Genomic DNA, 50240 nt, shown 5'->3' on the forward strand with positions numbered 1-50240 from the left:
GGGATCGCGCATTCTCAGCGTGGTCAGTGACTATATTGCCTTTCTTGATGGCTCAATGACAGGCACAGAACTGTTCGCCGACGCCGCACTCAGCCAATTAATGATTCGGAAAAACAGTTGTTATGATCCTGATGTTGTCGATGTTTTCATTAATGTGCTCAAAGGCGCAACCGTTGATGAACTCAAAGACGCCATCGCTAAATCGAAACTGCTCGCTGTGGCTACAGAACGATGGAGAAAAGGAGTCCTGCTTAATGCGCGCAATAAGGATGTCCATTCTCCCACGATTGTTGAAATTGCATTGCCGCAGCTGAAACTAGGCATGAGAGTGGATAGCATCTATTTTGGGAATGAGCCTTATATTAGGAATTGCATTGTCGATCAAACGATAATTGATAACGTCATCCGATTAACAAAAATCAACGGCAAATACCCCATCATTAAAATCTTCCTGAACGTGAAATAATTCATGCAAATCCGCTCCGGGCAGATTTGTGTTATTCGGTGCTGGCGAGGCTCAACCGGTCTCCCACAGAAAACCCCGCAGACTCACTTCATAAATGCTCAAAACTTGCCGCGTACTTGAAGCAGATGCATCGTTCTCCGCTGCGCTTAATATCCCCCTGCCGGTCAATTGAGTTATCCGTCATTCTCCGGCTCTGAAAACTGGTCACGAATATTAAGAATTTCAGGCAGTTGCTCCAAAAACACAGTCACCAGATCAGGATCAAAATGTGTACAGCGGTTTTCCTTGATCAGGTCAACGGCGGCCTCAACCGTCCACGCTTTTTTGTAGGGCCGCACCGAAGTCAGGGCATCGAATACATCAGCCAGCGCCGCAATGCGCCCCGTCAACGGAATAGCCTCACCGGACAGACCGTGGGGATAGCCGCTGCCGTCCCATTTTTCATGATGGCTAAGCGCAATTTCGCCGGCACACTTCATCAAATCGGAATCATCGCTTTCGAGAATATTGGCGCCGATGACAGCATGGGTCTTCATGATTTCCCATTCTTCGGATTCGAACTTGCCGGGCTTAAGCAGTATATGGTCAGGAATGCCGATTTTACCGATATCGTGCATGGGACTGGCATGCAGCATTAATTCGCAATCGGCCTCATCCCAACCGATGTTTTTTGCCAGCAAGGCCGAGATGTGGCTCATACGCAAAATATGGTTGCCGGTTTCGTTATCGCGATATTCGGCGGCGCGTCCCAACTGCTGTACAACCTGTAAGCGGGTGCGGCGCAGCTCGTCGGTGCGCGTCTGCACCATTTCGTCCAACACCGATTTTTGATCATAAAGCATACGATGCATCAATTGTGCATCAAGCATATTGCGCACTCGCGCCAGCAGCTCATTACAATAAAAAGGTTTGGTGATAAAATCGCGAGCACCTGAGTTAAGGGCTCGCAGCAAAAAATCCCGGCCATGCTGTGCAGTGAGTATCACTACGGGCGGAGATAGGGGGTCATTAAGCGCCTTAAGCTGTTCCATAACCTCGAAACCATCCAGATGAGGCATATTAATATCGAGCAAAATCAAGTCCGTACGCGCCTGCCGATAAATCTCCAGTACCTGTCTGGAATCCTGTACCAACACCAGATTACTATAGCCTTGAGTAGACAACATTTTATCCAGCAACTTCAGGTTTACCGACTCATCATCTACAATGAGAATACGGGCGCCCTCCTTTTTATACATGGTGTTTACCTTATATTTATCATCTGACCGGCCTTTTGTGATTGTAAATCAACACGTCACGTTTTCAAATTTTAACGCTTCTTTTTGATCTACGTAAATTCTGCTGCAAGTACAGAAATACAGGAGGTAGAGCACCAACAGTAGGCACTTTGGGCGGCGCTGGAGCAGTTGCCGAGAACAATACATGGAACAGGCATAATTACGTACCAAGTGACTACGGGAATTTAGTTGCGCCTTTACATACCAAAAAAAACGTAGCAAGTGATAGCGACTACGCCAATTACAGCTATCTTGAGTTTATTGATCAGAGACTGCTCCCGCCAATAAAACAGTACGCTTTCTTTCTGTTGCTCGCAGGCTGCAAACAGGCTGTTTTTACAACGCCGACAAAAAGGCGGCAGCACCCGCACCAAGCGATAAAGCGCATAGAGAACGGAAAACACTATAATATAAAAAACAATGACCTGAGTTTGGTGAAGATCAGTATGAAAAAGATGTTCGATGAGGTGATCAAGACCGGACTCGACAAACTCAAACACGATATGAATGATGTGGAGAATTAGCTCGAACAGGAAATGGACGAATTCGAACAATAAACCGAATACGACATCGGGCACAGCGATAACGGTAATGACAGCGGCCAGGATAACGCCGTTAACCCGATTTTGTAGCCCTCGCTTTTTATCCACATACTTGATCAACAATTTCCGGTCTTCATCTTTCATATTGACAAAATGAGCGCCGACAAAACAAGAATGCGGACTGTCGCTTGGGCTATCGTCTGATTGCAGGTTTTTGCAATAAACAACCTGGCTGTACGTCACGATCGCCGCCATACTGGATGCCAGCTGTATTTTGATGACAAGAATATCGCCTTCTTTCAGCGCATCTTCACAATTAAAAGCCATCCCGCTCGCACTGATATTAACGTGGCGGGTTTCACTTTCGTTAAATTGAGATTCCGGCGTCAGAATATCCGGCAAGTTTTTTGCCAGCTTCGGCAATGACGATGCCGAGTCTTGCGATATCTTTTCAGCATCTGTAGTTGATGAAGGGGTATTCGAAATATTCTCGAAAGTAGAGTATGGTTCGGTCAGCAGTTTTTCATCTATTTTCTGGTAAAACAGATTAACTTCATCATAAATTCGAAAAAAAACTCTCCGATTTTTATTTTTCGTCATGTCGACCTTACCCATAATCTACAACCTCTACACTTTATATTGTCAGGATTTGATTATACTTATCACACTTCAGACATATCTGAGCCTGATTATTTTATTGCATCCTGGCTTGGTTGAAGACACGTTTAGCCTACCCAGACTCTGGCGTTTCTGAATAGTCGCATCCACGCGCCATATTCATCCCAGTCATCCGGGCGCCATGAGTTTTGCAGGGTTCTAAAGCAGCGCTCCGGATGCGGCATCATAATGGTAAAGCGCCCGTCCGTGGTGGTCAGTCCGGTAATACCGAACGGCGAACCATTGGGATTGGCAGGAAATTCCGTGGTTAATTCGCCATAGTTATCGACATAACATAAGGCAACCGCGCCCGCTTCAAGCGCAACTGCCGGATCTATGGCAAATTCTGCGCGCCCTTCTCCATGCGCAATGGCGACCGGCATTCTGGAACCTTCCATACCGGCAAACAGGATGGAAGGCGATTTTTGCACTTCAACCAAGGCCACCCGCGCTTCGAATTGTTCCGAGGTGTTGCGCATGAATCGCGGCCAATGTTCGGCGCCGGGAATGATGTCTTTCAACCCCGACATCATCTGGCAACCGTTACAAACACCTAAACCGAAAGTATCCGGACGTTGGAAAAATGCGGCAAATTCATCCCGGCAGCGCGGATTGAACAGGATGGATTTTGCCCAGCCGCCGCCTGCGCCCAATACGTCGCCATAAGAAAAGCCGCCGCAAGCAACCAGGCCGGTAAAATCAGCCAAACTCACCCGACCGTGAATAATATCGCTCATGTGCACATCGATGCTGGTAAACCCGGCGCGATCGAATGCCGCCGCCATTTCTACATGGCCGTTAACGCCCTGCTCGCGCAGTATGGCGACTTTGGGTCTTGCTGCGTTTTTAAACAGCGCTGTCACATCGTCGTTAACATCAAACGTCAATGCAACATTCAAGCCGGGATCTTCATCATCGGCGATGCGTTCGAACTGTTGCTGCGCACATTCCGGGTTATCGCGCAAAGCCTGCATCTTGTAACTGAGTTCAGACCAAATGCCCTGCAGTTCGGCCCGACCGGCGGAATAAACAACCTCCCCCAAATGGCGAACGGTCAGCAGCTGTTCTTCCATGACTTTGCCTATGACATAAATGCAATCGATCAGGCCTGATTGTGTTAACAACTCCACGACGTCCTTACAATCGCTCTGGCGCACTTGCAAAACCGCGCCCAGTTCCTCATTAAACAATGCCGCCAGCACATCATCGCCTAAGCTGTCGAGCGTCAAAGTCACGCCCAATCTGCCGGCGAACATCATCTCCGCCACTGTTGCCAGCAAACCACCATCGGAACGGTCATGATAGCTAAGCAGTTTACCTTGGCCGTTAAGTGTTTGTATCGCATCGAAGAAGGCTTTCAACAGACCTGCTTCATCCAGGTCGGGGCAGTCATTGCCGAGCTGGTTGTAAACTTGCGCCAGCACCGAGCCGCCCAAACGATTTTTACCGGCGCCCAAATCGATCAGGATCAAGGCGCTGTCTTCATCCGGCACACAGCGCAATTGCGGAGTCAGGGTAAGAGTAATATCGGCAACAGGCGCAAACGCGGTAATCACCAACGACAATGGCGCGGTCATGATCTTTTCAGCAGAATCATCTTTCCACACGGTTTTCATCGACAAGGAATCCTTGCCTACCGGTATTGCGATACCCAGCGCCGGACACAATTCCATGCCCACCGCTTTGACCGTATCGAACAATGCCGCGTCTTCGCCTTGATAACCTGCTGCGGCCATCCAGTTTGCTGACAGTTTGATTTTCTTCAGGGAATCTATGTTGGCGGCGGCAATATTGGTAATGGCCTCGCCTATCGCCATACGACCGGATGCCGGTGCGTCAATAACCGCAATCGGCGAACGTTCGCCCATCGCCATCGCCTCACCGGTCACCGCATAAAATCCCGATGCAGTGACTGCAACATCGGCCACCGGTGTTTGCCAGGGGCCGACCATTTGATCCCGCGCGACCAATCCGGTTACCGAGCGGTCGCCGATATGAATCAAAAAGCTTTTATCGGCAACGGCGGGAAATGACAAGACGCGCTTGACCGCCTCGTCCAGCGTGATGCCGCTAACATCCAGCGCTTGGGTATTGGGTTGAACGTGCTCGACATTGCGGTGCAGCTTGGGCGACTTGCCGAATAATACCGACATCGGAATATCGACCGGCTTGTCGCCCAACAACTCGTCGCCGAGCGTTAGGTGCTCTTCTTCGGTCGCTTCGCCGATCACCGCAAACAGGCAATGTTCGCGCTCGCAAAAAGCGGTAAATAGTTCCAACGATTCCGGTTTAATCGCAACCACATAACGTTCCTGCGCTTCGTTGCACCAGATTTGCATCGGCGACATGCCTTTATCGGCATTATGCACATTGCGCAATTCAAAGCGGCCGCCGCGATCGCAATCATGGATGATTTCCGGCACCGCGTTGGACAAACCACCCGCGCCAATATCATGAATGGAGACTATTGGCGTATCGTTGCCCATGGCATTGCAGTGATTAATGACTTCCTGACAACGGCGTTCCATTTCGGGGTTTTCCCGTTGTACCGAGGCAAAATCGAGATCTTCCGAGCCTTCGCCGGAAGCCTGCGATGAAGCGGCACTGCCGCCCAACCCGATTAGCATGGCCGGACCGCCTAGGATGATGATTAACGAACCGGCGGGGATCGGGTGTTTGTCGACCAACATCGGTCGTATGTTACCCATGCCGCCTGCGATCATGATGGGTTTGTGATAGCCCCGAAATTCATTGTCCTTACCCGGCACGGATTGCTCAAAGCTGCGAAAATAACCGGCCAGGTTGGGCCTGCCGAATTCATTATTAAAGGCTGCGCCGCCGAGCGGACCTTCCAGCATGATGGTTAACGCCGAGGCGATACGTTCCGGCTTGCCGTTATCCGCTTCCCAAGGCTGCGGAAAGCCTGGGATTTTCAAATGCGATACGGAAAAACCGGTTAAACCGGCTTTGGGCGAAGAACCACGGCCGGTCGCGCCTTCGTCGCGAATCTCACCGCCGGAACCGGTTGCCGCTCCGGGATAAGGCGAGATGGCCGTAGGATGATTATGGGTTTCCACTTTCATCAGCAAATGCGCGTCTTCTTCAGTATAGGCATATTCACCGGTCTGGGGATTGCGCAAAAAAACCTGCGTAGTTGAACCCATCGCTACCGAGGCATTATCGCTGTAGGCCGACAAGATACCTTCCGGACTTTTTTCCGCAGTATTGCGGATCATTTTGAATAAGGTCTGCGCCTGCTCTATGCCGTCAATCGTCCAGTCGGCGTTAAAAATCTTGTGTCGGCAATGCTCCGAATTGGCCTGGGCAAACATCATCAATTCAACATCGGTCGGATTTCTGCCCAAAGTTTGAAAGCTTTCGGTCAGATAATCGATTTCGTCATCGGACAAGGCCAAACCCAATTCCGTATTAGCGCTAACCAGCGCATCACGGCCTTGCTCGATAACAGCAATGCTCTGCAACGGTTTAGGGGAATGTTGAATGAACAGTTCCGGTTCGATATTGCCTACCAAAACGCTTTGTGTCATACGGTCATGGAGTAACGCTTTTACGGAAGCCGATAAAGGCTGATTGACATCCAGCGTGTACTCAATACCCCGCTCGATCCGATTAACCTCGGATAATCCGCAGCGCTGGGCAATCTCTGTCGCCTTGCTGGACCAGGGTGAAATCGTACCCGAGCGCGGCACAACCAGTAAATGCTCCCCCTGAATATCAGAGCCGGATAGCGTCGTGGAACCGTAAGCCAGCAACTGCTTTAAAATCCCGGTTTGGCTATCATCCAAGTTATTCTCAATATCCACAAAGTGAATAAACCGTGCTGAGACAGCTTTGATAGCAGGATCTACGGCCTGAAGTTCGGCCAGCAATTTGTTAATGCGAAAGTCGGAAAGCGCGGAAGTTCCAGAGATTTTTAACATGTAAAAAAAAGATTCAAGATAAAAGGTAAAAGGCGAAAGGCGAAAGACGAAACAGCTTTTTTAGCCTTTCGTCTTTCGCCTTTCGCCTCATAAATTACTTAGCCAAATCGGACTTAATAGTGTCATGCAAAAGTGTCAACAAACTTAAACTCGTCGCGTCAGCCACCGGCTTTTGTTCTTTGTCCATGATAATAACATCGGTTTGCTGGTCGTTTTCTACCAATTTAAGAACGTACTCTTGTTCAGTGATTTCAAATCCTGTGAATAAAAAAACGACCTCATCCCAAATAGACCCGTCTTCCACTTCCTTTTTGTTCGGGTCATATTGAACATGAAACAGCCCTTCTTCCTGATTGCGATTAGTCACTTCAATAGACTTTCTGCTTAATGCTTTACCCACCATACGCCATGCTATTGTTGAGGGCGCACCGATACGTAATCGCTTTGTTCCCTGATCAGCATCAACCAAATCAACCTGAATTAATTTCCGGTCTACAGTCGGAACTGGTTCGGTTGACGGGACAGTGGTGGCAACATCAGCTGCTTCAGCGGCCTGAGCGGCGGCGGGAGCGTTTGCGATTGAACCGCCTGCAAGATCAGGCGGTATGGTCAGCGGTGGGATTTCAGTCGTAAACTGATAATCTTTTTCTTTATCCGGGAATAAATTCTTTATGGTGCTGCAGGCCGATACATTGACCAATGCAGCAACGATAATGAACGACCTGATTTTAGTTTTCATGACGCGTTCGACTGCATGGACGCAGAAGGTAGCGCAACGCAGGGGTCGTTGCCGGAAATAACTTCGGCCTGCCGCATTGCGTCACGAACCGCATCAAAGCAATCTTCCGTTAACCAGGTTAAAGGTAAACGTATGCCCTTACCCATCAAACCCATTTCAGCAACCGCCCATTTGACCGGGATCGGGTTAGACTGAATAAACAGGTTTTTGTGTAACGCGGCCAGTTTTTTGTCGATGGCTAAAGAGGTTTCTTCATCGCCCGCAATCGCCAGCATAATCATTTCATGTACCAGTTTTGGCGCGACATTACCGGTTACAGTAATGCTGCCGTTGCCACCCAGCAGGCAAAACTCGCGACTGGTCGCATCGTCGCCGGTATAGATTGCAAAATCATCACCGGCCAAATTACGAATTGTTTTAACTCTGGACAGGTCACCGGTCGCCTCTTTAACGCCGACGATGTTCTTGATATGAGACAGGCGGCCAACGGTTTCGGGCAGCATGTCGCAAGCGGTGCGTCCGGGTACGTTGTATAAAATCTGGGGAATATCGACGGCTTCGCTAATAGCCTTGTAATGCAGGTATAAGCCTTCCTGAGTAGGCTTATTGTAATAAGGGGTCACGATCAGACAGGCATCGGCGCCGGCTTCTTTGGCCAAGCGGGTCAGGGTAATCGCTTCGGTAGTCGAGTTTGCGCCGGTTCCGGCAATCACCGGAATTCTGCCCCCGACATACTCGACAATAGACTTGATAACGTCGCAATGCTCATGCTCATCCAGCGTCGCCGACTCGCCTGTAGTACCGACGGCAACAAGGGCATCCGTCCCTTCTGCTATGTGAAATTCCACTAACCTTTTTAAGCTCTCCTTATCCACCGCACCGCGTTCATCCATCGGTGTTATTAAAGCTACGATACTACCTTGAATCATGAAGTCTCTCGATCAGAATTAATGCTGTTACAAAATTGAAACCATTATAACAAGCAAATAACTAAAACTCAGCCTGATACGCAATTTTACTCATATTTAGCAAAAAAACGCTCCGGTTCTTATCGAATCATGAGCCTAACCTGATTTTTAGATGCTCCCATAAAGTATGTTTTGATTTTTTCACGTTTGCCAAGAAGATTTATATAGCAGGGATTGCAGTACGGTGAATCAATCCTGGATGGCAATACGACGCTAAAATATGTACGGGATAAGCCGGTAATGCACTTTAAGCATATATTCACAATAAAGAGGGTCAAGAGCGATATGTTTCTCTTCCCGAAATATTCTTATACATAAAAAAACCATAGCTATCAGATAAACAAGAACATTTGCAAGTGTTGTGTTTGTCAACACATAGCCGAGGAATACCAGGCAATAGCTGGCATAGAGCGGATGGCGCACGATGCGATACATCCAGCCTGTCTTGATTTCACGCTTTGCAGCAACGAGTGCAAAACTGCGATTAAGGGAAATGATGCTCAATATCTGAAAAAACGCACCTGCAATAATCGCGATATTTGCCAAGGGAAGTATTCCCCACAATGCCGGCCGAAAAAACAGCGGCGTAAAAGTTCCACCAATTGCAATTATCCAGTCAAGAGGATTGACTGAAATAGTCTTTGGCCTGCTTCGAAAAAGATAGAAAGTGACAACCAGTGTTTCGGAAAAACAAAACAATAACAATGACCACTGATGTGTTTTTAAAAATCCCAGCATATGCGCATAAGCAAAGATCCCCCAGATTACGGCAAGAAAAATCCCACTGCACACATTGACGCGTTTCGACTGTAGTGCTTCTGCTAATGTACTCATATTGATGTACTCTCTAATAGATACTTTAAAATCAAGATTGATCCCCGATAAAAACTTAATTCTAGCGACCACCCAATGTAGCACGCGGTTGGATTGCAAAAGATGCCTCTACAGTAGATGCGCTTTACGGCTGTATTGAGCAGTATGCGGACTACAGTGCCAACCGATCAGCATTATGATAAAAAAGTTCTAAAACGGCTGAGCAGATGTTTTCTTTCACTTTCAAGCTCAATGTTCCCCAGATTTTTGGCAAGCGCCTTTAGATCATGGGCAATCTTTGAATTAGCCGATGACTCGCATAGCGGAACTCCCAGATTTGATGCGCCGGCAACCCGTTCATAATCATTGGCAATCATATAAACCTTGTCGTGATTAACCATGTTTTTTAAATCATCTACTCGCAAACTATTTTTGGGATCATATCGATTAGCCACAATTGATATTCTATCCAAAGGGATATCCAGGTCTTTATTTAATATTTGAACTAATCTGCGTCCATCCCTGAATTGAGCCAGGCTCTGCTGAATAACCAGCGTAATCTGATCCGCTTGTTCCATAATCATGCTTGATACAGGATCGATGAGTCTTGGCAAATCAACAATTATTTGACTGTAATTAATTTGCAGCAATTCCAGCATCGTCTTTAAACTGGAAACATTAATCTCTCCGGGCAGTAAAATATCCGATGGCGATGGCAATAACAGGCTCAAATTATCATTATATTTCGACATATATGCCTCTAATGAAATCGAATCCAAATCCTCTATCGCATTTAATGCTTCCGTAATTGTATATTTAGAGATTTTATCGAAATTAAGCCCAATTGAACCAAATTGAAAATCAAGATCAACCAATGCCACTTTTAAGTCGGTATCTTTTGATAAAATATAAGCTATATTACTGGCTATAAAACTGGCGCCGCTGCCTCCTTTAGTATTAATAATCGCATTTAAGCGCTTAACATTTCCATTGCTGCAAAAATGCGTTATATTTTTTTTAATATTGCAAAATACGCGATCCAATTTATCTTGATAATCATTATAATCGATGAATTCTTTAACCCCGGCGCGGATTGCCTGACTTAATAATTCAATATTTTTCTGATCCCCGATAATGATAATGGAAGCTTTCTTGCCGTTAATATCATTCAGGACCTGCAACTCTTTCAAGCCATTTTCGGTTAAATTTATAATGACAATGCTGTTCTCGTCCTGGGTATGTTTACTGATGGAATCAATTATTGACCCGCTACAGATTACCTTACTTTTAATGTCGCCCGAGTAAGAAAGAATATTGAACTGTTTTTTAAGAACAAGCTCATCAGCGCCGATTAATACCAAATTTATTTTGTTTTCAGTTATTTTATTCATCTGTTATCTTCTTAAAAAAATAAATTTAAATAATGCCAAAAAGAGTAACTATTAGAACCGCCTTAATTTGCAAAATTCAGGAAGACAATAAACTAAATGGTTACCCTAACTAATTGAGTAATGAGACGTCAAAAACATACAAACAATCTTTAAAAGCTACAATCGGGCGCCTCCACATCTTCACCCGGATAGGTAGGCACAGCGCCCAGGCTTTCAGTGTTCAAGGTGGTCTTGAATTCTGGAGACGTTACCGAACTGCCCCAGAGCGGAATCATTAAAGTGTGCGTATAACCAGTGATACTTACCTCGGTAAACTTTGCCTGCGTTGGATCGGTAGTCGAGGTCTTAACCCCCGCAGGATCAACATAGAAATAACTTACAGCCACCATGTCAAGCGTCAAACCAGGAATAATCGTCTCTCCTAAGCCAGTAACAGCATGTTTAAAAATGGCAGCCTGCTTTGGAACATCGCTCCCAACGGGGCAAATAACCGCCATCCTCGCGCCTCTGCGGGTTGCTTCCGTCAAGGCATTCCAGACAAACATAGCCCGGCTGAACTCGATGATGGCAAACAGGACTGCAAAGAACAGTAATGCAATCATGGCAAATTCAACGGTTTCAGCGCCTTTCTGTTTATGTTTGTTTATCATTGGGCGAACCTCATTACGCTACTGGCTCTGAGCTCCATAGGCTCGCCGGACAAATTGAGAAACGCTATAACAGCGCCGACCAATATCCAGTCTGCCGGATATCTTGCTGATACGGCGATATGCCCGGAAGCGGCAGATGGCAGAGGGTCTAAAACTAATTTAGCCTGACATTCCGGTACAATCTGTGCGCCAGCTCCCCCAATATCCCCGGAACAAATCAGATTTTTAACTTGAGCATTAGTCAAGGCAATGTTTGGATTAGTAGAGACATCAGACAGATAGCGGGCAGCATCTTGTACTGACTTGGTCACAGCGTTCAGCCGATAAAACATAGTCCCTAATTCAGACACCATAAATATCAGCATTAACAGCACCGGCAGTATCATGGCAAACTCTACGGTTGAAGTACCTTTTTGTTTAATGATGTTCATGAGTCTTTACTCTCGTAGCTTTTAAATAATACGATTTTATAAGGGCCATTCAATACAGGATTTTTGGGATCCCATGCACCAGTCTGTGGACAAGAACCAATAAACTGAATAGTGACATCAAACGGTGAACCATGTGGCGCATGTTTGGTTAAAAAAATGCACCCTACTCCAACTTTGGGTAAATCCGTAGAACCATTCTGAATGCCTCTGCAATCGCCAATTGGCACTGCCATTACCCTAAAACCACTTCCGCCATCGCTCAGGTAATCTTGATAAGATGTTGACCCCGTATAGTCCTCTGATGAGCCACCGTCATTATCAACTCTGTAGTTAACTCCATCAGCAACTGGTCCCCATGTTCTTCCGCTCTTAGTATCTAGGGGATCCAAGTTATTAATTGCACATGTGTTTAATGCCCCTCCTTTTAATATAGTATTGATATCATTTCCTCCCTGAGCGCCTGGCAAATTCAGAAGATTAAAATTTCCAGCTTCTACATCAGCATCTGCACAATTATTATTCTTACAAAAAAACTGTTCTACGCTACTTACAGCGCCTATTTCATAGCCATAACAATCCAGACTGCCATCACCGTTAGAGTCATTTGTACAATCAGGGTCTTCAGGAACCGGATTATCTTTGTCAGCAGGCATATCAGCGCACAACAAAAAAGGGGAGAGATTGCAATTCTGTCCTGTCGGACCGGCAGTAGCAATGGCCGGAATCGGTATGTCATTACTAAATTGGTTAAAAATCCTTATTAACACCGGAGTCACATTCAACATGTTTGTTGATGTGACTCTAACAAACGCAAAAGAGTCTGCAGCAGCATTAAAGCTCCCCCAAGGATTTAATGTTTTGGAATAGTCAAATACCAGATCATTCGCCACCAAGCCCACCAATTCATCATTACCTGAGCCGGCTATGAACTTGTTAAACGTCGCTTTCCCTGCATCCGTTGCCGGCCCTGTGCCATTTTTGATATTCTTGTTAATGGCTATCGCCGCGCTTAATGCGGTGGCATCAAGCGCATTTTGCAAACGCGTTTTATTGACAAACACATGCCCAAAATCCAAAGCCAACCCCATAATAAGCAACAATATCGGCAAGGCAATGGTCACGGCTACAACAACGACACCCCGCTGTTTCTTTGTACAATTTATTCTCATTATCCTTCTCCTGCTAACTGTCGAGTCAGCATGTCTGAGCCCCGGCATTAACCACGCCAAAGCCTATATCTAATCAGATCCGACATTCTTCACGTCAAAGCTTGCGCCTTGCTTGGCCTTATCCAGCCTATCGGAAGCGCCCTCCCGATAGGCCCTGATAACGGCTTGTGATTTTTGCCCATCCAGCCCCAGGATAGGGGTATCATCCTGACCATGCTCGGGATACAAAGTCTGGTTTTTAATCATATTGTTGACTGCATGACCGAAATTTTGTTCGGTAACGACCGGATGGGAGTTCCACTCGGCACAGCCTGTCATCAGGGTTAAAAACAATATGCCAGCCACTGCCTGTTTGATATTTTCTTTATTTAACGTTTGCATTATTGACCTCCTTCCATTAATTGCTGACCATAGTCGCCATCGAGACCGCCTTTATTGCTGATCGGATTGGCATCATTTTGTACCCAACGGTTTCTGGTCTTTCTTGATTCGGTTCTGCCCAACACATAAAAATCAACATCATCCGGTGCAACAAAACTATCGGTCGGCAATTGCGCATTTTGCGCCAGTACCGGTTTAGCCAGACGGGGGGTAACGAAAATCACCAGTTCCGTCTGCTGATTCAGGAATTTTGAACTCCTAAATAACGCCCCCAACCCGGGTATATCGCCCAGCCCCGGAAACTTGTTCACATTCTCGCGCAATTTATCGCTGATTAACCCGGCAATACTCATGGTTTGTCCGTCCGCCAATTCCAGCGTACTGCTTGCTTCCCGTTTGGTCAGCGATGGTATGGCAAACTGGGTATTGGTATCGCCAGCCTGAGCAATAACAGCGGCATCCTCGGATAGTTCGCTGACACTGACATTCATGTTCAGATTGATTCGCCCGGAATCGAGCACCACCGGGACAAATTTCAAGCCAATACCGAATTCTTTAAATACAACAGTAATTGACCCGTTACTTATCCCGCCTTGCGGTACCGGAACGGGAAATTCTCCGCCTGAAATAAAGGTTGCCGGTTGCCCTGATAACGTCGTTAACGTGGGCTGGGCCAGAATTTTCGCCAATTGCTGATCATTGGCCGCATCAATGGTCAGATTAAACATGGCTGTCCCGCTGATCGCCTGTAAAAACAGGGCGCCGGCGTCAAAACTATGGTTATTAAGCAAGCCGCCAATACCCACTGAATTTAAACTCCCACCCCCGTTAATAGCCCCGACCGAAAAGGCATCAGAGGTTGATAACGCGCCAAATTTAACATTCAGACCTTTGATCAACTTCCGGTCAATCTCGGCTACTTTTACATCCAGCATGACCTGCTGCGCGCCGCCGACACTCATCAAATTTATAACCGACGGAGTTGCACTTTTGCTGGGGTCGACTTCTGGCTGGGCCGTATTTGTTGTTACATTAGTGCTGCCGGAGCCTCCGGGACTCCCGCTACCGCCCGCACTAAGGGCCGTTGAAGACCCTAAATAACCTTGCGCCAGATCAATTGCCGCCTGCATATTAGCCAAGGTGCTGACTTCGCCGCTTAACACGATATTTTTCTGCGATGAGCGGACCGCTATATTTTCATTAGGAAGTAATTCATTGAGCTTGGCTTTTACTGAATCCAGGTCATGCGTCACTTCAATATCCAGGATTTGCACAACTTTCTGGTTCTCTCCCCACAGGTACAAATTCGTGGTGCCTATTGATTTTCCACGGATTAATATCTGGTTCGGCGGCATAAAACTGGTCTCCGCCGCCTCCGTGTCCACCGGAAAATCCGCAATAGCTGAATTGCCTTGCGATATTTCAACGATTCTTTTGTCCAGCGTAATCAGCCTGGATTTGTTTAACCCAACCTGCACATTGACAGATTTAATGTCTGCACTACTCATCGCAACAACCGAATGATGTGCAACACATAACGCGATAAATGAGAAAATACAGAGTAATTTTTTATTAATTTTATGGTTCATGGCTAACTCATCTGATAATAACAAGCATTAATTTATTATTTAATTTGGCTATCAACTTGCTGCAACATGCGGGGATACTTCAATCGCCTATGGACGGCTTTAGTTCCTTACAAGAGTAGGTTGAAAGTGAATCATTAAACAGCCGTCATGAGTGGACGAAACAAGGATAATGTCCCCGTATTCAGGATGTCTAACGCACTTGGCCGCAATCATCCCGGCGTGAACAACTCGTTCAATTTCATCGTAAATATCTTCGGATATTTCTACATATTGCATTATTGAGAGGGGGGTTATCTTTGCCTCTTTCATTAAGAAAGCCCCCGGTAAATTAAATGAAAGATGAGTATCAGATAGTGCTATTTTGTTTTTGTTCATGCCATATCCCCTTCTTCTTACTTATTGAAATTCAAATCTGACACACTAAAGGTAAGCTGTCCCACAGTGAAGAAAGCGGAGGGTGAAAAACCTACACTTAAATATGCCTCTACAAAGACAACAAATTCAAATAATCGGCATTGCTGTCGCGCCTCAAATCGATAATTCTTAAGATTTCTTGTTTAGAGCCCACTTCACAGCCATGGAATTATCTTTAGTACCCGTTTTCTACTTCTTACTTTTTCAACCAGTTTCGGTTGTACTTCTGCCAAGATGACAGCCGTGTCTTCTACTACGCTATCCAGCGGGTTCCTTAAGGTCAGTTGTATCGTTCCTTCCTGCATGGCCTGTACCATTATCTCGGCCTGATCCGGCTTTAACTCCAGCGTAACCGCCCTGACGATGGCCGGCTTTTCTTTTTCCTGAGAAGCTTCCTGATCCACCGCCAATACTTTGATATTCTGCAACAGCGTCTGCGTAGTGGCCTTATTTGTCGTCCGATCCTTTTTTGTAGACAGAATATCGATCTTGTTCCCAGGCAAAATAAATCCTGCCACACCAACCACGTCGTCCACCCGCACCGAAATAGCGCGATACTCTTTGGCAATCAATGCGGAAAGCGTACTGCCGCCCAAATACTCTGAAACTCTTTTTTCCGTGATGATTTCGTCAGGATAGAATTTGTTCATCGCAACCTTGTTGACGACTTGTTCTTTTGACGTATAAGCGCCTTGCGGCGGAGCTGAGTTGCCCGGCCAGGCGATGAGCTTAATCTGGGATTCTTCAAGCTTGACGCCAAAAGGGATTTCGACTGCAGCGACAACAACAGACATTGCCGTATCGGGCACCGCCCGGCCTTGTATCCAACGATTGGCGACCCAGGCTGCAAGCAAAGACAGCAGCAATGCAATACTCAGCATAATAATAAAACGTCTGTTCATTTTGTTACCCTTCCTTATATTTCAATAAAATAGGTGTCCCACGCGAGCCTGATATTTTCCTGACTTAGACGACCCCGGTTATTTTTAAATGCAGCCATATCGAGTCCTAAGCCAATCAAATCCCGAGGTTGACACGGTAAAAAAGGCCGTTTTGTTCGATCATACAATTCGAAAACGCAATCCAGTACGCCGTCCTCAACCGTTACCGCCCGATCCCGACACACATCCCCCCAGATCAGGGTGAATTGTTCCTTAGTAATGTCAGTGAAATGTATTTTGTAGCCCAAACGCCTTAGATAAGCCTCATCTGCCAATTCCAGCGGATGTAAATTGGATGAGAACACCAATACGGTATCAAACGGCACCGGGAAATGCTGACCTGTTCCCACCGTCAAATAATCGAGGTGCTCTTCCATCGGCACAATCCAGCGGTTTAACAATTCAATGGGAGGCATGCGCTGCCGCCCCATATCGTCAACGATATAAATGCCATTGTTGGTTTTTAACTGGATGGGCGCGTGGTTTAACCGGGTGACAGGGTCGTAACGCAATTCGAGCCTGTCCATAGTCAACTCGCCGCCGCTGATAGCAACCGGGCGCTCGCATAAAATCAAGCGTTGATCGGTGCGGGTTTCAAAGTGATAACCGACTTTCTCGCTGATTTGATAAACCGGTACATGAATCAAAGGATCAAAAAACTGGATGATTTCCCTGCCCACAGCAATAGCATAGGGTAGGTGAACCGGACCGCCTAGACATCGCGCCAGACGCTTGCAAATATAGGTCTTGCCGCTACCCGCCGGGCCATAAATCATGATGGCCCGGCCGGAATGCAATGCAGGCCCCAGCTGATCAAACAAATGGTCTTCTATCACGACATCGGCAAAAGCGTCCTTTAGTTGTTCTTTGCTTACCGTGCAATTGAACACGGATTGCGCTTCAACCAACTGTCTGTAATGCTCAATCGTAATCGGGGCGCGGCCAATGTAGCCGCTTCTCAAATAGGCGTTTTTCGCTTCGGCACGGCCTAACTCGGTTAACTGGTAACGCACTCCGGCGCTATTTTCTTTTGCAGCCAACACCTCAATTCGGGAGTCTTTGCGCAAGGTAGCCAAGATTCCTTCCAGCAGGTTTCCTGTCAATGCCATCCTGTCGGCCAACTGATGCAAATCCAGTACGCCGCCGTCATAAAAATGCTTTAGCGTCAAATCAAGCAATAACTCGGCATCGAGAGCGGTCTCGTCAATCGTGCGGGGTTGTTTAATGAGTTCTAATAGAGACATAAATTTGCCATAAATCCTGAGTTGTAAAGTGCCGGATATAAAACATAACAGGTAGCGAGTGCGATAGCCGGTGCCAGAGGCAATCGGCTACTTGCTGCATCTGATTGGTCCGGTTTCTGATAAGCCAATACTCCCGTAAACAAACCATAAATAAGAGTCCGCAACCTGCACAACAGCTTAACCAGATCCCCTTTCACCACTATAAAAAGTATGGCCATTACAAACATTGCCATGTAGCTATAAAAGACCAAGTCCAGCACCTGATTAATACCTACTACCGATCCTATCGCTGCCATGAGTTTCACGTCGCCAGCCCCCATGCCGCCGAAAACATAGCTCGGTAACATCAGCAAAAAACCGGCAAGCAGGCCAAAGCCGCTATCCCGAACGCCTAACCCTTCAGCGGAAAAAATATTCCAGCCCAACCCCAACACAACAATAACCAATGAAGTCCAGTTAGGTATTTTTTGTAGGGCCGCATCGTAAATCGCTGCAATCAATACAAATGCAATTAATATTAAGTAAATAATAATCATAAACCGGCCATAAGGTTATTAATTAAGGTTTAACGGCCAAACTTAAAAACAATAGCCATTAATAATATATGCCTTGCTATACTGCTATTGTAATAATACATAAATATCCAATAATTCAGCGGCTTCGTTGCCTGTTTTTTAAAATACTATTCATAGCTTGTTATAGGATATTAAAAAACCGAATACTTATGATAAAAGCGGCCTTCTCCACAGCCTGGAGACCAAGGGGAGAAGACCGGTTTCTATCTTTCTAACAGATTAATTAGCCAGCAGTGCTCATTGAAGTATTTATTTTGGCTATAGCTGCATTAAGACCACCTTGTAAGGTAGTCCAAAAAACAACAGTTATAATGGCAGCCAAAGTGGCAGCAATCATTACCCATTCAACGGTTTCTGCGCCTTTTTCATCAGCAAAAAAAACTTTTACCAGGTTTGTTATTTTCTTCATGGTTTATTCCTCAATATGAAATTAAAAAAGTATTATTTACACTGTTTTGAATCATAAATTACATTATCAAAGATCCGTCTATCAAAAATACCCCCTTCTCACAACTACCGGCCAGTATAGGTTGACAAACGATTAATATATTACCGTGCGTTATTTCGATACAGGCATGCAGCATGTTCTTTCAATTATCAATAAACTTTACCGACACAGAATTTGATATCATTAAATATTTAACTCTTTGACACAATACAACTATTATCCATATCACTATTGCCAGCCTTAAATGGCTTGAGTCATCTATAAAATAACTTAAGTATATTTTAAGCATAAAATGAGTTAAAAAATATTGGTAATAATACCTACAACTCAAGCCAATGTTTTTCACAAAAATAAAGTTAATTATCAAATATCCGTTTATAAAAAACTCCAGCTTTTACGACTGCCGGCCTATATCAGTCGCTAACGGTTAATACATTACCGTAAATTTATTTAAATACAGATAGATAGGTAACCTGCCGCTTTAATGATTAATAAAATTTACCGACACGGGCTTAATATTAATAGCTTTTTTATATTTAACTCTTTGAAACACTGAAATCACTATTGCAGTCTTAAATAGTTTGAATCATCTATAAAATAACTTGAGGATATTTTAAGTATAAAATGAGTTTAAATATATTAGTACGAGTACCTACAACCTAGGTCAGTGGTATTCAAATTATTTCCTTATTAGCAGGATGTTTCGGCCAGCGCTAAAAAGTATGTCATTCAATATGAATGCCGGGACCGACCCGTCAGAGCGCAAAGAGAGTCCAAGTACCAGGACGTGAAGTTATGGACTGGCATTGCCTATATGGATATAAGGAGCGGAGACTTAGAAATTAACGCCATGGATGGCGTTAATACAAAATCTGCATGAGCAGATATTTGCTCGCATTCACCACATCCATGTGGATTTATGTAGTAAGGACCGTGAGTAGCGGAAGCTTCCCCACGTCCCTGTGGGTTATGCAGAAGGTATGACCCCAAAGGGTGGGAAGGTAGAATCGCGTCTGGAACAGCTATCGAGAGCTCGTAGATTGAAAATCAGAAAAATAATTTATCTGACTTACTGCTGTTCCAGTATTTCCAGCCGCTTTAAATTGTCATTGGCTTTTTTATAAAACCGGGGCGATATATTGATAGCTTCTTGCAAATAATTGTTCGCCTCGGAGTAATCACCATTCATCATCGCAATATAGCCGGTATTATTATTGGCTTCGGCCGCTGAAGACACTTTGGCAAAGGCAATATGGGCCTGTTCATAGTGGCTTAAGCGCGCCTGTAGCAATGCGTAGTTATAGATCGCCTTTTTAAAACCGGGATTAATTTGCAGGGCTTTAACATAATAGGGCGCTGCCTCGACCAGTTTGTCAGCTGAATAGAGCGCAAAGCCGATGTTATTTAGCAATTCTGGCGAATTAGGCGAAATGGCGTCAGCTTTTTTGAAAAAACTTTCGGCTTTCAGATAGTCGCCTTGTAAATTAGCAATAATTCCCAAGCCGTTATAAGCAGGCCAACTTTGCTGTTTGGCGACAACCTGACCGAGATGTTTCTCTGCATCAGGGTATTTTTTTAGCTTGATCAACAGTAATCCGTATTGTTCGGTTACCTTTAAATCCCCCGACTGCTGCTGTAATATCAAGTTGAGAGTGACTTCTGCCAAGTCGTATTTTTTTAGCTCGGTATATAAGTCAGCCATTTTTTGCAAAACCCTGACATTATTCGGCTCCAGATCGTAGGCTTTTATATAATAAAGTTGAGCCAGATCCATATTGCCGTTCTGCGCCGCTTTTTCCGCTTTTAACACGGCGTCTTCCACCGAATTGACATCAAGCCCGGCACTTTGCAAAATCTCTTCGGTTTCCTGTTCGTTGCCACTACGCTCTGCTTCTTTAATGTTGCCGGGATTGCAGGCAGTCAGCAGCGATTGACTTAAAATAATCAAAAAAATGAGATGGGTTAGTTTTTTTATTTTATTCATTATATTCATCCGGTTAGGAAATCACTCTCTGCACTCATAACAAAAATCAGGGGATTTCGACAGCTAAGGTTCATCATTTATTACTGTTACGAGCGGTAAAAAAAATCGTTATCCGGGAGTTATATGTCTAAGAACCAATACGGCAGGCAACATAACAACCATTAAAAATGCCGGTAATAAACAAACGGTCAACGGAAAAATCAGCTTTGTACTAATTTTAGCCGCCACTTCTTCGGCAGCTTGCGTTCTTTTATCCCTGAGATCTTCCGAATAAACATTGAGCGTCTCGACAATGCTTGTACCAAAGCGCATGCTTTGTGACAGCGCTGCTACCAGACCTCTGATGTCTTCTACTCCAGTCCTTTCAACCAGTCTTTGCAAGGCCTTATGCCGATCAATGCCAGCGCGGGTTTCAGCAATAACAATTTCCAGCTCGGCAGCCAATACCGGTTGACTGATGCCGCTTTCGATAACCACTTTTTGTATCGCCGCATCCAGGCTCAAGCCAGCCTCGGAACAAACCACTAACAAATCAAGCATATCGGGAAAAGCTCTGCGAAGCATTTTTTGCCGGTTGGTAATGAGTTTATCCAACATAAAACTAGGCCCCATATAACCTAGTGCTATCGCTCCCAATGCGGATTGAAATATTGTTTCACTCTTCATACCGGGAACTAGCGCCATGGCCATCAGCACTAACAAAGGCAACAAAATCATTAACAACATGCGTATCGCGTAATAATGCAACAAGCTATTCTTATTATGAAATCCGCCATAATGAAGGCGTGTCGTTGTTCTTTGTAATAACGGCAGGCTGGTCGGAACAAACACGTTATTATGTTTACGGAGCTTTTCCGATAGGGCATTGGGTTCAAGCATGAAAACCGCGTCGGTATTTACCTCCCGCTTAAAACGGGAACGCACCGGGTCAAAAAAATCGTCGAATAGTGACATCAGCGCCAACGCTAAAACAAAGATCGCCCCTGACACCAACAAAACAGTACCCCATTGGCCTACTTGTTGATTTGCCATCAGCCCTGTCAATAATTGCATCAAAAAGTCCATTCACTTCACCTCATGCATCAATGGTAATAATGCGCCGTATCCAAAAGGCTGCGCTCAACTCCAGGCCCATAAAAATATAGACATACGTCATTCTATCGGGTGACTCATAAACCGGCTTAAAGTAATCAGGATTCATCAAACTCATCAATCCAAACAAAGCCAGCGGCAGCAACAGCAACACCCAAGCCGACAGCATGCCTTCCGCCGACAATGTTTTTATGCGTCGCTGCAATTTAAATCGCCCTCTTAGTACATTGCTGATTTTCAATAGCACCTCGGCAAGATTACCGCCGGTTTCCCTTTGGATTATTATTGCTGTCGCCATCGCTATTAAACTGAGACTGGGAACCCGCTCTATCATCAATGCAAATGCCACTTCAATATTGCGCCCGTAATTGATTTCTTCATAAGTCATGCCAAATTCCTGACTGATGGGTTCGTTCATTTCTGTGGAAATTATTTTCATGCATTCGGTGAACGGATACCCCGTCCGCAAGGCTCTGGCCATCATTTGCAAGGCTTCGGGCAATTGCTCTTCAAATTTGTCCAGGCGCTTGGCTCGCTGTTTGTTTAGCCACACTACCGGTAAAACCGCCGCAACCATAAACGCCGCCAAGGTGAATATCAGATGATGAAAGTACAGCCAGACTAAAAACGCTATGCCGCCGGATAAAAGCAATACAGACAATGCAAACCGGTAAGCTATTTGTTGTTTTCCCGCCTGCTCCAGCAATGTTTTTAACCTCGCCATACCGGGCAAACGCTCAAGTCTCCGTTCTACGAGTCCTAACCGGTTAAGGTATTTTTCTTTGATAATCGACGCTTCAGAATCGCCATGCGCCAGAATAATGCCTTCCAAACGTTGTTTCAGCTTAAGGCTGTCTGCCCGACTCGTTCCCAAGGTCGGTAATACGAGAATTTGTGATGCAAAAAAAACCGTTAAAAAGACTAATCCAACAAATAACATTGCCATGTCGCTGATCATATTACCCTCCTGCTTAATTGAGATTATTGGTAAAAATGGCCAGATCTGCGTTGGCGCCTCTTTGTTTCAAGTTAGTCATACATTTTGGAATGATTCCTGTCGAACAATATTGCCCCACTACAACGCCTTTTTCATCGACACCGCGCCTATGATATTTAAAGATTTCAGACAAGGTAATCACGTCGCCTTCCATGCCATCGACCTCCTGGATGCTAATGACTCGCCTGCTGCCGTCTTCGAGCCGACCCAGTTGAATAATGATGTTAATTGCCGATACGATTTGCGCTCTGATCGCCTTAGCCGGCATCTCCAATCCTGCCATAGATACCATGTTTTCAAGACGCGCCAAGGCATCTCTCGGAGTATTGGCATGGACGGTTGTCAAGGAACCGTCATGACCGGTATTCATCGCCTGTAGCATGTCGAATGCCTCCCCGCTCCTGACTTCGCCGATAACGATGCGATCCGGCCGCATTCTAAGGCTGTTGCGCACCAAGTCACGTAATGTTATCTCGCCCTTGCCTTCGACATTGGCCGGTCTGGTTTCCAGGCGCAACACATGGGGTAACTGCAACTGTAGCTCTGCGGAATCTTCCAGGGTGATGATTCTTTCATTACTGGGGATAAAATTTGAAATGGCATTCAGCATCGTTGTTTTGCCTGAACCTGTGCCGCCGGAAATCAGGATATTCAATTTAGACTTTGCCGCGCCTTTAAGAAATTCAGCCATATAGCCGGTTAAGGCATCCCTTTTTACCAAGTCATCAAGCCCCATTTTATCGACCGCAAACCGTCTTATCGACAGCGAAGGCCCGTCAATCGATAGCGGCGGAATAATAGCGTTTACCCTGGAGCCATCCTGCAACCGGGCATCGACCATCGGCGACGACTCATCAATCCTGCGGCCAATCCTCGACACAATCCGGTCAATCACTTTCATCAGGTGATTGTCATCATTAAACCTGACCGGCGTTAACTCCAGCTTGCCGTATCGTTCGACATACACTTTTTTGTGACCGTTAACCAGAATGTCGGAAATGGTCGGGTCGTACAGTAAAGCTTCCAAAGGTCCAAGTCCCAATACGTCATCTTCAACTTCCTTAATTATTTGATGTCGGGTCTGCGTATTTAACGGGATAGATTCGTCGTCGATCAATTTTTGCGCCACCGCCCGAATCTGTTTCCTGGCCTCCTTTTCTTCTATGCCGCTGATTAGCGACAAATCAAGAATATCAAGTAGCCGGGAATGGATACTCTCTTTAAATTCCAACTCTACCGAGGAGAGTATTTTGAGTAACAATGGCGCAAAAGGTTGTTCCGTTTTTTCATTTGGCGTGTCTGATTTAGTTGCTTTATCATCCGCATCCATTGCAACTTTGGGCAGACTAAAACATTGCATTCTTGTTTTTAATCCCATGGGTAGACTCCCGTCAATTGTCTAGCATTAACTGTAAGTGCAGTTCATCTTATTATTTAAGGGTAACCTGCATTAATATTGGAAAAATGTTAATAAAAGTCAGTAATCAATTACTCTGAATTTATTGAAGCAATATGTTTGTGGGTTATTTATTTTTCTTCATCGGATCGTGAATCATAATTAAAGCGGCCGCTAGGTCGGACAAATGTGTAGTTACCCGGTCTGACAATAAGAAAATCCGCTGCTTTTTGTATTGCGTCATGAGGATATAAAGCCGTCATCAAGCCGGTAAAAGGGCTTGTGGCGATAAAAAGGCCCGTACCGACAACAGTTGTAACAAATCCCCCCAGACGTAACGGTATATCCAATACCGTATCAAGACCTTGCGTCTCGACCATGGTAATTTGCTTTCTTTCCGCTCCGGCTCCGCTTTCTGAAAAACCGTTAAATGTTTGGTTTTGCTCGACAGGAGAGGCGCCGGCAGCAGAAATGAATACCGTCTGCCCGATAACACTCAGCAGTATCGTTAACCCTATTGTGGGGGAATATTTCGTTTTATTTTTCATCGTATAGTGCTCCTCTTGTTTGTTCGACATTCTATGAACCTAAATTAGGGTGTAACATTAAACATAAGCAGCCGGAGCCTGGGCGGGAAGTATTAAAAGATCATACTTACAGCGGCGGGGCGGGCGGATGTGTCAGCATAAGACGCACTCTTATCCTTCCAAAAGGCATTTGATAGTTAAAATCTTTTCACCTTAAAAAGGGCTCAATAAGTGCTCAATAATTGCTTAATAATATAGCCTCTGTTTCTATTAAATATCTATTAGTACAAATACTAGGGATTGCTGCTTATTTTCGATGAAATTCAATTAATTCATATACTTAAATAAATTATAAATAAAATTTATACTCAGCAGTAACATACTTAAGTGCTCTGCTTGGGCTATAGCTGTCACTTTTACGTCTTTAATCCGATCATTAGCACTAATTTAAGTGATTGCCGATAATGAACTTATTCCACGGAATAGATTATGCCGGGCAGTTGCGGATGATTGAACGGATGCCGCATGACTGTATGAAGCCGTTGCCGGCAACTGTAGGGATTCAAGAGCTAGAGCAATGCAGGGAGCAATTGCCAAGGAACGAGAGCTTTGAATAACGCTTTGTCCGGTTAAATTTTCTGCAATTTGTAATAGAGTCCGGTATAATATCCTGATAAACAAACACATTTCCCCGCGCTTACGCGCATTCTATATCTACAACAGGTAAATCCATGTCCAATGATGTTTCTACATTACCCTCTTTCCGTGATTTAGCTCTGATTGAACCGGTGCTAAGAGCGCTGAATGATGTCGGTTATGAAACACCCTCACCCATACAAGCACAAACCATCCCGCTCCTACTGAAAGGCAAAGACGTTCTGGGGCAAGCACAAACAGGAACCGGCAAAACCGCCGCTTTCGCATTACCCATTTTGTCGCGTATCGACCTCAAACAAAAAGACCCGCAAGTTCTGGTTCTGGCGCCAACTCGCGAACTGGCCATTCAGGTGGCAGAAGCGTTTCAACGTTATGCCGCGCACTTAAAAGGTTTCCACGTTCTGCCTATCTACGGCGGACAAGACTACACTACCCAGTTACGCCAGCTAAAACGCGGCGCTCATGTGGTTGTCGGCACACCGGGCCGGGTTATGGATCACATGCGTAAAGGCACTCTAAACCTGAAAGGACTGGGCTTTTTGGTTCTTGATGAAGCCGACGAAATGCTGCGCATGGGCTTTATTGATGACGTGGAATGGATTCTGGATCAAATTCCTGAACAAAGACAAATAGCCTTATTTTCCGCGACCATGCCTTCGGTTATCCGCAAAATCGCTCAGCAATATCTTAATGAGCCTGAACACATCACCATCAAAGTAACTACCGCATCCGCTGAAAATATACGCCAACGCTATTGGCTGGTCAGCGGCGTACATAAACTGGACGCGCTAACCCGTATTCTGGAAGCGGAGACGTTTGACGGCATGATTATCTTTGTCAGAACTAAAACCGCAACAGTTGAGCTGGCAGAAAAACTGGAAGCGCGCGGTTATTCCGCCGCCGCTATTAACGGCGACATGTCTCAAGCGTTACGCGAGCGCTCCATTAATAACCTGAAAAACGGCAAACTGGATATTTTGATTGCGACTGACGTTGCTGCACGCGGACTGGATGTAGACCGTATCACCCACGTGGTTAACTACGACATTCCTTACGATACCGAATCTTATGTTCACCGTATCGGCAGAACCGGCCGCGCAGGACGTACTGGCGATGCCATTTTGTTTATTGCTCCCAGAGAAAGAAATCTGTTGGCTAATATTGAAAAAGCGACCAAGCAAAAAGTTGAAGAAATGGGCTTGCCTTCAACCGAGGTCATTAACAATAAACGTATCGCACGCTTTAAACAGAATATTACCGACACTTTGGCCGCAGAGGAACTGAGCTTTTTCAGCCAACTGATAGAACAATACCAACAAGAGCACAATGTAACTGCATTGGAAATAGCCTCCGCACTGGCAAAACTGGTTCAGGGCGAAACGCCGTTGTTACTGCAAAATCTGCCTAAAAGATCTAAAGATAGCCGCGACGACAGACCATCCAGGGATGATAGATCGGCAAAACCCGACAGACCGCAAAAAGACCGCAAGCCAAAACGTGCTTTCGGCGGCGGAGCGGATGTTGAAATGGAAACGTACCGGATTGAAGTCGGCCATAACCACGGCGTAAAACCCGGCAACATCGTTGGCGCCATAGCCAATGAAACCGGCATTGACGGCGACCATATCGCCCGCATCAGAATCCAGGACGACTACAGCACTGTTGAATTACCGGCAGGCATACCGAAAGAATTGTTTGAGGAATTGAAAAAAGTCAGGGTAGCCGGCCAGCAACTTAACATATCCAAAATGGATGAAAATGCTAAAAAAGCGGCGAAAGACGACGATAGCACTAAAAAAGTGGATAAAAGCAAAAAAAGAGTAGGTTCGCCATCCAGACGGGCAAAGCCAAAAGCGGCTGAATAACCTGCAACTCCGGGAGTGGACGACCTACCCAGTCGGCGCCCGCTCCCAAACTGCGTAATTCATTTCAGGATGAGTCCAAAGCAAGCTTTGGACTCATCCCCTTCGTGGCGGATCGTACCGCCAGTCAGTCGCAGTTTATTGATCAATCCGCTTACATTTACTGATTCCAAAGACAAGCGCCGCCGGCTTTTTCAATAGCTTCCAGACGTTGTTGATGCGCATTTAATTCTTCTTCCGTACAGCGTATGATTTTTAATGCGGGACGGTCCGCAGACAAATGTTTAATCTCCCTATTCACAGTTACTCCTTCCGACCTTCCCTGCCCATCATCCAGCAACGAAGATTGTCCGCCAGTCATCAATAAAAATACATCGGCCAGAATTTCAGCATCCAGCAATGCGCCATGCAGATCCCTGTGGCTGTTATCGATCCCGTAACGTTTACACAGCGCATCCAAGCTATTACGTTGTCCGGGATGTTTTTTTCTGGCATAGGTCAGCGTGTCGAATACTTTACTGTAATCGGTGACCGTTCCCGTCTGACTATTCAACCGTGAAAATTCATAATTGATAAAGCCGACATCAAACGGCGCATTATGAATAACTAACTCGGCATCCTGAATAAAGGCAATAAAATCCTTAACGACATCCGCAAAACAAGGTTTATCCTCTAAAAACTGATTGGTGATACCATGAACCTCAATAGCGCCGTCATCAATTATCCGCTCGGGATTAATATAGGTATGAAACCGCTTGCCGGTTAAGCGGCGATTAACCAATTCGACACAGCCAATCTCGATAATTCTGTGCCCTTCCTGCGGATTTAATCCGGTCGTTTCGGTATCGAGAACTACCAATCGATTTGTAAATGTTCGTTTATCCACACGTCACCTTAGACTTTTGTTAACCTCTTTTAAGTATAAATTTTTTAAGACGACATTACTTATTAATTTTTCAAAGCTAATCGATCGCCTTCGCACCAACAAAAGTCGATCCTATCCTTTAGTGTTTTTCTGTTAGAATTTAATCATACCGTTTAGCGTGACCTTTCCGCACATTACAGAAGATATTTACATGACTATCAAAAAAAACCAGCCAGATAGAAATAAACTGGATCAAATCGTGACCGATGCACGGCGCAATCAGGAACTCAGGGAACAGTCTTATCGCGGTCAGGCTCTTAAGTTATATCCGTGGGTATGCGGTCGATGCGCCCGCGAATTCGACCATAAAAACCTGACCGAATTGACAGTGCATCATAAAAACCATAACCACGACGACAATCCGTCCGACGGCAGTAATTGGGAGTTATTGTGTCTTTATTGCCATGATAATGAACATTCAAGATACGAAGAAACCCGCTTTGACGGCTCAAAATCGGGCAAAACCACTGCACCTGTCGCCACTCACAACCCATTCGCAGACCTGAAATCGCTATTGGGCAGTAAGAAGTAAAACGGACTAAGCCCCGGAAATTATTTAAGACGCGTTTGCCTTTGATAAAAGCCCCGTCGCTGGACTTCAAAGCCGTTTTTACAGCCGGATTCGATAAGATAATCCCTGAACTGGGGATAATGCTGTTCAAAGTGGATGCCGTATTTAAAAGGCAACGGGATAGGTAACGCCGACTCCCCAAGAAACAATTCTACAAACTCATCATCCCCGGAATTGCCTGGTTTATTAAACGAGTGCACAACCTGTCCATTGAGAAAAAAACTGTCGCCCTTTATAAAACAAAGCGTTATTTTAAGGCGATGGTTTCTTTTTAACGCCTGACTACTACAAATGGCGATACCTTGTTTACTAATGTTAAGAATTTTTACCGGCTGTTCCCGGTTAAAGAAAACGGGTGTTTTGTTTAAAACGGCATTAATGTCGTTTCTTTCGTAACGCACTTGTTTTCGCGCCGTTTTTTCCGCCATAACGTCTACTCCAGATGCATTTGATTTACCCCAACTCCCTTATCTAACCAAAATGAAGCATCTTCATAGAAGTCGCTGATGGCTTTAAAAGCTATATTGAAAAGGGCTTATCCATTGAGAGCAAGTTGATGGAAAATCAACTTGTTCTCAATAATAAGGTCAAAGCCAACTGTCATCTATTCGTATCATTACCTAAAAATCATCACTCGTTGTGAACTACACGGGTGATCAACTTAAGAATAACTCAATCATTTTGCACAATGGGCGACTAGCCGGTAGCCCATTGCGCTCTCTTGGGCGCTACTTCAAATTCTCAATCAATACATCAGCAAACTCGCTACATTTGACTTCTGTCGCCCCTTCCATCTGTCGGGCAAAATCATACGTCACCCGTTTACCGGCAATAGCGGCATCCATCGCATTAATGACCGCATCGGCGGCTTCTGTCCAACCCATATAGCGCAGCATCATTTCGCCGGACAGGATCAATGAACCGGGATTGACTTTATCCAGATCAGCGTATTTGGGCGCCGTGCCATGCGTAGCCTCAAAAACAGCGGTGCCGGTTTGATAATTGATATTGCCGCCGGGAGCAATGCCGATGCCGCCGACTTGCGCGGCCAAGGCATCGGATAAATAGTCGCCGTTCAAATTCAATGTCGCGATCACATCAAAGTCTTCAGGCCGGGTCAAAACCTGCTGCAAGGTAATGTCGGCGATAGAGTCTTTAATTAAAATACGCCCTTTTGCCAACGCTTCGGCCTGAACCTTGTTTGCCGCCTCTACGCCGAACTCGGCGCGGGTTTTTTCCCAATGTCCCCAGGTATAGACATGCTCGGGATATTCGCGCTCCGCCAGGTTATAGGCCCATTTACGAAATGCCCCTTCGGTAAATTTCATAATATTACCCTTATGCACAATCGTCAGGGATTTTCTCTTATTGACGATGGCATACTCGATAGCTGAACGGATCAGACGCTCTGTGCCTTCCTGCGACACCGGTTTTATGCCGATGCCCGCAGTTTCCGGAAAACGGATTTTTGCGTATTGCTTGGGGAAATTCTCTTTTAACAGGGTTAGAAAAATCTTTACATCGTCGCTGCCTTGTTCAAACTCGATACCGGCGTAAATATCCTCGGTATTTTCCCGGAAAATCACCATATCGACGGCTCCGGGATTTTTTACCGGCGAGGGTACGCCCTGAAACCATCTGACCGGCCGCAAACACACATACATATCCAACAGTTGGCGCAAAGCCACGTTTAAAGAGCTGATGCCGCCGCCTACCGGTGTAGTTAACGGGCCTTTTATGGACACCAGATAATTCTTGCAGGCATCGACGGTTTCATCGGGAAGCCAGGTATCGAACAAGCGGTGGGCTTTTTCTCCTGCATATACTTCCATCCAGTGAATTTTCTTTTGTCCTGAATAGGCGCTTGCTACAGCCGCATCCAAAACACGAACGGTGGCGCGCCAAATATCCGGCCCGGTACCGTCGCCTTCAATAAATGGAATAATCGGATTATCCGGCACGACCAGCTTGCCGTTTTGCATCGTGATGGCACTGCCGTTTGCGGGTGGGTTGAGTGTGAGACTAGCCATAACAACTCCTTCAAATAATATTGAGCAATGTTGCGCAAGGTAGCGACGTCGGACCGTACCAACAGTAGGCGCATTAGGCGACGTCTCTATGGACTTAAAGCATCATAACAAAAGGTTGGCGATTTGTACCATTTAACCACTGCAACTGGATAAAGACAGGCCTAAAGCACTATAATTCACAAGATGATCTATTTTTTAAACTTGGAGAAATGAATGCACGCAGTTACGTTGATAAAAGGTGATGGCATTGGCCCATCGATAATGGATGAAGCAGTTAAAGTTATTGACGCGTCCGGCGTAAAAATTCAGTGGGAAGAAGCATTTGCCGGTTTGGCTGCTTTTGAACAATTCGGCACGCCGCTGCCGGATGAAACCATGGCATCGATAGACAAAACCCGCCTGGCATTTAAAGGTCCGTTAACCACAGTTGTCGGCGGCAACGGTTTCAGAAGCATTAACGTGGCATTGCGGCAGAAATATGAGCTGTACGCCAACGTCCGTCCCGCCAAAAGCTGGGCCGGCATAAAAACCCGTTATGACGATGTTGATATTGTTATCGTCAGGGAAAATACTGAAGGACTCTATGCAGGACTTGAGCATTATCTAACCCCTAAAAAAGACATCGCAGAAAGTCTGGCCGTAGTCACCCGAACCGGTTCGCAACGCGTGATCGACTATGCTTTTAAATACGCACAGGACAACAATCGCAAAAAAGTAACCGTTTGCCATAAAGCCAATATCTTAAAATTCACCCAAGGACTGTTTCTGGATGTCGCCAGAGAAACAGCCGCGCGTTATCCCGACATTCAGTTTGACGAAAAAATCATTGATGCAGCCTGCATGCACATGGTGATGGATCCATCGCAGTTTGACGTCATTGTCTGCACCAACATGTTCGGCGACATATTGTCCGATTTGACCGCAGGTCTGGTGGGCGGACTGGGTTTGATTCCCGGCGCAAATATCGGTAACGATGCGGCATTGTTTGAAGCCGTGCACGGCAGCGCGCCGGACATCACCGGAAAAAATCTGGCTAATCCTACTGCGGTAATCATGGCTGGCGTGATGATGCTGGATCATCTCGGCGAATACGAAGCGGCCGCTAAAATAAAAGCAGCGGTTGAAAAAGTGGTTAATGAAGGCACATTTGTTACACCGGATCTTAATCCGCAATCGAAATGCGGAACGATTGAAATGGGTAATGCGATTGTTGAGGCGATGAAATAAAGTAAATTAATCGTTCCCACGCTCCGGCGTGGGAACGATTAAAGAACAACAGTTTTAAACCATCTTCCAGGAATTCCCCATGCTAGAACAATACCGTATACATGCAGCAGAACGTGCCGCCGAAGGCATCGTCCCTAAGCCGCTTGATGCCGAACAGGTCGCCGCTTTGGTTGAGCTGATTAAACAACCGCCCGCAGGTGACGACTGCATGGATGCAGGAGGTACGACTCCACGGATGGAGGAGGTAGAGCAATGCATGGAGCAATTGCCGAGAGCAACGCATGGAGCAGTTGCCGAACAAGAATTCATACTCGATCTGTTTGCTAACCGTATTCCCGCCGGTGTTGACGAAGCGGCTTATGTCAAAGCAGGATTCCTGGCGGCCATCGCAAAGGGCGAGGACAGCTCGCCGATTCTGGATGCTGCACGCGCTACCGAATTACTGGGCACTATGCTGGGCGGTTATAACATTGCGCCGTTAATCGAGTTGCTGGATAACGAAGCATTGGCTCCGATTGCCGCCAAAGCGCTTTCCCATACTTTGCTGATATTCGATGCTTTCCACGATGTGCAGGAGAAAGCCGATGCAGGCAACCCATTCGCCAAACAGGTGCTTAATTCCTGGGCGGAAGCGGAATGGTATACCAGCAAGCCCAAAATGCCTGAAAAACTCACGGTTACCGTATTTAAGGTAACCGGCGAAACCAATACCGACGATTTGTCACCGGCACCCGATGCCTGGTCGAGGCCGGATATTCCGTTACACGCCAAGGCTATGCTGAAAATACCGCGTGAAGGCATTACCAACGCCGAACAACAAATTGCCGAACTCAAGCAAAAAGGTTTTCCGGTCGCTTATGTAGGCGATGTAGTCGGCACAGGGTCTTCGCGCAAATCGGCGACCAATTCGGTATTATGGTTCATGGGCAATGATATTCCGTACATTCCCAACAAGCGCGAAGGCGGCGTTTGCATCGGCAGTAAAATCGCGCCGATATTCTTTAACACGATGGAAGATTCAGGCGCCCTACCCTTTGAATGCGATGTGACCCAAATGGCGATGGGAGATGTAATCGACATTTATCCGTATGCAGGCGAGGTTAAGCGTCACGACAACGGCGAACTGATCTGCAAATTCGAACTGAAAACCGAGGTAATTCTGGACGAAGTGCGCGCCGGCGGCCGTATTCCGTTAATTATCGGCAGGGGGTTGACTGACCGTGCTCGTAAGGCACTGGGACTTTCGGCATCCACGGTTTTTTGCCGTCCGGTTAATGCCAAAGACAGCGGCAAGGGCTTTACGCTGGCGCAAAAAATGGTCGGTCAGGCCTGTGGCGTTGCGGGTGTTCGTCCCAATACTTATTGCGAACCGCACATGACTACCGTGGGTTCTCAAGACACTACCGGTCCTATGACTCGCGACGAATTGAAAGACTTGGCTTGCCTGGGTTTTTCAGCCGATCTGGTGTTGCAATCGTTCTGCCATACCGCCGCGTATCCGAAGCCGATTGACGTCACCATGCAGCATACGCTACCGGATTTTATTATGAATCGCGGCGGCGTATCGCTCCGTCCCGGCGACGGCATTATCCATTCCTGGTTAAACCGGATGTTATTGCCGGATACGGTCGGCACCGGCGGCGACTCGCATACCCGCTTCCCTATCGGTATTTCATTTCCCGCCGGTTCAGGATTAGTTGCGTTTGCCGCCGCAACCGGCGTGATGCCGCTGGATATGCCGGAATCGGTTTTGGTCCGGTTTAAAGGCGAGATGCAGCCCGGTATTACCTTACGCGATCTGGTCAATGCGATTCCTTATGTAGCGATACAGCGCGGTTTGCTGACTGTTGAAAAACAGGGCAAGAAGAATGTATTCTCAGGCCGCATTCTGGAAATCGAAGGCTTACCGGATTTAAAAGTCGAACAGGCTTTTGAATTGTCTGATGCATCCGCTGAACGTTCTGCCGGTGGCTGCACGGTGCGCTTGAATGAAGCGCCGATTCGCGAGTATTTGAATTCAAACATCACCCTGCTGCAATGGATGATTGCCGAAGGTTACGGCGATGTGCGCACCATAGAGCGTCGCATCAAGAGCATGGAAGAATGGCTGGCTAATCCGGTATTGCTTACACCTGACGCCGATGCGGAATACTTTGAAATCATCGAAATCGATATGAGTGAAATCAAGGAACCGTTATTAGCCTGCCCCAACGATCCTGATGATGTGAAAACCTTGTCCGCTGTGGCTGGAACTAAAATCGACGAAGTGTTTTTGGGTTCCTGCATGACCAATATCGGCCACTTCCGCGCCGCCGGAAAATTGCTGGAAAAACAACAAGGCGAATTGCCGACCCGTTTGTGGGTTGCCCCGCCCACCAAAATGGATCAAACCCAATTAACCGAGGAAGGGTATTACAGCACCTTCGGCAAAGCCGGAGCGCGCACTGAAATGCCGGGCTGTTCATTATGCATGGGTAATCAGGCGCGGGTGGCTGAAAACGCTACCGTAGTTTCCACCTCGACGCGCAACTTCCCCAATCGTTTGGGCAATGGCGCAAATGTGTATCTGTCATCGGCCGAACTGGCGGCTGTGTGTTCGATTATGGGCAAGATTCCGAGTTTTGACGAATACATGCATTATGCGAATCAGATTAATGAAACAACCGAAGACACCTATCGTTATTTGAACTTTGATCAGATGGATAGTTATCGGCAAAAGACTGGTGAAGTCTTACAAAGTTAAGTTTCTGGGTTATTAAATTCAAACTCTGAGCTATCGCACAATTTGTATCAACGTCATCCCGGCAGGGAATACCGGGATGACGAGTTACATTGTTACCTTGACTTTCTCCTCGCCTCGCTAGAGAAGATCTATCCCGCCTGCAAAAGCAACTATGCTAAAAAAGCCTTCCCGACAAACAATCTCAAACTTATCCCAAGTCGAAACCGGCTTGCTCGAAAAGCAATACAACGACTTAGTCGCCCAAGGCCACATCCAACACGAACCAGCGCAAATCACAGCCCTACATTACCTGCAAACCCTACTCGACAACTTGCTGACAAATGTCGAGTACAACCAAAAATCTCCTCTGCATAAACTATTCCTACCCAAACCGGCCAATTTCCAAAGCCTGTATATATTCGGCAACGTAGGCCGAGGCAAGTCCATGTTAATGGATTTGTTTTTTGATGCCTGCCCTATCAGTCAAAAACGCCGGGTGCATTTCCATGCATTCATGCTCGAAGTCCACGCGTTCATCCACCAATGGCGCAGGCAGAACAACACCGATGCGATTTCCGCATTGGCAAAACATATCAGGGAATCGGAACTGTTGCTTTGCTTTGACGAGTTTCATGTTTCCGATATAGCCGACGCAATGATTCTAATGCGACTGTTCACCAGACTGTTCGACTTGGGTATTGTTGTCGTAATTACTTCCAACTGCCATCCCAATGCGCTCTATCATGACGGTTTGCAACGGGAACTATTCCTGCCCTTTGTCCGACTCCTGCAACAAAAAGCCGACGTCATAGATCTGGTTGCAAAACAGGATTACCGGCTCAGTCATTTACACGCGTTAAAGACAACTTATTATTATCCGCTGGATGAACAGGCTGCAAAATTCATACGACAAAGCTATAACGAATTAACTAATTTTGCCCCGCTGAAACCGGGCATACTGGAGGTATTAGGCAGAAAGGTGATGCTGTCTGCGGTACACGGCAATGTCGCCCTCACCTCCTTTGACGAACTCTGCATGCAAGCCTTAGGTCCTGCCGACTATCTGGAAATCGGTAACCGGTTCGACATAGTGGTACTGGCTGGCATTCCCAAACTGACCATAGAAAAATGCAACGAAGCCAAGCGCTTTGTAACGCTGATAGATGCGCTATACGAACATAAAGTGAAACTGATTTGTACGGCCGAAGTACCGGCTCAGGAACTTTACACCGACGGCGAAGGCTCGTTTGAATTTGAACGGACGGTCTCGAGATTGATTGATATGCAATCGGAGAGTTATTTGCATATTGAGCATGCCAGTCGCTGATAACGAGGTTTATTTTGATGCGTTTAATTCCGGCATATAAAGTTCTTAAAATGCCTGTTTCATTATTCGGTGATGTTACGCTGTCTTCTGATTCTCCTTATAAAACTGGTACCGGGCTCCATCCAATATTTGACGGAGTAATCATAGGGCCTCGGCAGGAACAAAACCTCGCTGTCGATATAGCAAGAATGGTTTTTTGCTATACAAGGAATCCACCGTTTTCCACCGTCACCTGCCAATGTAATTCCGGCATCGTTAGCGCAACCTTCCCGTATTCCTTACCGCATGTGGAAAAGCTGCAAGGTGGGTTCGCCTTTAGGCAATCCGCCATGAACGGAACCTTGAATCCGCCCCCTGCCCGGACTTTTCCAAGCAGGGATTTTTTATGTCCGATCTTTTCTGATATTGTGCGTTGTTGACGGTTTGCTGCCGCGAAGCCCTATACCCTACGGCAATGCGAGGCGCATCATTCGAAAACTACCGGCTTAATCTCAATATAAGTTTTATCCCGTACTATATCGGGTTTTTAAACACTGCTTTAACTCAATGAGAGGAAAATATATGCAGCAAAAGACAATTCTAACGCTATGTGCATCGCTGGCCTTTTCTATGGCGTTGGTCAACAATGCCGATGCCGCAAATTGGAAGGATGTGCTTAATGCTGTCAATAGCAACGTTAATGGTCAGGCGAATAACGCAGGCCAAGCATTGCAGCAAGGCCAACAAGCTACTAATGCAGCCCAAACGGTGCAACCCGGCAGTCTGGCCGAGTTATTGGTGCAGCGGACAGGCGTGACAGGAGCTCAGGCTCAAGGGGGTGCAGGCGCTTTGTTTCAGATTGCTAAAACCAAGATGTCGACGGATTCATTTACCCAGCTGGAACAGTCGGTTCCGGGTATGCAGGGAATGCTGGGGGCTGCTGCGCCTACCCTATCGCAGCAGGGTGGTTTGGCGGGGCAATTGTCTTCTATAGCAGGCGCTTCGGGTGGAACGGCAGGGAATTTGATTTCTGTAGTTTCCGCTTTTCAGCAGCAGGGCATGTCGCCTGCGATGGTACAGCGATTTATTCCGGTAGTAATCGATTATGTCAAAGCCCATGGTAATGACGCTTTGGTAAATACTTTAAGCGCTGCATTAATCGGGCGTTGATTTAGAATATCTTCTTTATTTATCAGTACCCTATAGGTATAGGTATCGAACGAAAATTGTATCATCGTCATCCCGGCAGAGATTAACTTCGTGCTCTAACCGACGCTGGAATGACGCGCGGTTAATATATCTATGTCTTGATACAAATTAAGAGCTTTCCAAAAAGCACAATCCAAACCGTGTACGGTAAAGCCATCCATCAAGTATTAAGAATCACTTTCAGTTTTTTACCTGGAGTAAGCGAATTGCTTATTATCGGTGGATTCCATTTGCGCAGGTCTGCGATTGAGACATTAAATTTACGCGAAATTTGTGCCAGTGAATCGCCTTGCTTAACGGTATAACTAATCGAACGAATCCCGGCAGATGAAGCTACAGCCTGTTGATTGGCAGCTTTAATAGTTAGTTTTTGACCTGAAACCAATGCGGATTTTGAAGTGATTTTATTCCAGCCCGCGATATCATTAACGCTAACTGAAAACTTCTGCGCGATATTCCAGAATGTGTCCCCTCGCTTTACGACATAAATCTGGGCACTTCCGGATTTATTGCTAACTGTTTTGGAGGTGGGCTGGGTATCAGTTGATTTTTGCGGAGGCGGCATTTTTAAAAACATACCGGAGTGGATAGCATTACTCGCCAAATGATTGGCCTGACGGATTGATTTGACTGTTGTATTATTTCGGTCAGCAATTGATGCAAGACTTTCCCCTGCTTTAACTTTGTGCTGATTTTGGATAGTCTGAGTTTGGTCATGCCGAATTTGCGCCATTGTCTCATCATGGTAACGCTTCATATCGACCCGTTCATCATAGGGCAGCTGAGCCAGGTTTTGTTTAAATGATTGTGCGTTGGCAACAGGAATCAATAAGTGATGCGGCCCTTGCGGCGCAGTGCTTGAATGGTTAAAGCCGGGATTTAATTTTAAAAACTCATTAAGCGGTGTATTAGCCAGCTCGGCAGCTTTGTTTAAATCCAGCTGAGATTTGACGTCAACAAGTTCACAATAAGGTTTATTCGGGATGCGTTGTAAATCAATATTGTATTTGTCGGCATTGGCAAATATTTTGGCAATAGCCAGCAACCGTGGCACATAGTCTGCTGTTTCCTTGGGAAGATCTAATGACCAGTAATCGGTTGCCAAACTGAGGTTTTCATTCTTTTCAATAGCTTTTCTTACATTGCCTTTGCCATAATTATAGGAGGCCAACGCAAGATACCAATCGCCATCAAAAGTCTCGCCCAAGTGTTTGAGAAAAGAGGTTGCCGCTTTGGTTGAGGCATAAACATCGCGGCGACCGTCGTACCATGCGTTTTGTTGAAGACCGTACAGACGACCGGTAGCCGGAATAAATTGCCAGAGTCCTGACGCATCGCTTTTTGAGTATGCTTCCGGCAGAAAGGCACTCTCAACAATAGGTAACAAAGCCAATTCGCCGGGAATATTTTTAGCTTCAATTTCGTTGAGTATTAGATGTAAATAAGGTTCTGCACGTTGCTGAACTCTGGCAAGATAGGCGGGGTGTCGTAAGTACCAGTTTATCTCGCGTTGAATCCGTTCATTTTCAATTTCGGGTAATGAATATAGCGATATTAATCGCTCCCAAACTGTATTCTTGTATTTTGATGATACATCGTATTTTTGTTTGCCGAACGGATGGAGAGCGTGTCTCATATAGCTGTTATCCATTTCAGCGCTGGCAGGCGGCCTATCGTTAAAAGAGTCTTTTGAAGTGGTAGAGCAGCCTGTTGCGATTAAAGAGATCAACACTAATAAAAATTTAACTGATCTGTTAAAGTTAACGCTCATCATCTAAGCCTTTTAAGAATGAAGTTTATTATTAAGATGTTATCATTATAGCTTGTTTTTATTGAAAATCATCAAAGTCAGATAGTGTAGAATTCGGACATGAAACGTAATTTCTTATTTGCATGGTATCAAACCCCTAGAGGCAAGCTGCTACAACAGCTTGAAGCCGACTATTTACAACGGTCTATTACTGTCAGTTGTCAGCAAACTATCTTGCAAATTGGTGGATTAGACTGGGAAAGTGAGTTTATCGACTGCACTTTATACAAGAATTTCACAGTACTCGATGCCAAAAACCTGGGCTGCGACAAGGCACGAAAAATTCAGGCTAAATCATACAGACTGCCCTTGCAAAGTAACTGTATTGATATGATTATAGTGCCCCACTTACTGGAGTTTGATGCCTTTCGATTTCAAACTATGCGAGAAATAGAACGTGTTTTGAAGCCGGAGGGAATATTGGTCGTACTGAATTTTAATCCTTGGAGTCTATGGGTTAGATACCAGTATTTGTGGGATAAAAAAATGGCCGATTCATGGGGAGGACACTTTATTTCCCGTTCAAGAATTTTAGATTGGCTAAAGTTATTAAATTTTGAAGTAATCGTATCGTCGGAGTTTAATCTGGATACGGTAAAATCGACTCATGAGAAATCTATAACCCGAGGGCACTCGCTCACATCGACCGCCTATGCGATTAAAGCTATCAAACGCCGTTATAACCTGATTCCATTAACGCCGGTACGAGCGTTAAATCCCCGTCTAATTCTGACAAACCCACTTAACACACCAACTACACAGCTAAATAAACATGACTGATTCTGTCATTATTTACACCGATGGCGCCTGCCGTGGCAACCCTGGACCGGGCGGCTGGGGCGCAATACTCTGTTATAAGGGAACCGTTAAGGAAATCTACGGCGGCGACCCGGACACCACCAATAACCGCATGGAACTGATGGCTGCGATCCAGGCGCTGGAAATTCTGACCAAGCCCTGTTCGGTACAGATCAATACCGATTCGAAATATGTCATGCAAGGTATAACCGAATGGATTAGCAACTGGAAAAAACGCGGCTGGAAAACCGCCTCCAGGACACCGGTTAAAAATGAAGACCTGTGGCGTAGGCTGGATGCCGCCATTCAAGGGCACAATATCGAGTGGTTTTGGGTAAAAGGCCATTCAGGCCATAAAGATAACGACCGGGCGGATGAACTGGCTAACCTTGGTATTGATTCATTAAGGAATGAACACGAAATATCTTGAGTATTTGAGGACGAATTCGACTTTGGGCACAAGTTTTTAGGACAATTTACTCAACTCAGCCTTATCGGGTGTTCGTTTTAGACCACTAGACAGTACAATCACTTGGGTTATGGCCATCACGAGCTTATTGTGAAAATATTTTTTACAACAATTCCGGAATGGCTAGGTTTGTCTTTCTGCTAATTTCAGCATTCAAATTCAACAATCAAGCACCTACAATCTTTTCCACAATTCCTGTGCATAACTCTGTGCATAAACTATAAATAACATCGTTCAGACTCGATAAAACCTGCTTGTTTGTTAAATTGTAGTATTTTTATACAAAAATACTATTGTATTTTATAATCAATAAGTTATATTTATAAAGCTTCAATGCACAGAGTCTGCCTCAAGCTGGAATTCAGCATTTATTACAACAAAATCAATCTGTGCATAAACACCATTTAATAAGTCTATGAACTGTGTAACTTTAATCAGTTCAATTCTTTATCGCTTTAACCCCATCCTAACGAATAAGGTTAGATTATGTGAGCGATAGCGAACCACAATCTGAACCGGTTGTTGGACAAGCTCGGTGGAAGTCGGAAGACTGGTTTTATTATAAAAAATATCTTTTCGGATTTTTTGGGTTGCGGCGAGGATTTTATAACCGTAATAGTCAAGAACAAGCCGAACGCGTTGCTTTGGTAACGCCTTTAGTGGGTGGTGATGATTTAAGGTGAATAACAGCCTTTTTTAAGCCAAGCACGGCCCTCGGCTTAAAAATGCCGATTTTGAGCCCTCTCGGAATGACGAATGCGGTTACATAACCGATTGCGCCTCCACTTCAGTTAGCCGGATGGCGCAAACCGCCCGAATGCCAACGGGGGGGGATTCGCGGTTGCTCAATTCGTATTGCACCGCCACCGCAGCAAGGGCGCTTGATCGGGGGACGTTTTACCACCCCTATCGGGGTCTTAACCGGGTTCAGCTTGAACAGCATATAAAGCAATTCCAACACCCGCTTGCTGTTGGAATGCAAAAAACCGAAGTTACGGGTGCGCCGGAAGCCTTTTGGCAGCACATGCTGCAAAATCAGCCACAAGAACTTAGAAGCTGTTTAAAAACCTAAGCGACGGTTATAAGCTGGAACATTTTTGGCCTAGGAGGGCTGGCGGTTGTACTTGACGAATTTAACCGACGAGCAATGGCAGTTATTATGTCCAGTACTTGAAACTGCACGTACCCCAAAAAAAGGGGGCAGACCGCGAAGCTATCCATTTCGCGAAATCGTTAACGGCATTCTCACTATCACCAAGACAGGCTGCCAATGGCGGATGCTACCGACGCTGCGAGACAGGAGTCGAGTAGTCCCCAGAAGCGATAGTGCATGTGTTTTCACGAAGCGTTTTTTGCGTAGTGAAAATGCAGGCTTTCCCGACATCGCGTCGAGTCATTGCGAGAATGATGTTGGATACCCCTTGCTGGGTATCCAACGAATGAAGCAGGACGGCTGGGGCCGCCGCAGGCATAAGCGGTCGCGTAGCTTTTGCCGCTTGTTGGGCAGGGATGCCCATAAAAGCTTTCGCAAAAATAGCGACTCCCCGGCGTATTTTGCACCTTGGAGTTCAGTTTACGGATACTTTAGAACATGGAAACTCTCTGGAGTATGGGATGAGGCATTAACGCTCTTTCGTGAAACCTACCGGATCCAATTCGGGAAAAACGCGCGGCCGACGGCGGCCATTATTGATGCACAATCGGTAAAAACCACGGGACCAGGCAAGCAACGCGGTTTTGACGCAGGTAAAAAGATTAAAGGGAGAAAACGCCATATCGCGGTCGATACGATGGGGAATCTGCTTGCGGTGCGTGTTCATTCAGCGGGTATACAAGATCGGCGCGGCGCTCGGTTGCTCATGATCCGGCTGTACGCGATGTTTTCTGCCTTGAGTGTAATTTGGGCTGATGGCGGTTATAGGTATGCGTCAGTCGCTACCAGGTAGATTTTTCAGGAGCGTTCTGTTTAATCGTATCAATCCATTCTGGCGTCAAGGGTAGCAACTCATCAATACGTCGATTAGGCCAAGTAGGCAGTTTTTCGAGCGTATCCCTTAACCAATCGGTTGGATTAATGCCATTGAGTTTAGCCGTACCCAGCAAGGTCTGTATCGCAGCCGCCCGTTTACCGGCACGCTCGGAACCGGCAAATAGCCAGTTCTTTTTGTTATGCAAAGCTTTGCATAACAAAAATTATGCTCAGTCCGTTATTATGCTGAGTAAGTATCGTAAACCGACAGCGCGCCTGGCTTTCCACGCTGGCGACTTTGCATAATTTTAAAGACCCTCCAAGAACTTTAGAAGGTCATCCGATGGGTGATAGCGCACCTGCCCAATCTCTGGCGGTAGTGCGATCATGGCTAGAGCCCGTTCCTTCATGGATAGATCAGCCTCAATGTAACCGTGTGTGGTCACAGGGCTTTCATGGCCCAGCCATAAAGCGATGATGGTGATATCTACGCCAGCTTGCAGTAAGTGCATGGCCGTTGTATGTCTCAAGGTATGCGGCGTTACGCTACGACCTTGCAATTGTGGACATTGGTTCGCCGCCAAGTTTACTGCCAGAGCAATCCGTTCGGCTACATTTGAGCGCGTCATTGGTAAGCCTTGACGAGTCGGCACTAAAGCTTGTTCAGCCTTCAAATTGGCGAACACCAGCCAGTGCCGTATTTTGGCGGCAGTCTCTTTCCATAGAGGTACAGTCCGTTGTTTGCGGCCCTTACCATGCAGGCGTACTGAAGGTGATACGGTTAGTTCAACATCGGCCACCCGGATACCAATCAACTCCGATACCCGAGCGCCGGTGTTATAAAGCAGTGTTAACAAAATATGATCCCGACAGCCACACCAAGTTTGTTTATCGGGCGCTTCCAGCAAAGCTTGCATTTCCTCGCGCGACAGGAAGCTCAGCATAGGCCTTTCAAAGCGCTTCATCGGAATTGCCTGAATCTGCTGGGTCAACAGCAAAGCTTCCGGGCATTGCAAAGCCACATAGTGGGCAAAAGCCCGTATAGTCGCTAAGCGAGCATTACGGGTTCTGACAGAATTGTGGCGTTCGGATTCCAGGTATGTAAGGAAGTTAAGTATCAAGGTCACATCAAAGTCGACCAGAGCAAGCTTGGCAGGTGGCTTACCTATTTCGCGTTCGGCATAACACAGTAGCATTCGAAAGGTATCATGGTAAGCAGCGATAGTTCTGGGACTTGCATTCTTCTGCTGCAACAATCGATCGGCAAAAAAGCGTTGAACCAAAGCGGCAAATTCGGCAGGATTAGTCAGCAGACAGTTCATAGCTGACCTCCTGAGCATATCGATGGAAACGTTCGGCCGCGATAGCCATCAGTTCTGGAATGCCGGTGAAATACCAATAGGTGTCGCTGACCCGAGCGTGCCCGACATAAGTTGATAACGCCAGCACTGCGTGGTCAACATCAACACCCTGTTGATAAAATCGCAACAAGCTATGCACTATAAAGGTATGTCGAAGATCATGCAGGCGATGATGTATATAATCGCCACGCGGCTTCCAGCCAAGTTGTCGGCAAATCGTCTGTAAGGTATTCAATATGTTTGCCCGATTAACTGGCTGACCTTCGTCGGACAGGAAAAATCGATTGCAGATGGGATGCGGTATGATCTGATCACGTAACCGGGCATAGTCATTTAGCGCATGCGTGGTGCTCGGATGCAGTGACGCCCAGCGACTCTTGAGAAACTTAACATCATGGATACAAAGTACTCCAGAATCAAGATCAACATCGCCACGAGAAAGCCAAGTCGCTTCTGAAATGCGCAGTCCGTTTGAGGCCAGTAGTCCGAAAATAGTGCGACAGGTGGCTGGGCGTAAACCGTGTCGAGATACGAGATTATCGGTTGCGTTGAGGAGTGCAATCAGTTCGACTTCGGTATAGATATGAGGAATAAGCCGTCGGTGAGCCGGGCCAAATAATCCTGATGGGGAATCTCCGTGGATGGATCAAGTCGCTGGCAGAATCGGGCAAAACCGCGTAAAACTTCAATGCGCCGCGCTCGGGTGATGGGGCGATCTCGTTTTGAATCTTGAGCCCATTGCATAGCAAGAGCCATCGTCAGGCTTTGCTGATCGCCACTGGCATCAGCAAAGCGAGCGAATCCTTTTAGAACTGTTTCATCAATAGTCAGTTTATAACCAAGGCTGTGTCGTTGAACTAAGTACGCCTCAACCCGTAACAGCCAAAAATTAGAGGCGTTCATGAGCAACTCCCAGGCCAAGGTAACGCCACAGCCCGTAAGCGTTCAAGATCGACACGGGCATAGGTCTTTGCAGTATCAAGGCATTGATGTCTCAGCAAGTCTGCAATGTCCTTGATGGACGCGCCCGCCTTTTGTAGACGTGTCGCGGTGGTTGAGCGCAGAACATGGGTATTGCAAAATTGATTGCGCAGGCCGCAACGAGTAAACGCACGATTCATTGCATTACGAATAGCGGGCACAGATAACGGTTGATCAAAAGGGGCTCGATGCCTGACAAACAGGATTCGACTTGATGCCAGTGGTCGGCCTTTAAACAGATATTGTGCAATAGCTTGCCCTGTAGATACTGGGAGTGGCAACTGCTGCACGCGTTTACTTTTATTACTACTAATGGTTAGCGTTGCGTTACGCCAGTCCACGGAATCTAGCTTTAAATAGGTCACCTCATGACCGCGTAACCCAATATCCAGCAAGCAACGGGCGATGGCATAATCGCGCATACCGACCCCGTACGTACAATCGAATGCCTTTAGAAATGCATCGACTTGTGTGTCGGATAGCACCTTGGGCAAGGTTGCAGGTGACCAGGATGCAATCCTTGGAATAAAGGCTGACAAAACGGTGGTGGGCTCGCCCTGTAAAGCGCAGAAGCGTAAATAGCTGCGCAAACTGGCACCGGCGACTTTTAGTGATGCTGGTCGCCATCTCAAGGCCATGTGTTGAAAAAAAGCATCAATATCAGCGCCAGAAATTTGCGCGAAAACAGGCGCTTCTGAGCAAAATCGATGACTAAGAAACGCACCAACATGCTGGCAACGGTTCACACAGGTCTGCGGTGACATACCGCAAATATTCAGCAGGTAATCAGTAAATCGTTCAAGTTCCGCTTCTATCGGACTCTTGGTGATGATTGAATATTGTTGTGGCAAAAAAGTGAGCAAATGCTTTAGCGCTGCTCTATCCATTTTAATGGGGTCACTGGAATTAACAGAATTGGAAGACAACAAAAGCAGATCATGAAGGTAGTGGTGAAAGAGCGCCTGATTAATGCTTTGCAATTCCACACCTTCGGCATTTAGCCAGCAACCGAAATGAATTACACAGTTGACATAGCGCTCAATGGTATACCTTGCATAGTGCTGGGCATTTAATGCTTCAACATAGGGAGCGGCAATGCTGCTGAGCGGATTATCGACAAGCGAATCCAGGTGAGTAAGATCCGCCAGATGGGTTTCAGTAAACATGGTTTTATTCCTGTAGTAAGTAAAGAAGCTACAGGAAACCACCAAATTATTATGCTGAGTTAAAATCAGTCATGTGGAGCTGTAAATCGCGCCGTTATGCGGCTTCGCAGTTGACTACAGGCGAACTATGCATAATAACGAACTGAACATAATTTTTTCCAAGAGCAATAGGCCGAATACAGTTTTCCACCGGATTATTATCGATGGGTAAATGCCCGGTTTCAGCATAGCGGATGATGGCAGGCCAGCGCTTTAGGGTATAGTCCATAGCCTTGGCGGACGCGCTGCCGTTGGCAATGCCGATACGGGTTTTAACTAGCCAGTCATGAAAGTCTTGAAGTTGTGGCAGGGTTTTTTCTGCGCGTAGCTGCTGACGCGCGTCGATGCTCGATGTCTGGCCTTCTGTTTCGATGGCATACAATGTCGCAATGCGTTGCAAAGCTTCTAGCGCCATTGGGCTTTGATTGGCCTGATGCAGGTCGAAGAACTTACGCCGCGCATGCGCGAGACAAGCCAGCTCGATACAGCCTTGCCGGTTACCGGTGTTTGCGAACAACGCTTTGTAGCCGGCATAATCATCCACGAGCAGATGGCCGCTCCAGTTTCCCAGAAATTGGCGGGCATGCTCGCCGCTTCGTCCCGGTTGGTAGTCGAAGACGATGAGTCGCGGCTGATCTTCTTGAAGATCATTACTACGGTAGGCCCATAGATAGGCTTTGCGGGTTTTGCCCTTGCCAGGGTCAAGTTGCGCCACCGGCGGTCGAGTCACCCAAGGGAACTTCCCCCTCAGGTGCTCACGGAACCGTACGTGAACCTCTCGATTCATACGGCTCTTCCTATCCAGTCAATTTCATACCATAAAACAATCGCCAATGTGCAAACAAATCAGGTTGACTCCGGGCTATGCCCAGCAACCAATTCTCTGCACGCTGTCGGTGTCCACGAAAGTGTTTAAACTTCCGCGCTGCCCACAAAACAAGTTTCCGATTTAAATGTCGCCAAACCGGATTTAATGCCGACCGATAGAACACCCCGTAATACGCTATCCAACCGCGTATCACAGCATTAAACATCCTTGCCAGATCGTGCAGGCTCTTATCGCTTTTCTTCTGGAGCGCCCATCCTCGAATTTCCTGACGTATCGCTTTGGCTGCTTTATTACTGATAGCCGGAACAAAGCCGGTGAACAAGCCACCTTCTTTGCTTTTCGCTCCACGAGGCCTGAATGTGAACCCTAGAAAATCAAACGAAACGTCCGGGTAATCCTCTTTGCACCGATAGTTTTTACAGTAAACCACACGGGTTTTCAGAGGATGCAGTTCAAGTCCACAGACTGCAAACCGCTCCTGCAACACTTGTTTTAGCCTTTCCGCCTGTTCTCTACTCCGACAATGTATAACGCCATCATCGGCATAGCGCTCAAATGGAAATTCGGGGCAGTGCCTCTGCATCCACATATCAAATGCGTAGTGCAGAAACAAATTAGCCAGCAAGGGGCTGGCAACTCCACCTTGCGGGGTTCCCCGATCTCTCGGCTGCAGTGTCCCATCCGCCATCTGCACGGGTGTTTTCAGCCAACGCTCAATGTACAGCAGCACCCATTTTTCCTGGGTATGCTTGCGTACCGCGCGCATTAACAGATCATGGTCGATATTATCAAAATAACCCTTAATATCGAACTCTAGCACCCAATTGTATGTCCAACAGCGTTTCCGCGTCATAGACAACGCCTGATGCGCTGATCTTCCGGGCCGGTATCCATAGGAATCAGGATGGAAGTGCTTCTCCAATTTCGGCTCCAGTACCTGCTTGACCACCGTTTGGGCGATTCGATCCGTCACCGTTGGAATACCCAAAGGACGGGTTCCTCCATTGGCTTTGGGGATTTCGACGCGCTTGACCGGTGGCGGCTGATAGCTTCCTGATGCCATCCGATTCCATAGCTTGTAGAGATTATTACCAAGATCCTGGTCAAACTTTCCCAGTGTCTGTGCATCAACCCCCGCTCCGCCCCGGTTGGCTTTTACTCGTTTGTAAGCTTCCCACACCTGATGTTTGGTAATAGGAAACGATTTTGCCGGGTTCAATAGAATCCTCCTGTTGCCAGTTGTTTTATCGTTCCAAGCCAGATAGGGCAACCCCTTCGCTCCAGCACCATTACAGTCCCTTCGACACTACTACGGGTTGCTCCGTCCCTGTACTCCGCATCGGTACTCTCACACTTAGGATACTCCCCCTTGTGTTTCTCCCTTAACATCGGAGTGACGGTTCCCACGTTCTACACAAGAGCCCGGATCGCACTCTCGCCACCTCCATGCCGGATGCCGACCGGGCCGTCAACAGTCACCTCCCGGACTTATCCTGCGGTAACGAAACCTCCGCAGTTTTGACATCATCTCCACGTTTCGACACGTCATCAGTGGTTCACTTGCGTTCGACTTTACGACCCATACCTGACCAAATCGAGTTTGGCCTTTTCCTATCTCGCTCACCACAACGCCTCTTAAACGTCGCAGCAGTAGGTGGTTTGAAGCCTCCGCCTGTACGGCGACTCCGAGGGACCCACCCTCATCTCTTGTGCAGCATAGCTGCACGGAGGAGTTTCACCCCCTGTGCGCCTTCGTGGCACACTTTCATCGGCATGCAAGGTATTGCCTTGCAGCAGATGCCAAATGAGGCGATCCATCAGGGGTTGTAACGCCACGCCCACACGTCCCACCCATTCGGCTAAGGTTGAACGAGACAGGATGACATTCTCGCGGGCGGCGATCTGCTCCAGGCGATAGAGCGGCAGATGGTCCTGGTATTTGCTGATCATCACCCAGGTCAGCAAACCCACGGCGGCCATGCCGCCATCAATCACAGCCGGTGGAATCGGCGCGGCGGTGATGGTTTCGCAGTTTTTACAGGCATATTGAGGGCGAATGTGACGATGGACAGTAAACTTAGCAGGCTCGACATCCAGTTGTTCGGTGACGTCTTCGCCGATTTTGACCAAGTCTTGGCCGCATTTCCCGCAAGCGCATGACTCGGGTTCATGACGGTGTTCGATGCGCGGCAAATGCGCCGGCAAGGGTTGTCGACCGGCACGTGGGCGTTTAGGTTTAACAACCGTCTCGCCGGGTTCATGGTCTTGGAGTTGTTCAAGTTCCGCTTCAATCGCGGAAACATCGGTATTCCAGGTTTCCTCAAACACATCGCGCTGTAAGGGCGATAGAGCTTCACTTTTTACGCTAAAGCGTAGACGCCGGTAATAGGCCACTTCATGCGTCAACGCTTCGATTTTGAAGTCTTTGGCTTTGATGAGGGCGTCTTTGGATTGCAATAGCGCGGCATCGCGTTCTGTTTGATCAAGGAGCGATTGAATCAAGGCCGCTACTTGAGTTTTAGCGGTCGGATCAAGGTCTAAATGATCAAGCTCAGCGAGTGGTTTCATGGGAGAAATTATACCGTGAATTTCACCATAACGCCTTATTTTTATTGAGTTTGTCTATGATTTTTCGCTGTTTTTTAAATGAAAAAATCACCCTATTTAGACCTGCCAATGGGCTTGGGGCACCGCCGATAATCGCTGCCAATCCACACCGGTTACCAGCCAATCCCATTGCGCCTGACTGATAGCAAAACCGGCGTCCAGCACCTTGGGCCAAACAAAACCACCTTGATGTAAACGGCGCTGACACAACCAAACGCCATTGCCATCCCACACTAACAGCCGCAAGCGAGTGCCCGCCCGATTGCGAAACACGAACGCCGATCCCGCGCACGGCGATTCACCCAGCACTTGTTGGACAAGTGACGATAATCCATCGATACCGCGTCTCATGTCAACGGGTGCAACGACTAACCAAATCTGAGCTGGACTGGCAATTAATCCAGGCATCGCAGCAGTTCCGCCAGCCAGGAGGCAGAAGTCGATGTGGGCATATCGACTTGATGGCCCTTGGCATGTTTCAAGACGATGCTCCCTGTCACCGATGCTTTTAACTGAACGGGAATCAACGCCGGTAACGTGCCATTTTGCGCCTTTCGATAATCACTTAATCGGGCTCCAAAGGTGTTGTCATTTAAACCTTGCTGCCGACAATACTCAGATTGTTTTAGACCACTATGCTGCCAGGCTTCAATATGATTGATCCACTTGATCGTTAGCGCCATCTCTTATCCTCGTCAAAAAGCATAAGGATGTTCGATTTGGGATTTTCAATCTAGATGGTCGGGTTGGACGAATACGGTTATAGCGGCGTTTTAGTCGAATGGGCAAAAAACATGTTCAACTGGAACCTGACCATTGTTAAACGGACCGACGCCATGCGAGGCAAGTTTGTCGTGTTGCCCCGCCGATGGGTTGTTGAACGCTCTTTTCCCCAGGACCCTGGAAAGTTTTGCACACTTTTTAACAAGCGATGAGCCCCGTGCGTCTGCGCGTGATTTTCCCCAAATTGCGGTCAAAAAAAAACCCAAGCGTTTGGGCTTGGGTTTTTAATTTAAGCGCTTGGCAATTCCCTACTTTCGCATGGCAAACTGCCACACTATCATCGGCGC

45 protein-coding genes and 3 pseudogenes are annotated in these 50240 nt (G+C 46.6%); 11 read left to right on the forward strand and 37 right to left on the reverse strand.

Annotated features, from left to right (window positions below; all coding sequences use genetic code 11):
• Positions 1-466 (forward strand): annotated as a pseudogene (locus Q8L79_RS17580) (two-component system response regulator); the annotation flags it as partial.
• A gap of 173 nt (positions 467-639) precedes the next feature.
• Here Q8L79_RS17580 and Q8L79_RS17585 read toward each other — a convergent pair.
• The 22 genes from Q8L79_RS17585 to Q8L79_RS17690 all read right to left on the reverse strand — a co-directional run bounded on the left by Q8L79_RS17585 (position 640) and on the right by Q8L79_RS17690 (position 24653).
• Entirely contained in the window at positions 640-1704 is a 1065-nt protein-coding gene (locus Q8L79_RS17585) for an HD-GYP domain-containing protein (RefSeq protein WP_305273891.1), read from the reverse strand.
• Positions 1705-1940: 236 nt separating this feature from the next.
• The gene (locus Q8L79_RS17590; protein WP_305273892.1) at positions 1941-2885 is read right to left on the reverse strand and encodes a PilZ domain-containing protein; all 945 of its coding nucleotides are present in this window, start codon (positions 2883-2885) and stop codon (positions 1941-1943) included.
• A gap of 125 nt (positions 2886-3010) precedes the next feature.
• On the reverse strand, positions 3011-6883 hold the full coding sequence (gene purL, locus Q8L79_RS17595) for a phosphoribosylformylglycinamidine synthase (RefSeq protein ID WP_305273894.1): 3873 nt from the start codon (positions 6881-6883) through the stop codon (positions 3011-3013).
• A gap of 94 nt (positions 6884-6977) precedes the next feature.
• Entirely contained in the window at positions 6978-7622 is a 645-nt protein-coding gene (bamC, locus tag Q8L79_RS17600; RefSeq protein WP_305273897.1) for an outer membrane protein assembly factor BamC, read from the reverse strand.
• On the reverse strand, positions 7619-8551 hold the full coding sequence (gene dapA / locus Q8L79_RS17605; RefSeq protein ID WP_305273899.1) for a 4-hydroxy-tetrahydrodipicolinate synthase: 933 nt from the start codon (positions 8549-8551) through the stop codon (positions 7619-7621). The genes bamC and dapA overlap by 4 nt, the downstream gene beginning before the upstream one ends.
• A gap of 252 nt (positions 8552-8803) precedes the next feature.
• The gene (locus Q8L79_RS17610) at positions 8804-9424 is read right to left on the reverse strand and encodes an isoprenylcysteine carboxylmethyltransferase family protein (RefSeq protein WP_305273901.1); all 621 of its coding nucleotides are present in this window, start codon (positions 9422-9424) and stop codon (positions 8804-8806) included.
• Between the two features lie 173 nt (positions 9425-9597).
• Positions 9598-10794 (reverse strand): AAA family ATPase, encoded by a 1197-nt coding sequence (locus Q8L79_RS17615; RefSeq protein ID WP_305273902.1) that lies wholly within the window; start codon positions 10792-10794, stop codon positions 9598-9600.
• A 149-nt stretch (positions 10795-10943) separates the two neighbouring features.
• Entirely contained in the window at positions 10944-11444 is a 501-nt protein-coding gene (locus tag Q8L79_RS17620) for a TadE/TadG family type IV pilus assembly protein (protein ID WP_305273904.1), read from the reverse strand.
• Complete coding sequence (locus Q8L79_RS17625) at positions 11441-11875, reverse strand: TadE/TadG family type IV pilus assembly protein (protein ID WP_305273906.1); 435 nt, start codon at positions 11873-11875, stop codon at positions 11441-11443. The genes Q8L79_RS17620 and Q8L79_RS17625 overlap by 4 nt, the downstream gene beginning before the upstream one ends.
• Positions 11872-13044 carry a TadE/TadG family type IV pilus assembly protein gene (locus tag Q8L79_RS17630; RefSeq protein WP_305273908.1) on the reverse strand — a complete coding sequence of 391 codons (1173 nt, stop codon included), beginning with the start codon at positions 13042-13044 and terminating at the stop codon, positions 11872-11874. The genes Q8L79_RS17625 and Q8L79_RS17630 overlap by 4 nt, the downstream gene beginning before the upstream one ends.
• Before the next feature lie 69 nt (positions 13045-13113).
• Positions 13114-13425: a hypothetical protein gene (locus Q8L79_RS17635; protein ID WP_305273910.1), complete on the reverse strand. Its 312-nt coding sequence runs from the start codon at positions 13423-13425 to the stop codon at positions 13114-13116.
• The gene (locus tag Q8L79_RS17640; protein ID WP_305273911.1) at positions 13425-15014 is read right to left on the reverse strand and encodes a type II and III secretion system protein family protein; all 1590 of its coding nucleotides are present in this window, start codon (positions 15012-15014) and stop codon (positions 13425-13427) included. Before Q8L79_RS17640 ends, Q8L79_RS17635 begins: the two co-directional genes overlap by 1 nt.
• A 99-nt stretch (positions 15015-15113) precedes the next feature.
• Positions 15114-15389 (reverse strand): hypothetical protein, encoded by a 276-nt coding sequence (locus Q8L79_RS17645; protein WP_305273913.1) that lies wholly within the window; start codon positions 15387-15389, stop codon positions 15114-15116.
• Positions 15390-15583: 194 nt separating this feature from the next.
• A complete protein-coding gene (gene cpaB / locus Q8L79_RS17650) occupies positions 15584-16330 on the reverse strand; it encodes a Flp pilus assembly protein CpaB (protein ID WP_305273915.1) in 747 nt (248 codons plus the stop codon).
• 14 nt (positions 16331-16344) lie between these two features.
• Positions 16345-17613 carry a hypothetical protein gene (locus Q8L79_RS17655; RefSeq protein ID WP_305273917.1) on the reverse strand — a complete coding sequence of 423 codons (1269 nt, stop codon included), beginning with the start codon at positions 17611-17613 and terminating at the stop codon, positions 16345-16347.
• Positions 17601-18149 (reverse strand): prepilin peptidase, encoded by a 549-nt coding sequence (locus Q8L79_RS17660; RefSeq protein ID WP_305273920.1) that lies wholly within the window; start codon positions 18147-18149, stop codon positions 17601-17603. The genes Q8L79_RS17655 and Q8L79_RS17660 overlap by 13 nt, the downstream gene beginning before the upstream one ends.
• Positions 18150-18411: 262 nt before the next feature.
• Positions 18412-18597: a Flp family type IVb pilin gene (locus tag Q8L79_RS17665; protein WP_305273922.1), complete on the reverse strand. Its 186-nt coding sequence runs from the start codon at positions 18595-18597 to the stop codon at positions 18412-18414.
• A 1108-nt stretch (positions 18598-19705) separates the two neighbouring features.
• The gene (locus Q8L79_RS17670) at positions 19706-20620 is read right to left on the reverse strand and encodes a lipopolysaccharide assembly protein LapB (protein WP_305273924.1); all 915 of its coding nucleotides are present in this window, start codon (positions 20618-20620) and stop codon (positions 19706-19708) included.
• 108 nt (positions 20621-20728) lie between these two features.
• On the reverse strand, positions 20729-21685 hold the full coding sequence (locus Q8L79_RS17675) for a type II secretion system F family protein (RefSeq protein WP_305273927.1): 957 nt from the start codon (positions 21683-21685) through the stop codon (positions 20729-20731).
• Between the two features lie 10 nt (positions 21686-21695).
• Entirely contained in the window at positions 21696-22670 is a 975-nt protein-coding gene (locus Q8L79_RS17680; RefSeq protein WP_305273929.1) for a type II secretion system F family protein, read from the reverse strand.
• Positions 22671-22683: 13 nt separating this feature from the next.
• Complete coding sequence (locus Q8L79_RS17685) at positions 22684-24087, reverse strand: CpaF family protein (RefSeq protein WP_305273931.1); 1404 nt, start codon at positions 24085-24087, stop codon at positions 22684-22686.
• A gap of 149 nt (positions 24088-24236) precedes the next feature.
• Positions 24237-24653: a hypothetical protein gene (locus Q8L79_RS17690; RefSeq protein ID WP_305273933.1), complete on the reverse strand. Its 417-nt coding sequence runs from the start codon at positions 24651-24653 to the stop codon at positions 24237-24239.
• Positions 24654-25363: 710 nt separating this feature from the next.
• Here Q8L79_RS17690 and Q8L79_RS17695 point away from each other — a divergent pair.
• The gene (locus Q8L79_RS17695; RefSeq protein WP_305273935.1) at positions 25364-27154 is read left to right on the forward strand and encodes a DEAD/DEAH box helicase; all 1791 of its coding nucleotides are present in this window, start codon (positions 25364-25366) and stop codon (positions 27152-27154) included.
• A gap of 157 nt (positions 27155-27311) precedes the next feature.
• Here Q8L79_RS17695 and dnaQ read toward each other — a convergent pair whose 3' ends face one another.
• Positions 27312-28037, reverse strand: coding sequence for a DNA polymerase III subunit epsilon (gene dnaQ / locus Q8L79_RS17700; protein ID WP_305273937.1), 726 nt, complete (start codon positions 28035-28037; stop codon positions 27312-27314).
• A gap of 190 nt (positions 28038-28227) precedes the next feature.
• Between dnaQ and Q8L79_RS17705 the strand changes: the two genes are divergently transcribed.
• The gene (locus Q8L79_RS17705) at positions 28228-28608 is read left to right on the forward strand and encodes a YajD family HNH nuclease (protein WP_305273939.1); all 381 of its coding nucleotides are present in this window, start codon (positions 28228-28230) and stop codon (positions 28606-28608) included.
• A gap of 20 nt (positions 28609-28628) precedes the next feature.
• Here the strand turns inward: Q8L79_RS17705 and Q8L79_RS17710 are convergent, their stop codons facing one another.
• Together Q8L79_RS17710 and icd are read right to left on the reverse strand one after the other, a co-directional pair.
• Complete coding sequence (locus Q8L79_RS17710) at positions 28629-29075, reverse strand: PilZ domain-containing protein (RefSeq protein WP_305273941.1); 447 nt, start codon at positions 29073-29075, stop codon at positions 28629-28631.
• Positions 29076-29375: 300 nt separating this feature from the next.
• The gene (gene icd, locus Q8L79_RS17715; protein ID WP_305273943.1) at positions 29376-30677 is read right to left on the reverse strand and encodes an NADP-dependent isocitrate dehydrogenase; all 1302 of its coding nucleotides are present in this window, start codon (positions 30675-30677) and stop codon (positions 29376-29378) included.
• Between the two features lie 213 nt (positions 30678-30890).
• On the opposite strand from icd, the gene Q8L79_RS17720 reads away from it, so the two are divergent.
• The 4 genes from Q8L79_RS17720 (at position 30891) to Q8L79_RS17735 (ending at position 37102) form a co-directional block, all read left to right on the forward strand.
• Positions 30891-31904, forward strand: a complete 1014-nt coding sequence (locus Q8L79_RS17720) for an isocitrate/isopropylmalate dehydrogenase family protein (protein WP_305273945.1) — start codon at positions 30891-30893, stop codon at positions 31902-31904.
• Positions 31905-31983: 79 nt separating this feature from the next.
• Positions 31984-34647, forward strand: a complete 2664-nt coding sequence (gene acnB / locus Q8L79_RS17725; RefSeq protein WP_305273947.1) for a bifunctional aconitate hydratase 2/2-methylisocitrate dehydratase — start codon at positions 31984-31986, stop codon at positions 34645-34647.
• A gap of 151 nt (positions 34648-34798) precedes the next feature.
• Entirely contained in the window at positions 34799-35953 is a 1155-nt protein-coding gene (gene zapE, locus Q8L79_RS17730; RefSeq protein WP_305273949.1) for a cell division protein ZapE, read from the forward strand.
• Positions 35954-36514: 561 nt separating this feature from the next.
• Positions 36515-37102 carry a DUF2780 domain-containing protein gene (locus Q8L79_RS17735; RefSeq protein WP_305273951.1) on the forward strand — a complete coding sequence of 196 codons (588 nt, stop codon included), beginning with the start codon at positions 36515-36517 and terminating at the stop codon, positions 37100-37102.
• Between the two features lie 199 nt (positions 37103-37301).
• On the opposite strand, the gene Q8L79_RS17740 is transcribed toward Q8L79_RS17735, so the two are convergent.
• On the reverse strand, positions 37302-38777 hold the full coding sequence (locus tag Q8L79_RS17740) for a LysM peptidoglycan-binding domain-containing protein (RefSeq protein WP_370870040.1): 1476 nt from the start codon (positions 38775-38777) through the stop codon (positions 37302-37304).
• A gap of 234 nt (positions 38778-39011) precedes the next feature.
• On the opposite strand from Q8L79_RS17740, the gene Q8L79_RS17745 reads away from it, so the two are divergent.
• From Q8L79_RS17745 to Q8L79_RS17755, 3 genes are all read left to right on the forward strand, one after another.
• Positions 39012-39731: a class I SAM-dependent methyltransferase gene (locus Q8L79_RS17745; RefSeq protein ID WP_305273955.1), complete on the forward strand. Its 720-nt coding sequence runs from the start codon at positions 39012-39014 to the stop codon at positions 39729-39731.
• On the forward strand, positions 39724-40179 hold the full coding sequence (gene rnhA / locus Q8L79_RS17750; protein ID WP_305273957.1) for a ribonuclease HI: 456 nt from the start codon (positions 39724-39726) through the stop codon (positions 40177-40179). Before Q8L79_RS17745 ends, rnhA begins: the two co-directional genes overlap by 8 nt.
• A 527-nt stretch (positions 40180-40706) precedes the next feature.
• The gene (locus tag Q8L79_RS17755; protein WP_305273959.1) at positions 40707-40901 is read left to right on the forward strand and encodes a hypothetical protein; all 195 of its coding nucleotides are present in this window, start codon (positions 40707-40709) and stop codon (positions 40899-40901) included.
• A gap of 104 nt (positions 40902-41005) precedes the next feature.
• Here Q8L79_RS17755 and Q8L79_RS17760 read toward each other — a convergent pair whose 3' ends face one another.
• Complete coding sequence (locus tag Q8L79_RS17760; protein WP_305273961.1) at positions 41006-41263, reverse strand: transposase; 258 nt, start codon at positions 41261-41263, stop codon at positions 41006-41008.
• 79 nt (positions 41264-41342) lie between these two features.
• On the opposite strand from Q8L79_RS17760, the gene Q8L79_RS17765 reads away from it, so the two are divergent.
• A complete protein-coding gene (locus tag Q8L79_RS17765; RefSeq protein WP_305273963.1) occupies positions 41343-42164 on the forward strand; it encodes a transposase in 822 nt (273 codons plus the stop codon).
• Here the strand turns inward: Q8L79_RS17765 and Q8L79_RS17770 are convergent.
• The 10 genes and pseudogenes from Q8L79_RS17770 to Q8L79_RS17815 form a co-directional block, all read right to left on the reverse strand.
• A pseudogene (locus Q8L79_RS17770) lies at positions 42154-42384 on the reverse strand (transposase domain-containing protein); the annotation flags it as partial. The gene Q8L79_RS17765 and the pseudogene Q8L79_RS17770 overlap by 11 nt on opposite strands.
• 111 nt (positions 42385-42495) lie before the next feature.
• A complete protein-coding gene (locus tag Q8L79_RS17775; RefSeq protein ID WP_305273965.1) occupies positions 42496-43509 on the reverse strand; it encodes a tyrosine-type recombinase/integrase in 1014 nt (337 codons plus the stop codon).
• Complete coding sequence (locus Q8L79_RS17780; RefSeq protein WP_370870043.1) at positions 43490-44191, reverse strand: tyrosine-type recombinase/integrase; 702 nt, start codon at positions 44189-44191, stop codon at positions 43490-43492. The genes Q8L79_RS17775 and Q8L79_RS17780 overlap by 20 nt, the downstream gene beginning before the upstream one ends.
• Positions 44110-44451 (reverse strand): hypothetical protein, encoded by a 342-nt coding sequence (locus tag Q8L79_RS17785; RefSeq protein WP_305273966.1) that lies wholly within the window; start codon positions 44449-44451, stop codon positions 44110-44112. Before Q8L79_RS17785 ends, Q8L79_RS17780 begins: the two co-directional genes overlap by 82 nt.
• Positions 44448-45695 (reverse strand): tyrosine-type recombinase/integrase, encoded by a 1248-nt coding sequence (locus Q8L79_RS17790; RefSeq protein WP_305273970.1) that lies wholly within the window; start codon positions 45693-45695, stop codon positions 44448-44450. Before Q8L79_RS17790 ends, Q8L79_RS17785 begins: the two co-directional genes overlap by 4 nt.
• Positions 45696-45789: 94 nt before the next feature.
• Positions 45790-46521, reverse strand: a complete 732-nt coding sequence (locus Q8L79_RS17795) for an IS66 family transposase (protein WP_370870041.1) — start codon at positions 46519-46521, stop codon at positions 45790-45792.
• Between the two features lie 10 nt (positions 46522-46531).
• Positions 46532-47782, reverse strand: coding sequence for a group II intron reverse transcriptase/maturase (gene ltrA, locus Q8L79_RS17800; RefSeq protein ID WP_305273971.1), 1251 nt, complete (start codon positions 47780-47782; stop codon positions 46532-46534).
• Positions 47783-48324: 542 nt separating this feature from the next.
• Positions 48325-49131, reverse strand: a pseudogene (locus Q8L79_RS17805) (transposase); the annotation flags it as partial.
• 96 nt (positions 49132-49227) lie between these two features.
• Positions 49228-49578 (reverse strand): IS66 family insertion sequence element accessory protein TnpB, encoded by a 351-nt coding sequence (gene tnpB, locus Q8L79_RS17810; RefSeq protein WP_305273973.1) that lies wholly within the window; start codon positions 49576-49578, stop codon positions 49228-49230.
• The gene (locus Q8L79_RS17815) at positions 49566-49853 is read right to left on the reverse strand and encodes an IS66 family insertion sequence element accessory protein TnpB (RefSeq protein ID WP_305273975.1); all 288 of its coding nucleotides are present in this window, start codon (positions 49851-49853) and stop codon (positions 49566-49568) included. Before Q8L79_RS17815 ends, tnpB begins: the two co-directional genes overlap by 13 nt.
• Positions 49854-50240: the final 387 nt, after the last annotated feature.

Origin of the sequence: Methylobacter sp., from assembly GCF_030680395.1 — a bacterium.
Taxonomy (GTDB): Bacteria; Pseudomonadota; Gammaproteobacteria; order Methylococcales; family Methylomonadaceae; genus Methylobacter_A.

What these genes read in the sequence shown, in the direction of transcription:
- Q8L79_RS17585 (WP_305273891.1), bottom strand. Translation starts at nt 1,704, where the DNA reads ATGTATAAAAAGGAGGGCGCCCGTATTCTCATTGTAGATGATGAGTCG.
- Q8L79_RS17590 (WP_305273892.1), bottom strand. Translation starts at nt 2,885, where the DNA reads ATGACGAAAAATAAAAATCGGAGAGTTTTTTTTCGAATTTATGATGAA.
- purL (WP_305273894.1), bottom strand. Translation starts at nt 6,883, where the DNA reads ATGTTAAAAATCTCTGGAACTTCCGCGCTTTCCGACTTTCGCATTAAC.
- bamC (WP_305273897.1), bottom strand. Translation starts at nt 7,622, where the DNA reads ATGAAAACTAAAATCAGGTCGTTCATTATCGTTGCTGCATTGGTCAAT.
- dapA (WP_305273899.1), bottom strand. Translation starts at nt 8,551, where the DNA reads ATGATTCAAGGTAGTATCGTAGCTTTAATAACACCGATGGATGAACGC.
- Q8L79_RS17610 (WP_305273901.1), bottom strand. Translation starts at nt 9,424, where the DNA reads ATGAGTACATTAGCAGAAGCACTACAGTCGAAACGCGTCAATGTGTGC.
- Q8L79_RS17615 (WP_305273902.1), bottom strand. Translation starts at nt 10,794, where the DNA reads ATGAATAAAATAACTGAAAACAAAATAAATTTGGTATTAATCGGCGCT.
- Q8L79_RS17620 (WP_305273904.1), bottom strand. Translation starts at nt 11,444, where the DNA reads ATGATAAACAAACATAAACAGAAAGGCGCTGAAACCGTTGAATTTGCC.
- Q8L79_RS17625 (WP_305273906.1), bottom strand. Translation starts at nt 11,875, where the DNA reads ATGAACATCATTAAACAAAAAGGTACTTCAACCGTAGAGTTTGCCATG.
- Q8L79_RS17630 (WP_305273908.1), bottom strand. Translation starts at nt 13,044, where the DNA reads ATGAGAATAAATTGTACAAAGAAACAGCGGGGTGTCGTTGTTGTAGCC.
- Q8L79_RS17635 (WP_305273910.1), bottom strand. Translation starts at nt 13,425, where the DNA reads ATGCAAACGTTAAATAAAGAAAATATCAAACAGGCAGTGGCTGGCATA.
- Q8L79_RS17640 (WP_305273911.1), bottom strand. Translation starts at nt 15,014, where the DNA reads ATGAACCATAAAATTAATAAAAAATTACTCTGTATTTTCTCATTTATC.
- Q8L79_RS17645 (WP_305273913.1), bottom strand. Translation starts at nt 15,389, where the DNA reads ATGAACAAAAACAAAATAGCACTATCTGATACTCATCTTTCATTTAAT.
- cpaB (WP_305273915.1), bottom strand. Translation starts at nt 16,330, where the DNA reads ATGAACAGACGTTTTATTATTATGCTGAGTATTGCATTGCTGCTGTCT.
- Q8L79_RS17655 (WP_305273917.1), bottom strand. Translation starts at nt 17,613, where the DNA reads ATGTCTCTATTAGAACTCATTAAACAACCCCGCACGATTGACGAGACC.
- Q8L79_RS17660 (WP_305273920.1), bottom strand. Translation starts at nt 18,149, where the DNA reads ATGATTATTATTTACTTAATATTAATTGCATTTGTATTGATTGCAGCG.
- Q8L79_RS17665 (WP_305273922.1), bottom strand. Translation starts at nt 18,597, where the DNA reads ATGAAGAAAATAACAAACCTGGTAAAAGTTTTTTTTGCTGATGAAAAA.
- Q8L79_RS17670 (WP_305273924.1), bottom strand. Translation starts at nt 20,620, where the DNA reads ATGAATAAAATAAAAAAACTAACCCATCTCATTTTTTTGATTATTTTA.
- Q8L79_RS17675 (WP_305273927.1), bottom strand. Translation starts at nt 21,685, where the DNA reads ATGGACTTTTTGATGCAATTATTGACAGGGCTGATGGCAAATCAACAA.
- Q8L79_RS17680 (WP_305273929.1), bottom strand. Translation starts at nt 22,670, where the DNA reads ATGATCAGCGACATGGCAATGTTATTTGTTGGATTAGTCTTTTTAACG.
- Q8L79_RS17685 (WP_305273931.1), bottom strand. Translation starts at nt 24,087, where the DNA reads ATGGGATTAAAAACAAGAATGCAATGTTTTAGTCTGCCCAAAGTTGCA.
- Q8L79_RS17690 (WP_305273933.1), bottom strand. Translation starts at nt 24,653, where the DNA reads ATGAAAAATAAAACGAAATATTCCCCCACAATAGGGTTAACGATACTG.
- Q8L79_RS17695 (WP_305273935.1), top strand. Translation starts at nt 25,364, where the DNA reads ATGTCCAATGATGTTTCTACATTACCCTCTTTCCGTGATTTAGCTCTG.
- Q8L79_RS17705 (WP_305273939.1), top strand. Translation starts at nt 28,228, where the DNA reads ATGACTATCAAAAAAAACCAGCCAGATAGAAATAAACTGGATCAAATC.
- Q8L79_RS17710 (WP_305273941.1), bottom strand. Translation starts at nt 29,075, where the DNA reads ATGGCGGAAAAAACGGCGCGAAAACAAGTGCGTTACGAAAGAAACGAC.
- icd (WP_305273943.1), bottom strand. Translation starts at nt 30,677, where the DNA reads ATGGCTAGTCTCACACTCAACCCACCCGCAAACGGCAGTGCCATCACG.
- Q8L79_RS17720 (WP_305273945.1), top strand. Translation starts at nt 30,891, where the DNA reads ATGCACGCAGTTACGTTGATAAAAGGTGATGGCATTGGCCCATCGATA.
- acnB (WP_305273947.1), top strand. Translation starts at nt 31,984, where the DNA reads ATGCTAGAACAATACCGTATACATGCAGCAGAACGTGCCGCCGAAGGC.
- zapE (WP_305273949.1), top strand. Translation starts at nt 34,799, where the DNA reads ATGCTAAAAAAGCCTTCCCGACAAACAATCTCAAACTTATCCCAAGTC.
- Q8L79_RS17735 (WP_305273951.1), top strand. Translation starts at nt 36,515, where the DNA reads ATGCAGCAAAAGACAATTCTAACGCTATGTGCATCGCTGGCCTTTTCT.
- Q8L79_RS17740 (WP_370870040.1), bottom strand. Translation starts at nt 38,777, where the DNA reads ATGAGACACGCTCTCCATCCGTTCGGCAAACAAAAATACGATGTATCA.
- Q8L79_RS17745 (WP_305273955.1), top strand. Translation starts at nt 39,012, where the DNA reads ATGAAACGTAATTTCTTATTTGCATGGTATCAAACCCCTAGAGGCAAG.
- rnhA (WP_305273957.1), top strand. Translation starts at nt 39,724, where the DNA reads ATGACTGATTCTGTCATTATTTACACCGATGGCGCCTGCCGTGGCAAC.
- Q8L79_RS17775 (WP_305273965.1), bottom strand. Translation starts at nt 43,509, where the DNA reads ATGAACTGTCTGCTGACTAATCCTGCCGAATTTGCCGCTTTGGTTCAA.
- Q8L79_RS17785 (WP_305273966.1), bottom strand. Translation starts at nt 44,451, where the DNA reads ATGAACGCCTCTAATTTTTGGCTGTTACGGGTTGAGGCGTACTTAGTT.
- Q8L79_RS17790 (WP_305273970.1), bottom strand. Translation starts at nt 45,695, where the DNA reads ATGTTTACTGAAACCCATCTGGCGGATCTTACTCACCTGGATTCGCTT.
- Q8L79_RS17795 (WP_370870041.1), bottom strand. Translation starts at nt 46,521, where the DNA reads ATGAATCGAGAGGTTCACGTACGGTTCCGTGAGCACCTGAGGGGGAAG.
- tnpB (WP_305273973.1), bottom strand. Translation starts at nt 49,578, where the DNA reads ATGCCTGGATTAATTGCCAGTCCAGCTCAGATTTGGTTAGTCGTTGCA.
- Q8L79_RS17815 (WP_305273975.1), bottom strand. Translation starts at nt 49,853, where the DNA reads ATGGCGCTAACGATCAAGTGGATCAATCATATTGAAGCCTGGCAGCAT.